Source organism: Pseudoalteromonas rubra (assembly GCF_000967655.1).
Classification (GTDB): Bacteria; Pseudomonadota; Gammaproteobacteria; order Enterobacterales; family Alteromonadaceae; genus Pseudoalteromonas; species Pseudoalteromonas rubra_A.
Window position 1 is genome coordinate 1 of the sequence record NZ_JXYA01000031.1, and the last position, 57,671, is coordinate 57,671.

Consider the following 57,671-nt stretch of genomic DNA (forward strand, 5'->3'; position numbering starts at 1 on the left):
ACGAAGTATGCTCTCACCCTGGGGCATCTACGGCCACAAAGTTTTTCACCTTATGATTAAAGCCTTCCTTTTCCAGGTAGGCCAGTGCCAGTCGTCCGGCTACGCCGCCCATAGAATGTCCGACTAAACGAATTTCACTGCTCTGCGCGGCCAGTGTTTTAAGGGCCGAAGCCAGTGCTCTGGCATTGTGGCGAATTCCGTCATCCTGGCTGGCATAGCGAAACACCACCAGATCATAGCCTTTGTTGTACACAGAACGATAATGGGACTCATGCATTCTGGTGTTTTCTGCAAATTTATCTAACACCTCACGCTCTGCGGGCACCTGATTGGGTGTAAAAACCCTGCATGTTAAAATTGTAGCCCTGCACCAGCACTATGGGTTTATTCAGTCGGTTATCCTGACCATACCGAATACTGATATGGCCGCCGGTTTCATCGAACGGGCGCGACACGGCTTCTTCACAGATCCGATAGCGGCGCTCATGAGGGGCAATGCTGTTGGCGCCGAGTGTCAGCCCATCGTCGTAAAGTACAGGATCGTCTGTACCAACGGGTTGTTGATCATCCCAGCGCCAGCGAATGCAAACATAGCGATAACGTACCACTTGTGTGCTAAAGCTACGATCGGGCTGTGTGGCATAGCCACTGCTGAACCGACTTTGGGTTGGGGACAGGTCCGGGCCATGACACAGTGACGGCTTTGCTCTGTCCCCTTGTGCTTCTGTTTCCTCGAGGGATGTGTGCGATTGCGGTGCCGCCTGGCAGCCCCCGAAAGACGCTGTCGGGTAAGGCTGGTCACTGGCACTGGCAAAGCCACTCACTAAGGCCATCACAGAAATGGGCAGGGCCCGGTATAAGTGTCGTTTAAACATCAAATCTCCTTTTACACAAAGTTAACATGGTTGATTTGAAATTTAAAATATCATCACCCGTTATTATTAAATTAATTGTTTGCATACCAAGCTGGGGTAATGAAATTTTCTCAGCTTCGGCCTAAATCCCGGTGGATTAAAAAACTGCTTAGGATGAAAAAAGGGTAAGTTCAAAATATTTGTTGTTAAAGCGCTGGTATTGCTGGGTTAGCTGAAAGCGGGTGGTGCAGCGAGTTTTTTTGCTTCATTCAATGGTGAAAGTAGCGAGCGGCAATGTACATTTATGGATATATTCATAAATGTACACCAGAAACATATTACTGCTTGCATGACTTCAGCAAACCAGAGTTACTTTGTTGGTAAATCAGGGCTTTTTGCGCTGTAAATCTTTGGAGGTAAGTCCGGACTACCAGCGCCGCTGCCTGTAACTTTATGTAGTAGCTGAAATGATAGTGTATTTCTATTCATAGATAATGCCTTTTATCGTTCATCATAAAGCGCGGTGTCACTCGGAAGTACTGCCTGACTTTATGAATATATCCATAAGTGTCGTTAAAAAATTTTAGTCAGAGTCCTTAATAACAGAGATGACTCTTCTGGGAATATCAGGGCTAAAAGCCGGGCCACCTGCGCCACCTTTGATGGTTTTTAATAAATAATAGTGTATTTCACAATTTTTCATTAATTTAATCCTGTCTAATAAATTCACAAAAGCAGGGGTTACTTTTTTGCTGTCTTTTTACTGGTTGCAGTAGCTATATCCACAGATTTCATCCTGCCTGGTAGACTAGGGCTTCCTCCTGGACCACCTGTGCCGCCTTTGATAGCTTTTGTTAAGTAATGTGGAATCTCACAATTACTCACTATTTCATCTTTTTTTGTCTCTTTCGGGTCTATCAATCGAGGTGGAATACCTGGACTTCCTGCCGGGCCACCGGCGCAGCCTATAACTTTTATTAAAAAGTAATCTGGAATGACTTTACTTTTCATAGCTTAAATTTCCTTCTCTTATTGGGGTTTTAGCTGCATAGGTTAACAGCGTTAGCGACATTAAAATATGTAAAAAGGTACTCACAAAATCTCGGACGAATAACTTAATATAAAGGTTATCAATTATGTATTGCTTATAGAGTAAAATCTCAATGTAGGTAACGGTGTTAATAAGTATTGAAACAGAAAATATACAAAATATTGCACCTTCCTGTAATGAAAAGTAGTGGTTTTCATAGACTCGGTTAAAATACTCAACACCCGTTCTATCATACAACCAGCCAGCAAGGGGCTTTCGATAAATGATGGGAAGTAGGAATACAAAGCTGATCGCTACACACCAGATATAAAAATGGGTATGCCAGGTTAATACTATTGGAACCATTAACTCATCGATCAGCTCCACAGAGGCAAAGGTAATCAGAAACCATCTGGCACATTCATAGCGCCAGGTTTTGATCAGTGCAAACAGCATAATTGGCAGCTGCATATAAGTAACAAAGGTATAAATATCCATGGTTAATCCTGCTTTTTAATGCTGTCCTTGTGTGCTTGTTCTGAATCCGTGTTGTCCCTTTCAGGCAAAAACCCAAGATAGGCTGCAAAGATATCTTTACCGCATATCAGCATAATTTCAAACATTTGTACATGGGTTAAATCTGTGCGGCCGGATTCCCAGTTGCTGATGGTACTCTGATCGACGCCGAGCTTTTTTGCCAGGCCTTGCTGGGACAGGCCCATTTCCTGTCGAACTTTACGCAAGGAAACCCTGACCTGGTCTCGGAATTTGTTAACCTTATCTTTCCTTAGGTTTGTATTGTTCTTCATTATTGTGACCGCGCCTCCCTGACAGGCATGCAAATCGAAAGTAACAGACGGATAGATTTTGAAAATGTAACATTTGGTTAATTTTGTGTCAATTATGTTGTTTTTGTTTTAAACGGGCTTGTTCGGGGTGAATGAGCGAAGCAGGGCACACCGCGCCCCGGCAATTTGCATACCGCGTTGGGTAGACAGAAAAGCGTATTACTTAGCTACCTTTATGCTCTTTGGGTAGCTCCTTGCGAGAGTTCAGAATAACGATGGCGATATAGACCAGGGTGACATAAAAATTCACGAACGGGATCAGTGAGGCGATCAGCGCCACTTTCTTACTGTAGTGGTATTTGTGTGCAATGGTTAAGTTCACGATAACAAACAAGATAGCCTGAACTGCGAACATAAATGGGGCGAGCGATAACTCGCCGTTTCTGAGCATGTCTAACATAGTAGAGTCTTCATTCTTATAATGGGTTTAATTGATAGGCGTTATTTCAATACGCAGATGCTGCGCCGTGTCATCCAGATGTTTCACCCTGAAATCTAAATGATACTCAGCCGCTTTTTCCAGAAACTGTTGCTGCCTGGCGCGCGAAGAAAACGTATAAATGCCCTTAAAAGTCGTGCCTGCATCAGCAATCGGGTTGCCATCGGCGTCTGACGCACTGCCGGGCACATAACTGAATCTCAGTCTGGCACTGGCAAGCGTTGGGGCTTTCATCACAATATGAGAGCCGTCTGCAAATTCAAACCGCAATTCCATACCTGCCAAATCGATGAATGGATTCAATGCGCCAAACATACTATCCATGATAGACGTGATTTGAGTGCCATAATACGTCACCGTCTCATTGTCTTTTATCCAGTCGTCAAATCTTTGCCGGCTGCTGGGGTTTCGTGCCAGCTCCCAGGCCGAATTAAACGGGTAATATCCGGGTCCCGCACAGGCATTACCCGGCACCTTGATTTTAGCGACCATCCGAAGGTTATTGTCTGTGCGGGCACTAGGCGTAGCTGCCGTCATAACAACCGGGGCGTCTATGCCTGCGGTATTGTGCTCAGACGCGGCAACAGGGCCTGCAAGTGAGAGCATGACGAGCACGGGGAGTCTGTTCAAAATCATCGTTGCTTTTTTTAGTATTCTTGGTGGCATATTAACGGGTAATGTTACTGGTTTGTACCAAAAACATCAAAGACCATCGCTCGCCGTTTCGAACTGTGACTTGTGGCGTATTATCTGACTGATGGAGGAGAGTGTGGGGCACGCACAAAAGCCGTGCCCCGGATGGTTTTTTTAAAGGCTGTGCCTTAGTGCGCTACTACAATCAGGCGAATGGCGTCCAGTTTAACCTGCGCCTTGCTGATGTGCTCGCTCAGTGCGCTGCGCTGTTTGTCGAATACCTGAATTTCTTCGTCGCGGATATTCGGGTTAACGGCTTTCAGTGCCTGCAAGCGGGCCTGTTCGTCGCCCAGACGAGTTTCCATTTGTGCCTGCGCCGCCTGTTGCAACTCAGCCATCTGTGCTTTGGCCTGCTCTTCGGCTTTGCTGATCAGCGGGTGAATACCAGATTGCAGGGCATTGGCCAGCTTACTGGCGGTCTGTCTGCCAACCGCAGAAAGCTGGTTGTTAAAGGCATCAAAGGCCACATTTTGTGCCAGGTCGTTACCGCTTTTGTCCATCAGTACTCGGATAGGCGTTGGTGGCAGGAAGCGACCAATTTGCAGTGATTTAGGCGCAGAAGTTTCGGCCACAAAGATCAGCTCAACAAAGAAAGTACCCACCGGCAACTTGTTGTTTTTCAACAAAGCAACGGATGCACAACCAAAGTCGTCGTCACAGATCATGTCCATCACGCCTTCAACCATAGGGTGGTCCCAGCTGATAAACTGTGCATCTTCCTGTGACAGTGAGGTGCCACGGTCAAAGGTCACGGTAATGCCATCGTCTTTCAGGCAAGGGAACGACGGGTTCAGCATATGCTCTGTGGGTTTCAGGATAATGGTGTTTTCACCTTTGTCTTCCTGATTGACACCAAAGATATCGAATACATTGATCATGTAAGTCGGCAGCACTACGTCGTCGTCCAGCGTTTCAATTTCCTCAACGATACGGTCCGCTTTGCCCATGCCGCTTGAGTGCAGTTCCAGCAGGCGGTCACGGCCTTGTTCCATCTTGGCGCGTAGTACCGTGTTTTGCTTGGCAACCTGTTCAAGTAACGGGTCGAGCGCTTCTTCGTCGCAGTTATGCGCTGCTACCAGCTCCAGCAAGTCGTCTGAGAACTCTTTGTACAGTAGCTGGCCGGTGGTGCTGGTGGTTTCGAAGGCATCCAGCGCTTCGTCGTACCAGCGCAATAATACCTCCTGTGCGGTATTTTCGAAGTAAGGCACGTGAATGTTTACATCCTGTTGCTGACCAATGCGGTCAAGGCGACCAATACGTTGCTCCAGCAGATCTGGGTTGAGTGGCAGATCAAACAGCACCAGGTGATGGGCAAACTGGAAGTTACGACCTTCCGAGCCAATTTCTGAACACAACAGCACCTGGGCTGAGTCATATTCGTCGGCAAAGTAGGCCGCTGCTCGGTCACGCTCTATGATCGACATTCCCTCGTGGAACACCGCCGACTTAATGCCTTCGCGTTCGCGCAGAGTTTGCTCCAGACTGATGGCGGTTTGTGCTTCGGCACAGATCAGCAACACTTTTTGCTGTTTCAGCTCTTTGAGTTTGTCGATCAGCCAGGCAACGCGCGGGTCGAACTGCGTCCAGCTGGCGCTTTCGCCTTCAAACTCCTGGAAGATTTTTTCCGGGAACAGGGCGCGCAGGGCACTTTTTTCGGCGCTCTGAATACCGCCAATGTTACCCATCACAGAAATGGCGGTTTTGTACTGCTTCGGCATTTCTACCGGGCAGGCGTGCAATTTACGGCTTGGGTAGCCGTCGATGCCACTGCGGCTGTTACGGAACAAAATACGGCCCGTACCGTGTCTGTCTAACAGGTTGTTCAGCAGTGTCTGCTTAGCTGTTTCTTCGCCTTGTTCAACCTGACTCAGCAGGTCGCTGATGTCGGTTTCTTTTAGCAGCTCACTCAGGGTTGCCTTGGCTTTGTCGTCAAGTTTGCCATCCTGCAGCAGTTTATTGGCGGCATCGGCCACTTCTTTGTAGTGGCTTTCTTCTTCTACAAAGGCGTCGTAATCGTAGAATCTGTCCGGGTCAAGCAATTGCAGACGCGCAAAGTGGCTGCGGTGACCAAGCTGATCAGGTGTGGCGGTAAGCAGGATAAGGCCGGCAATGTCCTGGCTCAGCTCGGCAATACGCTGATACTCTGTACTGGGTTTGTCTTTTTCGACCGTCAGGTGGTGGGCTTCATCCACAACCAGCAAATCCCAGTCGGCCAGTGTGGCTTGCTCAAACCAGCGGCGTTTCTTGGTGATAAACTCCAGGCTGACCAGCACCAGTTGCTCGGTTTCAAACACGTTGGGTGAATCCGCGAAGGCTTCATCGCAACGGTCTTCATCAAAAATAGAAAAGTGCAGGTTAAAGCGGCGCAGCATCTCAACCAGCCACTGGTGTTGCAGGCTCTCTGGCACCACAATCAACACGCGGCTGGCACGGCCAGTGAGGATCTGTTGATGTAAGATCATACCTGCTTCGATGGTTTTACCTAAGCCTACTTCGTCCGACAGCAAAACCCGTGGCGCGAAACGTTTACCCACTTCGTCGGCAATATAAAGCTGGTGTGGGATCAGGCTGGCGCGCTGACCTATTAACCCTTTTAAATGAGACTGCTGGCGGCTGAACTGATGCTGCCAGGTTTGATAGCGTAGGGTGTAGCGGTCGAAACGGTCAACCTGGCCTGCAAATAAGCGATCCTGTGGCTTATTAAACTTAATAAAGTGATCCAGAAAGGTCTCTTTTAGCGTGACCGGCTCTTCTGTGTCCAGACGTTCGCCGTGGTAGCATAGCAGGTCGCCTTGTTCTTCAACCTTTTCAACACGCATTTCCCATTCGTCAACACAGCGGATCACATCACCGGGATTAAAAATCACGCGGGTAACCGGGGCTTCCTGCACAGAATACACGCGGTTTTCACCGCTGGCGGGAAACAATATAGTCATCTGGCGACCTTCCAGTGCCACTATGGTGCCCAATCCTAAATCTGATTCAGTATCACTGATCCAGCGCTGACCTAAGGAAAAATTCATGCTTGTCTCGTCTCGCGGAAAAAAGGCGGCCATGGTACCGAGAAGCACCGCCTTGTTCAAGGTTGTGAGAGGACGAGAAACGCGCTTAAAGTGTGATTTTTTTCACTTTAAGCTATTGACCTGCGCGATTGTTTCAGCAGGGGAGATGTATGCTCCTGTTTAGCGCTATTTTGGCCAAGTGTGTTCACGTCTTCACAGCAAAAAATAAGCATAGCTCAGTTGCTCAAAATTGACGTATTTAACTCAAACCGTCATCTGGGGTGCTTATCTTAACTGTCATAAAAACGACTTTTGTGACAAATAGACTAAACTTAAGGTAAGGACACAGACTTGCGTGGCGACCAAGTCTTTGTTCAGTAGTAGTTTTCACTAAATAGGAACGCACTATGGGAAATGATGACCTCGACCGGAAAATGTATGTGTTAGATACCAACGTACTCCTTCACGAACCCCTCGCTTTCTTTTCATTTCAGGAACACGACGTAGTAATCCCCATGACAGTTCTGGAAGAACTGGACCACATAAAAGACAGAAAACGCGATGTCAGCAGCGATGCCAGGGTGGCGATTCGCAGTCTTGACGACGTGTTACGTGATGCATCACCTGAGCAAATGCTCGAAGGTGTTGCCCTGCCTAAAGTGCAGCGCGACACCCATAAACCCGCCAGCAGTGGCAAGCTCATTGTGATCAATGACCACTTGTATCCCGATAGCATCTCCGGGTTGCCTGGCAACGAAAACGACCACCGCATTATTAACTGCGCCATACAGTTACAAAAGCAATACTCAGACAAAAAAGTGGTGCTGGTCACCAAAGACATCAATATGCGCCTGAAGGCCAAAGGGGCCGGGCTCAAGTTTGTTGAAGATTATCGTACCGATCAGTTGATTGACGACATTAACCTGCTGACCTCAGGATACAACAAATTTAGCGGCGACTTTTGGGCCAATGTAGGCGAATGCCAGACCGAGCAGCAGGGGCGTTACACCTTGCACCAGGTGCCCGCCAAACTGATGCCCGAAGTGTTTGTTAATGAATACTTGATAGACGAGGGTGAGCATTTTGCTGCCCGTGTGACGGGTTACGACGCCGAGCACGTCACCCTCAAGGACATTAGTGTAGAGCGATTGATGCACCAGCAGGCCTGGGGCGTTTCTCCTAAGAATGTGTATCAGGGCATGGCGCTCGATGCGCTGCTTGACCCCAACATTGAACTGGTGATCCTGACCGGTCCGGCAGGCTGCGGTAAAACGCTGCTGGCGCTGGCCAGTGCGCTGGAAATGATCATTGAAAAGGGCGTGTATGATAAAGTGATTGTGACGCGTAATACGCCGGAAATTGCGGAGAGCATCGGCTTTTTACCAGGCACGGAAGAAGAAAAAATGGCCCCTTGGCTGGCCGCTATCACAGATACCCTGGAGGTGCTGCACAAACACGATGAGAGCCCCATTTCGAGTCGTAACTACATCATGGAAAAGGCTAACATTCAGTTTAAGTCGGTCAACTTTATGCGCGGGCGTAGCATTCAGAATGCGGTGGTGATCCTGGATGAAAGCCAGAACCTTACGGCCTCGCAGCTGAAAACCATTATTACCCGCTGTGGTGAAGGCACTAAACTTATCTGTACCGGTAACCTGGCACAGATAGACAGCAACTACCTCACCCCGGTTACCTCGGGACTGACCTATATTGTGGAGCGTTTTAAGGACTTTGAAGGCTCTGCCACCATTAACCTTAACGGCGTGGTAAGAAGTCGTCTGGCTTCATTTGCCGAGCAAAACTTGTAACACCGGGCGGGCCAGTATGGCCCGCTTTTTTCGCTTTGTGGCGCTGCAAACTCACTTGAAAGATTGGCAACTGCTCGTTACTCTTGCTAAAACAAGGAACTAACGTCGAGCTGCTGCGTGCCGCAATTTCTCCCTCTTAAGAACTATCGTAAGGCGATAAGTGTTGCCTTGCTGGTACCTATGCTGCTGGCCGTGGTGCTGTGCTTTCACCTTTATCAGATTAAGCTTGAGCGCCAGTATCAGGTCTATCAGGCGCAGTTTTTTGTGCTCGCCGGACAAGTTGAGCAGGAAACCCTGGCAGCACAAACCGTGATCACCAGTATTCGCAATAGCCTGTCTGAGCCCATACGCTATGAGCTGGATGCCGACTGGCAGCAGAACATTCGCCAGCAGGCCGGTTATTTTTATCGCCAGCTGCCCGATAATGGCGGCGAGGTGGTCGGGCTTGGCCGTTTTGTTCCAACTCCGGAGCTGGTTGCGCAGTGGCAGCAGATCATGGCGCTGGGCCCCAGTTTTAACACGGCACTGGCATTGATCGACGAGCTTGAAGCGGTTGTTTTTGTTCAGGACAATGGGTTTGCCTTTGTGAAACGCCGTGATACCAGTCAGAGCAATCTGCTGACGGCCATCGTCGAGTCGCGCTTTACACCGCAATTCAGTCAGGGGATCACTGCCACCAGCATGCCAACCCGGGTTTTTGGTAAGCGCTATTTTGCATTGGGTCAGCGTCTGGCCAGTGGCTCGTTGTCGCAAATTTTGCTGATCTACGATGTAGATAAATTGGCAGGCCGGTTGCAGCATATGGCTTTTGGCGGCGGAGGGTTGGCGTTAAAGGGCACCCAGCCGGGTGTGACGCTGGCCACCAGCAAAGACTACCAGGAGATTGCAGAAGCTGAGGTACGCGCAGCAAAGTTGCCCTGGGACGGTGGTGTGCAGTTTAGCTATCGCCCTGCGGCTCAGCCTTTCACCCTGAACTTTGCGCAGGATGAAGCCAGCTTTTCTGCACCGGCTCGATACGAAGCACTGCTTGAGCTGGGTTTTCTGATCCTGTTTATTGTCTTCACGTTCGCCGCTTATGTGTGGCTCAACGCGCAGGTGTTTATCCGACCACTTAAGCACTTTGTGCGATATCTGACCTACCAGGAGAATACTCCCCAAGCGACTATGGACTATGCGGTTCCTAAAGACTGGCAACCCTGGTTTTTAGAGATTAAGCGAGTGGTGACGCAAAAGCGCAATGCGCTGCAACAATTGCAGGACAATAACGCAAAGCTGGATGAGCAGGTGCAGCAGCAGAAGAAAGCCCTGTCACGCAGTTTAGAAGCCAAAGAGCGCCAGGCTGCTTTACTGAAAACTGTCCTCAACTCAGTGCCTGATCTGGTTTACTACAAGAATATCGATGGCTCTTTTATTGGCTGTAACGAGGCTTTTGAGCGCTTTATCGGGATTTCTCAGGTTGACCTGGTGGCCCGTGAACATCAGGAAGTAACGGAGCGACATCTGGCTTTGCTGGATCTGGAACAGGCCATGAATCGCCAGGGGCAGAGCCTGACCGATACCCTGGAGCTGGAGGGGAGTAGTTACCTGATCACGGTGTCGCCTTTGTATAATGACTTGCGCAAGCGCATTGGTACTTTAGGGGTTGCGCGGGATATCAGCGAGCAGCAACAGGCTTTGACTGCATTGCGGGCATCGGAGCAGAATTTTAAAGCCGCTATTGAGTATGCGCCTAACGGGGTGATTTTATTGTCTGTCGATCGCCTGGTGCTTGAACTGAATCGGGCGGCACGTAAGTTATTCACGCGCGTTGATATTGGCAGCAGCCTGTATAGCGTATTCGAGGATGCCGATGTGGAGGCGCTCAATGATGTGCTGGATCATTGCCTGCAGGAGCGCCAGGGCGCCAGCGAGTTGAGCCTGGCTCAGCAAGACCCCAAACGCTGGCTGCATCTCAGTGTCTCTTTGGTCTGGGACAAGCAAAAGAACCCCAAATATTTTGTGATCCACATTCAGAACGTCACCGCGCTGATCCGTGCCCGACTGGATGCCGAGCGGGCCAACCATGCCAAAAGTCGCTTTATTGCCAATATCAGCCACGAGATCCGCACACCCATCAATGCCATTTTAGGCATGGTAAGCATTCTTAAGAGTGAGCTGGATGCCAGTAAAGAGCAGCAGAAATTGGAGCAAATAGAGCGCGCCGCCCAGCAATTACTGGCGATGCTCAATGATATTCTGAATTTTGCGCGGCTCGAAAGTGGTCAGGGTAAGCCCAACAACCAGCCGTTTTGCCTGGTCGACTTGGTAACCAGCCTGAGTGGCTTTATTACCCCGCTGAGCAGTGCCAAACAACTGGCGTTTGAGATAGAAGTAGACCCGTTTATCTGGCCAAGGTTGATTGGTGATGAGGCGCGTATCAAACTGGTGCTGATGAACCTGCTGGGCAATGCGGTGAAGTTTACTGAGCATGGCCGGGTTGGAGTAAGCCTGTCTTTGCAACCTGACATACAAGCGTCCGGGCAGGCCATCAAGTTTTGCGTCTGGGATACCGGTCCTGGGATCAGTGAGCGCGATCAGGCGCGTTTGTTTGATGCCTTTACACAGGGCAATGAGAGTAGCTCGCGAACTCATGAAGGGATAGGGCTTGGTCTGGCGATAGTGAAGCAGGTGATCCAGTTATTGGGCGGGGAAATTACGCTATGCAGCAAGCCCGAGGTTGGCAGCCGCTTTGAGTTTACCCTGCAACTGGAGCGCGCCGCATTACCCGATGATGAACATCAAAAGTCCCTGTTTGTGATCTCAGACGAGCAGTCACCATTGCCTTATCTGACACATCAGGGGAGCCGTCAGGGCAGTGTGGCTGATTTCAAAGCGCTGTGCACAGCGGCTTCAGTTCACTATCTGGCGAGTGACAATCCTGCCCATATTGCGGCATTGAGTCAGACTGAGTCTGGCCTGCATGCGCACTGGCTGGTGCCCGACACCGCCGCATGTACTGACGTTTTACCAGCTAACTCCGACGCCCTCAGGTTATTTGCGCCGGTGTTTTATCAAAGTCTGAGCACCTGCTCACTGGAAGCGCCCAGAGCAGCGCCACCAGAACCCTGCTTGTTATCACCCTTGCTGTGTATTGTGGTCGATGACAACCCGGTGAATCTGGATATCAGTACCACAGTTTTGCAGCAGCGCGGTGCAACTGTGGTTGCGCTGGGCAATGCAGAGCAAATTGTCGATATTTGCCAGAAGTTGCGCCCCGATGTGGTGCTGATGGATTTATACATGCCCAATATCGATGGTTATGAAGCCAGCCGGCAGCTGCGTCGCCACTTTGACCGCGACACTTTGCCCATTATCGCCTTGACTGCCAATGCCCATGAACAGGAAAAACAACAGGCCATGGCGACCGGTTTAAATGGCTTTCTGGTCAAGCCTGTGACCCCTGCAGACTTGTGTGCCGCGCTACAGGATTACGTGCCGGAAAGCGAGGTTATCTTTGATCACCCCTTTGCACTGGCCCAAATGATGGGGAAAGAGGCGCTGGTGCGCACTATGCTGGAAAAGTTTGCTAAGCTTTGTGAAGAGTACGTGACTACTTTGCACAACACACACAGTGCGCCTGAACTCGTTAGTCTGGCACATACCATTAAAGGCTCGGCAGCTGGACTGGGGCTGCGCCGTTTAGCTGCTCAGGCACGGGAGTGTGAAACTGCTGCAAAGCAAGCGCAGCAAGCAGCAATTGAGCAGATATCTGATGAGCAAGCGCAGTTGCTGGCAGCCGCAGAACAAACTTTGTGTTTTATTTCGTTTTGGTTAAAAGGATAAGAAAATGCACAAATCGGCCCATATTCTGGTCTTAGATCCGGACCCGCTTAACCGGGTAGTGTTGCAAAATACCCTGGAAGAAACCTATCTGGTGACGCTGAGCTCAACACCAGAGCAGGCTCTGACCCAACTTAAAGGCACGGGGGTTGATTTGATCATCATGGACAATCAACAACTGGGTGATGCTGGCGAGGTATTTTTGCAGGCGTTAAAAGCCAATGCAGAGACCGTCCAACTGCCTGTGATAGTGATCTCTGCAAGTGCCAGTTTTTTGGATGAAGCGCAGAGCCTTCAGCAGGGCGCTGTCGACTATATTACTAAGCCGTTTAACCCCAATATCGTAAAAGCCCGGGTAAAAATTCATCTGGCCATCAAGCAGCGTAACGATCAGCTCAGCCAGCAAGCGCTGATAGATGGCATGACATCACTGCCCAATCGTCGGGCGCTGGATCAAACTCTGGCAACCTTCTGGCGACAGTGTGCGTCGGGTGTTCGGCCGCTGGCGGTATTTGTGCTGGGGGTAGATCACTTTGAGCGATATAACCAGCTGTTTGGCCATATCCGGGGCGATGAATGCCTGTATAAGATTGCGCAGGTTGTTGCCGGGCTTATCAGTAATATGGATGGGTTTACGGCCCGTTATGATGGCGGACGCTTTGTTGCATTGCTGCGTGATATCAGTGAAATGGAGGCGCAAGAGGTCGCAGAGGCCATGCACAAAGCGGTGGCAGCGCTGGCTATTCGCCATCCTCAATCGCCAATTTGTGCGCATGTGACTGTGAGTGTTGGGATTTGCTACACCAAAGCAGACTTCTCAAGAGTACACCGGGATCCGCTTGATTTGGCCGCAACCGCACTGAACGAAGCACGCGAACGGCAACAAAAAGCGGTGCTCAGTGTGGTGTGAACGGTTCAGAGCGCGTTTACTCTGAACCGACAGGTGATTTAGGTTACAGCAGGTGTGCCATAGCTGTATCGCCAAATCCAACGAGTTTGCTGTCTTTAAACAGTAAAGGTGTGCACTCGTCTTTGGTCACAACGCCGTCTGAGTGCTTACTGTTGGTGGCAAAGTAAAGTACCTGATAAACGGTATCTCCCTTCGACACCATGTCTGTGTATTCAGGTGTGCCCAGCTTGCTCAGCACGCTCTGGTATTCAGTGCCGATTTTTAGTTGGCTGATCTTTTCGCGGTTTTCTCTTTGTTCTTTCTTCCAGCTGTGGTGACCGTTATATTCGCCATCTGTGACCGCAACGACACAGCCTGTCAGTGCGGTTGAACTTAATAGCGCAGTTGCGAGTAGTAGTTTTTTCATTTTTATATCCCAGGCTTAGCCGTCTTTATTTTCTTTGAATTATAGTTAGCAAAGAGTTTGCCATATTTTAAATTATTTTAAATCAATGCTTTATGTTTTGCGATAACACCGTCACTAATATTCAGCACTAAATTTTGAATAAATTAACCATTAGTTAGTTAAAAGCACGAAGTGGCCACTGCATCTCATCATGCACGCGATGGGGGAACTATTAACAGGCGAATTGTTGTTTAAAAGATACACCTGCGCTGAAGTCAAATAGTTCCCGGCTCGAAGGCCGGGATGACGGAGTGTGGGCATGCCGATTAGGAGAGATAATAGGTAGGGCTATAAGGGGGCTTTGCGACTCAATACTGCCTATAAGCTGCAACTCTTGCATCCAACTCCAGTCATCCCGCACTCGATGCGGGAACTACTTAAAAGCGACTCATGAGTGACGCCAATCGCACCTATTCTCACATACGCCGCCCGTCATCCCGCACTCGATGCGGGAACTACTTAAAAGCGACTCATGAGTGACAATAAGTGCACCCATTCTCACATACGCCGCGCGTCATCCCGCACTGGATGCGGGAACTACTTAGTGAGCGACACCAATCGCATCCATTCTCACATACGCCGTGCGCCGCAGGGCTACACCAGGCGGTTGTGCTCGCGCCCCTGTAAAAAGCTATCAATATTCTCGGCAATACCTTGGATCAGGCGGGTGATCGACTCCTGACTGGCCCAAGCCGTGTGTGGGGTTAGTAACAAGTTATTGCCCTGATACTGCACCAGCGGGTTATCAGCTGCTGCCGGCTCCACGCTGAGTACATCTACGCCGGCGCCGAGTAGCTGCTTGCTGGCCAGCACATCCGCCAGTGCCTGTTCATTGACAATGCCACCGCGCGCCGTATTCAGTAAGATGGCATGCGCCGGAAGCAGCGCCAGTGTGTCGGCATCAAACAAGTCGCGGGTGGTGTCGGTCAAAGGGCAATGAATAGAGACAATATCGGCGCTGCGCAGCGCTTCGGTAAATTCAACGCGCTCGGCACGCACTGTCTCTTGCCCCGGGCGCTCTGCAATCACGACTTCGGCGCCAAAGGCGCTGGCGACCTTAGCAACCGCCTGGCCAAGGTTACCATAGCCGACTATGACAAAGCGTTTGCCCGACAGGTCGTGAATTGGGTAGTCCAGACGACAAAACAGGTCGCTGCGTTGCCAGGCACCATTGGCACAATCCTGCGCATAGCGGTGAATATTACTCATCAGGTTGCCAAGCAGTGTAAAAGTGTGCAAAACCACAGATGGCGTAGAATAGCCAGCCACATTGGTCACCGCGATATTGTGGGCACGTGCAGCCTCCAGGTCGATATTATTGGTGCCGGTCGCGGCCACGCAGATCAACCTGAGGTTCGGCAGTTGGCTCAGTGTATCGGCATTGAGCACCACCTTGTTGGTCACAACCACCTCTGCGCTCTGTATACGTGACATCAGCTGTTCAGCTGAGGTGGTATCGTACTCGGTGACTGTGCCAAATTTTCTGAGCGGATCCAGGCTAACACCCGCCAGCGTGGCGGCATCTAAAACAACAATATTCATGGTGAGCAAACATTCCTTACTAACAGATGGCGCCGAGTGTATCATTTTTATTGCCAAAGTTTATCTTTGTGCTTGACCTTGAACTCAACTCTAAGGTTTATACTGTGATCAGATTCATAAAGGACGGCAAAACTGACTATGTATAAGATTGGCCATATTGCAAAACAATTGAATGTGTCTACCGACACACTGCGCTATTATGAGCGTCAGGGTCTGTTGCAGGCCAGTGTTCGCAGCCCGGCAGGTTATCGGTTATATGACGATAGCGCGCTTGAGCAGATGCGTTTTATTGTGCGGGCAAAGGCGGTGGGCTTCAGTCTTAGAGATATTCAGGAACTGCTGACCATTAAAATTGATAAACACAATCACAGCTGTGAAGAAGTGAAATCACTCACGTTACAGAAGCTGACGCAAACCCGGCAAAGAATTGAAGAGTTACTGAAATTCGAGCGCTCTCTAAGCGTGCTGGCCGAACGCTGTTGTGGCGGCGAAGAAAGTGCTGATGATTGTTCCATTTTAACCGCGTTGGAGGATGTAGATGGCTCTGCTTGATAATTTTTGGCAACTCTTTTTGGTTTCAGCGCCCTGGCTGATGTTGGGCCTGTTACTTGCTGGTTTGCTTAACGTATTTATTCCCAAAGATTTTTTACAAAAGCACCTGGGTAAAGAAGGGCTCTGGACAACCATCAAGGCGGCTCTGATAGGTGCGCCCATGCCGCTCTGTTCCTGCGGAGTGATTCCGGCTGCCATCGGGTTGCGTCGTGCGGGCGGGTCCAAAAGTGCCACGACTGCTTTTTTGGTATCCACACCCGAAACGGGGGTCGATTCCATCTCGGTTTCTTACGCGCTGCTTGGGCCATTTATGGCCGTGATCCGACCCATTGCTGCGGTAGCCAGTGCGATCACCGCCGGTGTGCTGGTTGGTAAAGACGAGGGCAACGCACAGCCTGCTGTATCAGATGCATCATACAGCGGGTGCTGTGGCAGCTCAGCCAAAAAAGCAGAGGCAGAAAAAAGCAGTTGCTGTGCCACTGAGCCTAAACCGGCGCCAGTGCAATCCAGCAGCTGTTGCGCAAGCCAAACTAAGGCAGAGCTTTCACCGCAAAGCAGCTGTTGCGATAGTCAGCCTGTGCAAAAGCCCGATGAGCAGGCCACGTCCTGCTGTGCATCAGCGCAAGCCAAGCCTGGGCTGTGGCAAAAGCTAGTGTCTGCCGTGCAATTTAGCTGTAACAAATTATTAGCCGATACTATGCAATGGCTACTGATTGGTCTATTCTTTGCTGCCTTAGTACAAACCTATGTTCCCGAAGCCTTTTTGGCTCAGTGGGGCAATGGTATTTTGGCCATGATAGTGGTTATTTTGGTCAGTATTCCAATGTACATTTGTGCCACAGCGTCAACGCCCATTGCGGCAGGTTTATTACTGGCGGGTGTGTCTCCCGGTGCGGTGCTGGTCTTTATGCTGGCAGGTCCTGCCACCAACGTTGCCACCATTGGCGTGGTGGCCAAAGAGCTGGGCCGTCGCGCGGTGTTTGCTTATCTTGGCGCGGTGATTGGTGTGGCAATTATTTTTGGATTTTTGACCGACTGGCTGGTGGCACAGTTTGGCTTTACGGTGGCGCCGATGATGGGACACGACCATGAAGTGCTGCCATATTGGCTAACGCTGGGGTCAGGCGCGGTACTGGCTCTGCTGATGGCGAGGTTGATGCTGCTGGGTATTAAACAACGCTTTTTGCCCGCTCAGGCGTCGGCATAACCTCAGGTGCCTGCATAATACCGCGAGTGATGCAGGCACTTCTGGTCAGACTTGATATTCTTAGCTTCCGATCAGGGGGCACGATAGAATAAGACGTTTTGATGACAACCACCCAATAATAAAGAGTAGTTTAGTGGATAAATACGCAGATATCAGACCTTACAATGACGATGAAGTCCCCGCAGCTTTGCAGCGTTTGCTGGACGATGATCAGTTTATTGATGTGATTGCGGAGCATAACCTGCCCAAATGGCTGGCAGGATGGGACCTGATATCCCGGCCACTGGTGCGCAGCCGGTTGAAGAAAAAGTGGCAGTCAGTCACCAATGTTGAAGCGGTTCAGAATGAAGTAGCCGGTTATCTGTCTATGCTGGTTGAGCGTACCACCAGCAAGGTAACCTATTCAGGCCTGGATAAGCTCGACAAGCAGGGCGCTTATCTGTTTATCTCCAACCACAGAGACATAGTACTGGATCCGGCGTTGGTCAACTGGGGTCTGCATCAGCAAAAAATGCAAACCGTGCGTATTGCCATTGGCGATAACCTGCTTCAGGTGCCTTACATCACAGAGTTGATGCGCTTAAACAAGAGCTTTATTGTGAAGCGCTCAGCCAAAGCACCAAAAGAGATGCTGCGTGCCTTATCTCAGCTGTCTGCGTATATTTATGACTCGCTGGATGAGGGCAACTCAATTTGGATTGCGCAAAAAGAAGGCCGTGCTAAAGATGGCGTCGACTTTACCGATCCGGCATTGCTGAAAATGTTGCAGTTGAATGGGCGTAAGCTAAAACTGCCGTTTGCGGAATATGTGCGTCAGCTCAAGATTGTCCCTGTGTCGATTTCTTATCAGTACGAGCCCTGTGCCGTGTCAAAAGCCCGCGAGCTGTATCATAAACAGCAGTTCGGTGAATATGTGAAAGCCGAAGGCGAAGACATCAGCAGCATCATCGAAGGATTCAGCAGTGATAAAGGCCATGTACATGTGGCGTTTGGCTCACCGATAGACGAAGAATTCGAAACGCCGGAGCAGCTGGCCGAAATCATCGATCAGCAGATTGTCAGCAATTATTATCTGCATTCGAGCAACTACCTGGCCGCCGGCGATGAAAGCCAGAGCAGTGAGCTGGAGAAAAACCGTTTTATGGAAGCGCTGGAGCAAGTACCGGAAGAGTTACGCCAGCTGGTACTATCTATCTACGCGCAGCCCGCCAAACGCAAGTTGTCGCAGTAATCATCTAAAGCGCCTTTCGGGGCGTTTTTTTATGCCTGGCTATTTTTATGTTTGATTGATAGTGCAAGGAGTGGCGGTGCTTTTGCAGCGAAAGGAAAAGGTGTCCCCGGCAACGCGGATGCAGATGTCAGTCCTTGAACCCTAAGGTTCAAGGCGGAAAGCAACAGCCTACCGTAGGCTTCTCGGTACATGCCGAGCCTGCGCAATAGTAAGCAAACTGCGTTCCTAAGAAAAAGTTATCGGCTCAGGGACATCATCCACTGTCCAACGTGCTAGGGAACGATTTCAGTATATAAGACCAAACCGCATCTAGAAACCTTTATTGGCAAATATCCGTAAAAAGTCGTCCGACTGGCGGTGATTTATGCACTTTTTGTATGGCATCTGAACAACGCAAAAAAGTGCGTAGATTATTTGTACACAAACCGACAAGTCGTTGCTGTTGCTATACTTCGGGTGGTAGCATTAACTAAGCAGATCAAAGCAAACGAGAACATTATCCATGAGTGAATTAAGAGATTATCAGCAAGCACAGCTACTGCTGGAACAACACGATATCTACATTGCCCCGGCTGAAGTGCACGGTACCATCAGCGGCTTACTGGCATGTGGCCTGAATATCGAAGAGCAGGAGTACCTGGGGCTGCTGAGCGATGTCTTTAACGATGGTCAGAAGTTTGCTGCGCCACTGAAAGAATTTTTTGCCGAGCTATATAAACTGGTCGTTGCACATTTTAATGATCCAGAGCACCTGTTTGAGCTGTATTTACCCATGGAAGAAAGCCTGAGCGATCAGGCCAATGCCCTGGTGGCCTGGGTGTCCGGGTTTTTACTGGGCTTTGGCCTCAAGCAAAAAGACTATGGTAAGTTTTCGGCCGACGTAAAGGAAGTGATTGGTGACTTTAGCGAAATCACTAAACTAGATACCCATTTCGACGAAAGTGAAGAAGACAAACAGGCACTGCATGAGGTGATTGAATACATCCGTGTGTCGGCCCTGTTGTGTTTTGCTGAGCTAGGCAAAGACGCCGCTTCACCGACCTCTAAAACAGTGCATTAATTATGATGATAGCCAACCAGGAATTTGTAACGCGCCGCACTGAGCTGCTGGCGCAAATGGATAACAATGCGGTGGCGGTGATCCCCGCTGCCGTTGAGCTCACCCGCAGCCGTGATACTGAATATCCGTTTCGCCAGGACAGCGACTTTTTCTACCTGACCGGGTTTAAAGAGCCCGATGCGGTACTAGTCCTTTGCAAAGACAAAGACGGCACCACACAGCAAACGCTGTTTTGTCGTAATAAAGACAAATTAGCCGAGATCTGGCACGGCCGCCGCATGGGTCACGAAAAAGCCAAAACCGCCTTAGAGCTGGACCAGACCTTTCCTCTGAGTGAGCTGGATGAGGAGTTGCTGAACCTGGTCAATGGCCGTAAGGCACTTTACTATGGTCAGGGCACATATACCGCGTTTGACGATAAAATTTGGGCCCTACTTGGCACTTTGCGTGGCGCGCCGAAAAAAGGCTACCGGGCACCCGAAATCATCAAAGATGTGCGCCCGTTACTTCACGAGATGCGCCTGTTTAAGTCAGAAGCTGAAATTGCGGTGATGCGCAAAGCGGGCGAGATAAGTGCAGATGCTCACAAACGTGCCATGCAGTTTGCAAAGCCCGGTGCCACCGAGTTCCAGCTGGAAGCCGAAATTCACCACCATTACGCCATGAATGGCGCCCGTCATCCAGCCTATGGCACCATAGTGGGCTCAGGTAATAATGCCAATATTTTGCACTATACCGACAATTGCGATGTATTAACTGATGGCGATTTGATCCTGATCGACTCAGGCTGTGAATTGGAAGGGTATGCTGCCGACATTACCCGTACTTTCCCGGTAAATGGTCGCTTTAGCGCGCCACAAAAAGCCGTGTATGAGCTGGTACTGGCCTCTCAACAGGCGGCCTTTGAACAGGTTAAACCAGGCGGCACTTTGGTCAAAGCCAATGAAGCCGCAATGCGGGTGATGACCAAAGGGCTGATTGAGCTGGGTATTTTGGCTGGCGAAGTCGATGAATTGCTCGACAAGCAAGCCTGTAAAGCTTTTTATATGCATGGCCTGGGCCACTGGCTGGGGCTGGATGTGCACGATGTGGGCGAATACAAACTGGATGAAGCCGACAGACCATTTGAGCCGGGCATGGTGCTGACCATAGAGCCGGGCCTGTACTTTGACGAAGATGCCGAAGTACCTGAGCAATTTAAGGGCATTGGCGTGCGCATTGAAGATGACTTGCTGATCACCGCGGATGGCTTTGAAAACCTCACCGCTGGGGTGCCAAAAACCATTGCTGAGATTGAAGCCTTAATGCGCTCAGGCGAATAAATACAAGCAGGAGCAACACTTGCAACACTTTGATGTGTTAATCGTGGGTGGTGGCATGGCCGGTGCCACCGCTGCCGTCACGATAAAAAAACAGCTTCCCGACAGCCGCATCGCGGTGATTGAAGCCTTTGAGCCCAAAACAGCTCATCACCCCAGCTTTGACGACCGCAGTCTGGCACTGGCCGAGCAGTCGGTCTCTTACTTGCGTAACCTCGGGTTGTTTGACCCGCACTGGGATTTTGCAGAGCCAATCATTCAAGTGCATGTCTCAGACCGCGGCCACTTTGGCAAAACCACCATCACCTGTGATGAGTTCGCGGTTGAGGCCTTGGGTTATGTGGTTGAAGTGAACCCTTACGGCGCGTATTTGCATCAGCAACTGAGCAAGCTGGATATCGCCCTGTACTGCCCGGCCAAAATTACCAGTTTGCATCAGCAGCAAACACAGGTCGATGTAGAGCTCGACAGCGGTGAAACTCTGTCGGGTAAGTTGTTGGTGGTGGCCGATGGTGCGCAATCGCCGACCCGCAGCAAGCTGAATATTGGCTTTGACAGTGTGGCTTATGAGCAGAGCGCCCTGATAGCCAATGTGCAGATAAGCGATATGCATCAGGGGCAGGCGTTTGAACGCTTTACCGAGCATGGTCCGATGGCCCTGCTGCCGATGAGCAACAACCGCTACTCTCTGGTGTGGTGTATGCCGCAGCAGGAACTCGATACGTTGCGAGAATGCGATGAGGCGAAGTTTCTGGCGCGTCTGCAAAGCGCATTTGGCTATCGCGCCGGGATGTTTGAACGGGTTGGCAGGCGCACCAGTTATCCGCTGGTGTTAGGCCGCGTTGAGCAGCTGGTGCATCATCGCTGTGTGCTCATTGGCAATGCCGCGCATGCCATTCATCCCATTGCCGGGCAGGGCTTTAATCTGGGATTACGCGACATTCAGGCGCTGGTTGCGCAGCTGCAACAGACAGATCGCAAGCTGTGGGGCAGTCATGCGTTCACGCAAGGCTACAAAACCGCGCGCGAGTCAGACATAAACCGTGTCATGACACTGACCGATTCTTTGGTCAGACTGTTTTCTAATGATTCCCGTATGCTGGCACTGGGGCGCAGTTGTGGCCTGCTGTCGATGAGCCTGTTCTCACAACTGAAGGCGCCACTGGCGCGACAACTCATGGGACGAACCCTGTAAGGAATAATCATGCAGCAAGTACAAGTGTGCATAGTCGGTGGTGGGTGTGTCGGCCTGGCGTTAGCGCTGGGTCTGGCAAAGAACAATATCTCTGTGATGGTGCTGGATGCTGGTCCTGAACCTCAGCCACTGAGCGAGGACTATGGCGCGCGGGTCAGTGCCATCAGTTTGGCCAGTCAGAGCCTGTTTGAGTCGTTAGGCGTGTGGGATGCCATTAAGGCGCAGCGGGCCACGGCTTATCGTAAGATGTCGGTGTGCGACGCCGACAGCTTTGGCCGCATTCAGTTTAACGCACAGCAGCTTGCCTTGCCTGAACTGGGCCATATTATCGAAAACGACGCCATTCGTTTTGCTTTATATCAGGCCTTACAACAGCACAGCCAGGCGAGTTTACTGTTTGGCAGCCGATATCAGTCTATCCACCAGACCGACAGCGATGTGCTTATCACGCTGGAGCAGGGCACGCCCGTGATGGCCAAATTGCTTGTTGCAGCAGACGGTGCCAACTCAGGGGTACGCAGCCAGTTTAACTTGCCGATCAGCTTCTGGGATTATGACCACCACGCCATTGTGGCCACCATCAAAACCGAGCAACCGCACGATGCCACAGCGCGTCAGGTGTTCCTGCCGAATGGTCCGCTGGCGTTGTTGCCTTTGTCTGACCCCCACACCCAGTCAATCGTCTGGTCCACCGCACCTGAACATGCCCGCGAGCTGATGGCCATGGATGAGCAAAGCTTCAATAAAGCCTTGAGCGCGGCCAGCGACCTGCAGTGTGGTTTGTGCACGGTGCAGGGCGAGCGAGCGGTATTCCCGCTGACCATGCGTTACGCACAGCAGTGGCTGACCGGTAAAGTGGTGTTAATGGGCGATGCCGCGCACACCATCCACCCGCTTGCGGGACTGGGAATGAACCTGGGCCTAAAAGATGCCGCACATCTGATCAACGCACTCAGCGAAGACAACGAGGAGTTTGCCTCTCACAGTACACTACGAGAGTACGAACGCACCCGCAAACTCGATGCGCAAAAACACATTGCCATGATGCAGGGTTTAAAAGAGCTGTTCAGCGGCAGTCACCCACTGAAAAAGTTAGTACGAGGTGTGGGTTTGAATGTGGTAGATAACCTCGGCCCGATCAAAGACCTGTTTGTACAACAAGCCATCGGCGAATAACCATTACTGAAGGGCTGCTTTGTGCCAAACAAGCAGCCCTTTTAAATCTGGCAGATTAATCACTCGGTTATGAAGCTCTACACGCGTTATCTCGTATTCATTCCCAGTTATCCAGCACCACCCTCAGTCATCCTGCACTTGATGCGGGAACCGCATACAGGCAACTCGCAGGCACCATTACCCGCCAATCTCTGAACTTACCCCCATCATTTTTTGTAATGACGTGAAAAGAGGCATGTAAGCAAGTGAAATATCTTTTTGGTGTGGGTTAGTTAATAATATCAACAATTTAACCATGTAACTATTTTGATTTGTATAGTAATGCGTCAGAGTAGCTAGCATCGCAGTAAACAGTATCGCCGAATTAAGTCGTCCAGGAGCAGATATGTCAGAGACAAAAACCAAAGTAGAAGAAAACCAGCAAAAACTGGTGGATGGTCTGGTCAGAGCCGCAGTGGGCACCTATACCGGGGTGCGTTCAAAGAACACTATGCTTCCCATATTGGAAGGAGCGCAGGCATATAGCAAAGCTCTGCCTAAAAATCGTTTGAGATATGGTTTTGGTATGGGGGGAGCCGTGTTATTTAGCTTTTTGTTTTCGAGTATTTTTGACAACGAAGTAACGGAAAGCGAAAAGCTGAGTGAGGCGCTGAATAAGCTGGATGATCTCCACTTTGCTATGCTCAAAAATCAGCAAAAACTGGTACAGTTAATTGCCAACTATCATACTTATCAGGAAGTTCTGCGGTTTAATGACCTGATGCGGGGGATCCACAGCATCAGTAGAGATCTATACAAGTTCAATAATTTGGAAGACAAAAGCCAGACAGCCTGTCAGGATTTACTAAACAAAATAGAAATCGCAAGAAACCTTGGTGTGGTCTCTAATTTACTTTACCCGCTTGTTGAGAAAAAGAACTATACCAAAGACCTCATGCATGAAGTCATTGAGCCTCTGATTGAGTGTCATGGCACCATTACCAGGCATGAAGAATTTGCAATGAATCTGTTCTTCCTGCAGTTTTTTACCAATCTCGGCGCTTTTATCAGAATCGGCCGGGTACTGTATGAAAACATGCAGAGTGTTATCCACTCAGACATGAAGTGTCGTGAGCGGAACCTGCTTATAAGGCAATACCTTGACGACACACTGGACTACATGGGCAGTACAAACACCATATATGACCTGAAATATCGTGATTCACTGATACTGCCGTCTGTGGTTTATGATGAATTGCGTTACGCAGACAAAGGCATACAGGCTCTGACTGAAAAAACCAGCTTGCGGATCCAGCAAGTCTGTGAAGCGAATATCAATCAAAATATCCGGGATTACGTTGCGACACACATTAATTTTGGCAAAATGAAATCGAACGGGAAGCATCTCTATGAGTTTCAGGCACAGCTTGAGCAGAACTATCCGTCTTACGCTTTCTTTTCTGTGATCACGCCCTCAACGAAAGGCACACGCAGCTTTGATATTGGAAGCGATAAATTTGACAGTATTTTGTTTTTCAAGAAAAAGCTATCCGGCGACGAGCGCAATATCCAAGTCTTTTTTATTCACAGGCGTCATCTGAACAGTGCCACACAGGAATTCGTTAAACAGAGACTGGAATACAAGGAGCCAGAAAAGCATAAGCATGTTGAGCCCAAAAATAAATATACGCGTAAGGGAGATAAAAAGCTTGATGCAGCTGTAAAAAAGAGCCGAAATTACAGTGAAGCGCTGTCTTTATACTGGCACTACAGCAGCTCTAATTTGATGCTGAAGACCTATGATCCCAAAACATGCTCCAGTGTAGTGACTTGCGCTCGAGGTGAAGGGGAGACAGGAGCTATTTGGGGCAAGAGCATTTACTTTTATATGAGTGACGATTTTATGTTTGAGCCTATCTCTACGACAGAGACTGGTATGTATGGTAACGTTGGTCTGGCACTGCACTTCTTCCCCAAATATAAATAAGTGACTGCCAGGGGAGAGGACCCTTCAGTCAGCTTCGAGTAGTTCCCTGTTTGCTGCCGATGGCCCTGCACTCACCGCTAGTCATCCTGCACTTGATGCGGGATCTGCTAACAGGCGACTCAGGAGTGATACCAATAACACCCATTCCCATATACGCCACCTGTCATCCAGCAGTTCTCAAAAGCAGTGCTTACCCCAAGCGCAGTGCAATAAACTCGGCCAGCTTATTCACCGCGTGCGCAGATTCCTGAGTGTTTTTCACCAGGCTGATCCCAATCTGGCCCAGTTCGGGCAAAAATGCTGTCTGGGCCTGGTAACTGAGCGTAGCCGGCACGGTACTTTTAGCCAGCACCGTAATGCCCAGGCCTTCTTTAAGCGCGGCCGTCAGCCCCGTTAAATCGGCGTTACTATACACAATACGGTATTGCAGCCCGGCTTGTTGTAGCGCCTCGATGGCACGGCGACGATAAATGCAGCCCTCCGGCGCTGTGACCAGTGTGACAATCTGTTGTTGCGCCAGAGACAGGTCGCCCACCCATACCAGCTGGTCCTGCATAAACACCGGATAATTTGAGGAATTCAAATCTTCATTCAGTGCCAGCACCAAGTCGAACTGATCCTGCCTTGAGACCGACAATAGATGTTTACTGAGCCGGGATTTCACTTCCAGCGCCACGTCCGGATATAAAGATACAAAGTCGCCGATGATGGCGGGCAGGATGCGCGCGGCAAACTCACTGGGAATACCCAGACGCACCCGGCCGGTAACGCTCTCTGAAGTAAATTGCTGAATGATCCCATCGTTGAATTGCAGCATTTGCTTAGCCTGAGGCAGCAGCAGCTCGCCATACTGGTTGAGCACCTGTCGCTGGCCCTGCTTTTTAAACAGTTTACAGCCCAGCTGCTCTTCAAGGCGTTTTATCTGCAAGCTCACCGCCGGCTGAGACAGGCCCAGCAGCTCGCCAGCTTTGGCAAAACCACCCACTTCAACCACAGTTACCAGAGTGCGCAGACCATCAATCGATAAGTTTTTCATATTAATAAAATCAATTTATAAAACCCAAATACATTAATATTATTTATCAAACGATAAATAAATACAATTTGTTGTTGCGATAGCGGATCCCTATACTTTTGGGCATCTTAATTTCATCAGGATAGTCGCATGATGAGCACGCCAATCATCTTCGCTAAGCACCGTTTAGGTACGGTGGCGGCGGAAAATCGCATTTTCTCGCCACAGGATCTGGTTGTACTGGATTTCAGCGGATTTGAAACCACACCTTTTCTAAATCAGGAGCTGGGGCTGAACCTCAACAAACTGATGGCACCCGGGCTGGGTGTACAGGGTCTGCTGGCAGGCGGCCAGTCTTTTGCTGTGTATTACTTCAGCGAAACAGCTTACCGTTTTGTGCTGAGTGAAGACGCTGCACAAGCACTCACTGCGCTGGTAAGCAAACACGACAGCGACTATGACATTGAATTAGTGCGTCGCAGCGACTTAGCCATTACGCAACTGAGCGGTGAGGCTGCGCTTGAGACAGTGCTGAGCAGCTTTTCACTGACGCCGGGTCTGCAAATTTCCGACCTGCAGGCCTGCTATGGTAAACAAAGTGGCGAGGTGTTCGTCACCACTTTGGTCCAGCAGGATCAACAGCAGTATCAGCTGATCGCACAACAAGACACACTGAGCCTGTGGCAAGCCCGACTGGCTGAGCAGGGTTTTGCTCACTCAGACGAACACGCACCAAATTAACCCCACTCACCGGTGTCGCATCGGTGAACACGCATCCGGAAGAAACCGGATGGGTGATGACAATAAAGTGAAGGAAGAGTATGACTTCTAAAACAGTACTGCATGCCAAGCACCTAGAAGCTGGCGCGAAAATGGTCGATTTCCACGGTTGGGAAATGCCAATCAACTATGGCTCGCAAATCGAAGAGCACAACGCCGTGCGTCAAGACGCAGGTATGTTTGATGTGTCTCACATGACCATAGTCGATGTAAAAGGTGCGGATGCTCAGGCATTCCTGCGCAAGCTGGTTGCCAACGATGTGGCAAAACTGAAAGTAGCAGGTAAAGCACTTTACACAGGCATGCTGAACGAGCAGGGCGGTGTGATTGATGATTTGATCATCTACTTCTTCACAGAAACGGAGTACCGTCTGGTTGTAAACTCTGCAACGCGCGAAAAAGACTTAGCACACATGAACGCGGTTGCAGCCGACTTTGATGTGGCTATCACAGAGCGTCCTGAATACGCGATGATTGCGGTGCAGGGTCCAAATGCCAAAGCTAAAACAGCCATTATCCTGAGCGATGCACAAAACGCTGCAGTAGAGGGCATGAAGCCGTTCTTTGGCGTACAAGCCGAAGAGCTGTTCATTGCCACCACGGGCTACACAGGGGAAGACGGCTACGAAATCGTGGTACACAACGATGACGCAGCGCAACTGTGGCAAAAATTATTAGACGCGGGCGTGAGTCCGGCTGGCCTAGGTGCACGTGATACGCTACGTTTAGAAGCGGGCATGAACCTTTACGGCTCAGATATGGATGAAAGCGTTTCTCCACTGGCTGCTAACATGGCGTGGACCATTGCGTGGGAGCCGGCAGAGCGTGACTTTATCGGTCGTAAAGTGATTGAGCAGCAACGTGCTGACAAGAGCACTGACAAGCTGGTTGGCCTGGTACTTGAGAGCAAAGGCGTGCTGCGCGGTGGCTCTAAAGTTATCGTAGAAGGTGGCGAAGGTGTTATCACTTCTGGTACATTCTCGCCAACGTTAGGCTTTAGCGTAGCTTTGGCCCGTGTACCTCGCTCTACGGGTGACACAGCTCAGGTTGAAATGCGCAAAAAGCTGGTAGACGTTAAAGTGGTTAAACCTTGCTTTGTACGCAATGGTAAGTCGGTTCTGTAACGCACAGAGCACAATAGAATAACGGGCGATGGCCCACATAAATCGACCAAAGGAACAATAAAATGAGCAACATTCCTAGCGAGTTAAAGTACGCAACGTCTCACGAGTGGGTTCGCGCTGAAGGCGACGGCACTTACACTGTCGGCATCACTGAGCATGCGCAGGAACTTTTGGGTGACATGGTATTCGTTGACCTGCCTGACGTAGGTGACGAAGTTGACGCTGGTGAAGACTGCGCGGTTGCTGAGTCTGTTAAAGCCGCTTCTGACATCTACGCGCCAATCGGCGGCGAGATTGTGGCTATCAACGAAGAGCTTGAAGACTCTCCGGAATCAGTCAACAACGACCCTTACGGTGACGGCTGGTTGTTCCGTGTTAAAGCGTCTGATGAAAGCGAACTTGAAAACCTGCTTGACGCAGAAGGCTACGCAGCCAACATCGACGAAGACTAATTCGTTGTAGATACTATAAAAGCCCCTGCGTGGGGCTTTTATAGTTGCGCCCAGTGTGAGGCGTGGCAACACCGTTAAACTCTGTGACTGTTACCAAGGTATTTTCGTCGCACTGTGCATCAAGGTGCAGGTCGTCGAGCAACAGTGACACCCCCATTTTTACTTGGATCATAGGAATCTGGACACATGTCAAACGCCAAATCTCTTGAACAACTAGAGCAAAAGCAAGACTTTATTCGTCGCCATATCGGCCCGAGCCCGGCTCAGGTGAGTGACATGCTTGCTGCGCTTGGAGTATCGAGTGTTGAAGAGCTGATCGGTCAGACAGTACCTAGCTCAATCCGTTTAGAGCAAGGCCTGCAAATTGGTGAAAGCCGTACCGAAGTAGAAACGCTGAGCTACCTGAAATCTGTAGCAAGCAAAAACAAGGTCTTCAAATCTTACATCGGTCAGGGTTACCACCCGACACACGTGCCTAACGTTATCTTGCGTAACGTACTGGAAAACCCAGGCTGGTATACAGCTTACACGCCGTATCAGCCAGAGATTGCACAAGGCCGTCTTGAGTCTTTGCTTAACTTCCAGACTATGACCATGGACATCACCGGCCTGGACCTGGCCAGTGCGTCACTGCTTGACGAATCAACCGCAGCAGCCGAAGCTATGGCACTGGCTAAGCGCGTTTCTAAAGCGAAAAAAGCGAACCTGTTCTTCATTGCAGAAGACGTACACACACAAACCATCGACGTCGTCACAACCCGTGCCGAGCAGTTTGGTTTTGAAGTGGTAGTAGGCCCGGCAAGCGAAGCGGCAAACCACGAGATCTTCGGTGCTCTGTTCCAGTATCCAACCACATCAGGTGAAGTGGTCGACATCACAGACATCATCGCACAAGTACAAAGCAAAAAAGCGATTGCCTGTGTGGCTGCTGACATCATGAGCTTAATGCTGCTGAAAGCACCAGGTAAACTGGGCGCAGATGTGGTACTGGGCTCTGCACAGCGTTTTGGTGTTCCTATGGGTTACGGTGGTCCACACGCTGCGTTCTTCGCAACACGCGATGCCTACAAGCGTTCACTGCCAGGGCGTATCATTGGTGTATCAAAAGACCGTTTAGGTAACGACGCACTGCGTATGGCAATGCAAACACGCGAGCAGCACATCCGCCGCGAAAAAGCCAACTCAAACATTTGTACAGCGCAGGTACTGCTGGCCAACATGGCTGCATTCTATGCGGTGTACCACGGTCCACAGGGCCTGAAAACCATTGCCGAGCGCATTAACCGTTTCGCCAGCATTCTGGCAACCGGCCTGAAAGCCAAAGGCGTGGCACTGAAGCACGACACCTGGTTTGACACCATCACAGTGGTTGCTGACGACGCAGACAAAGACGCAGTAGTCGCGCGCGCCGTTGCAAACGAAGTCAACTTTGCCATCAACCACGCTGGCGAGTACTCGATTGCGCTGAACGAAACGACGACTCGCGGTGACATCGCTGAACTGTTCGACATCATCCTGGGCGAAGGCCACGGCTTAGATGTAGCAGCACTGGACAGCGAAGTTGCAGCAAATGGCATCTCAGGTATTCCGGCGAGTCTGGTACGTGATGACGAAGTACTGACGCACGACAACTTCAACAGCTACCACAGCGAAACCGAGATGCTGCGTTACATCAAGCGTCTTGAGAACAAAGATTTGGCGCTGAACCACTCTATGATCTCACTGGGTTCTTGTACCATGAAGCTGAACGCGACCGCTGAGATGATCCCGGTCACCTGGCCTGAGTTCGCTGAACTGCACCCGTTCTGCCCGTTAGAGCAGGCACAGGGTTATCAGGTGATGATGACTGAGCTGCACGACTGGCTGGTTAACATCACAGGTTACGACGCAGTATCACTGCAACCTAACTCAGGTGCACAGGGTGAATACGCGGGTCTTATCGCGATTCGTAAATACCACGAGTCACGCGGCGAAGGTCACCGTAACGTGTGTCTGATCCCAAGCTCTGCGCACGGTACTAACCCGGCGTCGGCGCAAATGGCCAGCATGAAAGTAGTTGTGGTTGGCTGTGACAGCGACGGTAACATCGACCTGGACGACCTGCGCGCGAAGGCAGAAGACGTATCTGAGAACCTGTCTTGTATCATGGTTACCTACCCGTCTACCCACGGTGTATACGAAGAAGCCATCCGTGAAGTGTGTGACATCGTTCACCAGCACGGCGGCCAGGTTTACATGGACGGCGCGAACATGAACGCACAGGTTGGCGTAACCAGCCCGGGCTCAATCGGTTCTGACGTATCGCACCTGAACCTGCACAAAACATTCTGTATCCCGCACGGCGGTGGTGGCCCGGGTGTTGGTCCTATCGGTGTTAAATCACACCTTGCGCCATTCATGCCTAACCACAGCGTGATCAAAGTAGCAGGCACCAACGAAGGTAACGGCGCAGTTTCTGCGGCACCTTACGGCTCAGCAGCCATCCTGCCAATCTCATGGGCGTACATTGCCATGATGGGCAGCGAAGGCCTGAAGCAGGCCACTGAAATGGCCATCGTAAACGCCAACTACCTGACAGAGCAACTGAGCAAGCACTACCCGGTACTTTACCGTGGCCGCAACGACCGCGTTGCCCACGAGTGTATTATCGACCTGCGCCCACTGAAAGAAGCCTCTGGCATCACAGAAATGGACGTTGCTAAGCGCCTGATGGACTACGGTTTCCACGCGCCGACTATGTCATTCCCGGTTGCTGGCACACTGATGATCGAGCCAACGGAATCTGAGTCTAAGGTAGAAATCGACCGCTTCATCGAAGCCATGATCTCTATCCGCGCTGAAATCGCCAAAGTAGAAAACGGCGAATGGTCAGTAGAGAACAACCCGCTGGTGTTCGCACCACACACCCAGGCAGACGTACTGGGCAACGAGTGGGACCGCGCCTACGACCGCTTCTACGCAGCCTTCCCGGTTGCATCAGTAGCGAAAGACAAGTTCTGGCCAACGGTAACCCGTATCGACGACGTATACGGCGACCGTAATCTTATTTGTTCTTGCCCAGCTGTAGAGACTTATGCTGAGTAAGATTGGTTTGTAAGCCTTGTAATTACAGGGCTGGCAAATGATGAAAACCGCTCGTTTTAGGACGAGCGGTTTTTTTGTGTCTGTGATCGGGCGATAAGTCAGAGAGCAGGCAGAGCTGCGTGTTGTGGCTCATTCAATGCCCTGATGGGGTAAATGAAATGCTGTTGCAAATTAATAAATAAACTGATCTGTGCTTTGAGCAGGGCAATAGGAGAACACTTACATCTATGTTCTGTGTCTGCTTCAAGTCTATTGATTGAGCTTGCCTAATCTTTTCAATTAGTTAGTTTGCTCTTCAATCCTTGTAGCTGAACCGTTTTTGACCTCTTTACATAATACGGTTGCAATGTAACTTCGCATTGTTAGTATGAAATCTACCCAGTAAGAAGTAACTTACATAGCCCGATGCGATCGCTCGTGCATATTGCGGAGGGTATATTAGTTCTGACAATCGCAAATTAGTTTAGAAATGAAAGATATGAAACAACTGACGGAGCGGCAGCAACGAGCTGTTAGTGGACATGGCGGTGGCACAGGTTCTCCTATTCCTGATCGCCCCAGTTATCAGCAACCGTTAAAACCAGAGGAAAACGGTGGTTAAGCGTTAACAATTAACCTTGTAGTTGAATGCCAACCAGGTTTATTGACTGGGATTCATGCATAATCGGCAGATGGGGTTGGCGAGTTTCACCCTTAGGTTTGTTCATCGGGTGTTTTCGAGTTAGCTCTATATCGCCATAGCCTGTAGCTGTCGTGTGTCGCAAATTGATAAAGCGAATAAATGCAGCAATCCATTTTAAGTACGCTTTAATAGTGCGTTTGGCCTCATGTTGTAGGTCGGGCTAATCCCCGACTTAGACTTTTGAAAACCGCCTTAAGAGATTGAGGCGGTTTTCTATTGTCTGTTATTTAATTCGTTGCGGGAGGTGAGAAATTGGACTTACCACTCCTTGGCCTCCTTGCTGGATAATATGCGTGTAAATTTGTGTTGTCCGGACGTCACTATGACCAAGTTGAGTTTGTATTGTTCTTATATCAGCGCCATTTTGCAGCAGATGTGTCGCAAAAGAGTGCCGTAATGTATGTGGTGTTACCTGCTTAGTGATCCCAGCTAAATACGCTGCTTTTTTTACTGCTCTTTGAACCTGCTTCTCATCAATGTGGTGCCGTCTGAGTTGTTTTGTTTCTGGGTCTGTACTTAGCTTGTGAGAAGGAAATAAATACTGCCACATCAACTGCTTCTCGTGACCATTGTATTTGTGTCTTAGTCTGTGGGGTAACCATACGCCACAGTACTGAGGGTTTTCAGGTCAAGTTGCAGATAATTTTCTACCTGGAGGATTTGGCTTCTTAGTAGGGGAATTAACTCTTTAGCCAGCGTCACAACTCTGTTTTTACCGCCTTTACCGTCCCATATTCGAAGACAGAGATAATCAAAATCGATATCTTTAACCCGAAGCCTCATTGTCTCCATCAACCTTAGGCCACTGCCATAAAGCAGGGCGCATGACAGGTAATGGCGAGCGCTACACATAGTAAGTAATGAACTAACTTCTTCTTTTGTTAATACAACCGGTAACTTGCGAGGACGTTGGCTTTTGGTAAAGTTTAGTCGCAAGGACAATGGCTTTTTAAGTATCTCTTTATACAAAAAACATAAGGCGTTTAATGCCTGAGCTTGTGTGCCTTGAGCAACATTTTGTTCATTTACCAGGTGGTTAAGAAATAGTTCAACTTCTTTATCCCCCATAGTTGTAGGGTGTCGCATATTGTTAAAGCGAATAAATGCAGCAATCCATTTTAGGTACGCTTCAATGGTGCGTTTGGCATAACGTCGTAGGTACATCTGCTCTTGCAGCATGAGTAGAAAAGGTGATTTCATAAACGTTCCATTTGGTAAGGTTGGTACTGGATGTATAGACAGTGTTTTGGTTGTTGTCCAATAACATTATTACGTACCGTTTTGTCCAATTTTTACACAAATGTGTTTTTGCAGGTTGCAACCGATTGTTTACTTTGAGTTTGTTCCGTGGGACTATGAGGACATGTAATACAGCCCGTTTTGTCGGTTTATGTTCCGACATTTTGAGGTAGAATAAATTGTTAGTACTCAAAGGCAATTATGATCGATAAATTTAAATACATTAGCTCAATCATATATGTGTATTTATTTATATTCTTAGTTGTTGTACCGATATTGAATTTTAATGACGGAAATGGGCTTTTATATAGCTTAAAATTCTTCGTTAAAACACTAGTTTTTGGTGTGCCAGTAGCAATATTAGCGTTTACTTTAGGTTTTTATATTTTCAGGCGCTCTATCGAAATGAGTGAAATAAATTATTTCCTAAGAGTTATGGTTTCGTTTTTATTCTCAATAGTTGCATGCAGTTTTGTTGCTGCAATATGTTTGGGCATTGTGTTCGGTTTTGGTTTTCAAGATTTAGATTTTACAATGGTAATTATGTTTATACCAACCGCTATTGTCGGTAGTATATCGGCTCTGCTTTACTGGTATCGTACAAAATGAGTACTAACAAACGCTTTAACCAAAGGACGCAAAACAGCAGGCTTGCGCTCCTTCGTCGCTAATTTTAGCCTGCTATTTTGCGCCGGTTAAGCGAGGCGTTAGCTGGCAGGAGGGCATATGGAAATTAATACCGACTTTGAGAAGATGAGCTTTCATGATGCATCTATCAATGATGTTTCCAGAAGTGACTCCAAGATCACCATCGTTCTCAGTGGTATTTTCATCAGCAAAGAGCATCCAGGTTCCAATGGAAAGGATCTAATTGTTCAAAATGGGGTGATGACTCTATATAACGCGTCGAATGAAAAAAGCCTCACTTGGTTGAATGATGTGGCATCCGTCAGTCACAAAACTCCAGAGTACCCGATTGACGAAATCATGAATGCGAAGTTTGATGGGAGTACATTCCACTTTGATGGCTTTAAGGAAACGATGCCTTGGCATGAGTGGTTTATTCAGGCGACAAGTTTCAACTTGGTAGCTTTCGATGTTGTGGAAACAACCAGCTAACAAATTGTTCAAGAGTGATTCGGCACGCGTGGCATTTTTACTATGCGTTGATTTTAGTGGTTAAGGTATTATGCGGAGGCTTCGGTATTGCGTGCCTCACACCTTAACAAGGCGTTAGGTGAATCTTTGATTTCGTGGAATATTGCTAATACTAAGGAAGGTCAAGATAGTTGGTACTTTCCATCTGTTGAAATTCAAGAATACTTGCTACCAATCATTAATGTTGGAGGGCAAAACTTCGATGAATCTGGGAAAACGAAGTACGCTATTGAAGATTGTCAGCGTTTAAGAAATACGATTGATTTTGCTAAAGAAACTCTGTCTCTTATGTCAAAATCAGTTGTGAGATACGAAACTATTGAGGAAGGTTTGGCTTCATTGGATAAGAATGAAATCATATCAACTCTAGATAAATTAGCTAATGCAGCGGAATTAGCAATTAAACAAGAAACTAGCTTGTTGTTCTATGGTGACTAATTCACCTAACAAATTATTTAAACAATGGACGCAAAACAGCAGGCTTGCGCTCATCCTTCGCTTAGTTTAGCCTGCTATTTTTCGCCGTTTATTAAGGCGTTATACAACTAAGGAGAGTTTTGAGTGGGCTGGATAGTGTTAGTCATAGCTGGCTTGTTTGAGATCGTATGGGCAGTTGGCCTTAAACATACCGAAGGATTTACTAAATTGTGGCCTTCTGTAATAACAATAACAGCCATGTGGATCAGTTTTGGTTGTCTTTCCTATGCTTTAAAAACTATTCCAATGGGCAATGCCTATGCAGTTTGGACTGGTATTGGCGCTGTAGGTGTGGCAATTGTTGGAATAGTTTGGTTTAACGAAGTAGCGGATATTAAGCGTATTGCATGTATAGGGTTAATTGTCATCGGTATAGTTGGTTTGAAGTTATTAAGTTCCGATTCAGTCGTTGTATAACAAGTAAATCAAGAACGGACGTTTAAAGTTTGGCTGGCGCTCGTTCCTCGCTGATTATGGCCAAACGTTTATACGCCGCTTATTTAGGCGTTATATGACTGAGTTAAAATGAAGCTATTTCGAGCTATAGATGAATTAGAAATATCAGGGACAGTGTCGGAGTTGGCTGAAATTAAGCGTACACTTGAAAAAGCCGAAGATGGGCAAGTTTATGTGTTTACATTTGATTGCTCGGGTTGTTCTATGTCATACGATAGTCTTGAACCTGAGTTAAAGGTGCAAGTATGCTCGGGACCCGCTTGTGCAACATTTCGAGAGGAAGGCGGCGTCACGATCAGAGGAGGTTTGAAGAGCATAGAAGTTTTTGCTTCATTTTTTGACTTTGATTTGGATTCAGCGTCGGGTGAACATTATCATTGGGATGAAGCATGTGGTTCAGAATATGTTGCCACGAATTCGATCCCAATGGTGGTTTCAGTGGCCTAACGTCACATAACAAACTGTTTATGGAAGGGACGCCTTAATGCTTGGCTGGCGCTCATTCTTCGCTAATTTTAGCCAAGCTTAATCCGCCCCATAACAGGGCGTTAGCAGTACAGGAAATATGGCACTAGATTTACACATAATGGAAAATGGCCAACCAAAGGAATGGATTTACGCAATTGATTCAGAGAGATGGTCATTATTCAATGAAGCGTTCGAGATATTTAAAGCTAAAACTGGCTTAGTCATAGATCAATATTCCGATACCAAATTCTCATCAGGGCTTCAAAATTTAATAGATATACTTAACTCTGTTGCTCCACAGTACGGTAATAGTGCGGATCTATTTTCAGAGTTTATCTCTGTTTTGGAATCAGCTGAAAGTAATGGTAAAAACGTAATTTTTGTCGGCGACTAATGTACTGCTAACAAGTTACTCAAAAGGACGCAAAACGCTTGGCTTGTGCTCCTTCGTCGCTAATTTTAGCCAAGCATTTATGCGCCCATTAGTAAGGTGTTATGCGTCACTTTAAATCGCTGTCTTTAATGCAGTTTTTACTTCAAGTCTTTTCTTCAAATCAGCTTTTAGGTACAGTGGCGTAATTAAGTTTTTAGTTGGTCTTGGCTGTTCGTTTTTCAATTTAAGCTGTGACCAGAAAGGTCATTCACCAGTCGAACGCTTCTTTGCAATTTTGAGTTTGGTGAGTGTTTTTATAAATAAAAGTTTAGCTAGCTAGTGCAGGCGCAAGCGCTTTGAAAGCAGTGTGTCAACGCATAACAAGCAATTAAACAGGGATAAAAAACTTGCGGGCTATTCGCTTCGCTCAATTTTAGCCCACAATTTTTTACCCGTTAATCGGGCGTTAGCTCTCCTCCAACTAATGGTGACATGATGAGTAAATTACCGGTTGACAGGGATAAATCTTTGAACATGTTCTTGGATTGTCTATCTGAAAAAATTGATATTTTCGAGTTTTATTTATTTGGTTCTTATATTAAAGGAAACTTTAACGCATGGAGTGATTTGGACGTTATCATTGTGTCTGATTATTTTGAGTCTGTTGAATTACCAGATAGGAAGTACTTGGTAGCTTCTATTAAGAACAATCTTGCAGTGAGGTTGCTAGATGTAAAGGTTATTTCATTAAGTGAGTGGGAGAATGGTTTTGGATTTTTGGGGCATATACGGAATAAGGTTGTAAAGTGGGAGTTTAACAATGGCAATATCATTTAACGAAAGGACTCTAATTCTCGAGGAATTTTGGGAGACACCCACTACTATGTGTACCCGTTCTGTGGAGTTACAGAGTAAAGTTGCAACTTGGAATAGGCGTCTTTAATTTTTTTGGCAAAATAAATTAGATCATACAGTGCCGTGCGTGTCTATCACATTGATTTTAAATATGAGTATCTGGGGATTTCTCAGTTTCAGATGTTAGGGGTTAATGGAGTTTTCAAGTTGAGTAATAGCAGAGTTGTATCGCTCGATAAAAGTAAGTTAGATGTGGTTAAAATCCATGACTATATTTCTAATAGATCGTATTGGGGGAAAGGTCGCACAATAGAGCAAACAAAGGCTTCTATTGAGAGTTCAATATGCTTTGGAATATATATAAACGGTGAACAGGTCGCTTTTGCTAGAGTGGTTTCAGATACAGTTACGTTTGCTTACCTAATGGATGTTATTGTTTTTGAAAAATATCAAGGTAATGGAATTGGCACTCAGCTAATGGAAGCCGTATTGAATTATCCTGATTTAAAAAGCGTAAATTGGCTATTAAATACCAGTGGCGCTCATGGGTTATATGAAAAATTTGGTTTTTCAAAAGTAAAAGAGCCAACTAATTACATGAGCAAAGCCACCATATAAAATCTGCTAACAAGAGATAGTGAATATTAGCTGCAACGTAAAATTGGAGAATTGGGAGCAACAGAAATGGAAAATTCAATAATCTATAGTTACCAACAATTACCAGAGCAGGTTAAAAAGGTTGTTCGCCTTCACGGGAATGGCTCGATTAGCTTCAACACAAATAAGGCCGTATTGGTCAGGCTTTTGGCTATACTTTTTTTGCTTGTTAGTTTGTTTGCGTTTTGCCTTACCTTGTTTATAGGTGAGGTATTTCACATCGTCTCACTGTTCTTGGCCACGCCACTCACAATCATTTTGTTTAGCCATTCAAACTGTATTGTCGTCGATCACAAAAGTGGTACTTTTCGACGGCAGGCCCGCTTATTGTGGCGCTCAGCGCAGCTTACTCAGCAAGCTAAGATTGAGGATATAGAAGTTGTGATGACAAAGGACGGGCAAAAAGACGGCCGACGCGTTAATCTGATGGGGCAGGTACTTCATTTTGATAAACCCAGCGAGGCACATGCTTTTCTTGCATTGCTGAAGTTTCAGTTTAACGCCAATACGCTTGAACAAATTACAGCATGGCCAAACAAAATACCCTGGATACCAGTTGAAGATAATGAGATGACTCCTGGTCAATCGTTTGCGCCACTCTCTGATCACATTGTACCGGTCTGGTCGCTACAAGATAAGTTAAAGCTCTTGATCCCGGCTTTGGTGTTTTCTGCAATGGCAGGCTTGGTACAGCTAGGGGGGAAACTGTGATTTTTAAAAAGCACACTCCACATTTAGCTACTTACCAAAAGTCGGCCATAGTTAGCTTTTTGTTGAAACCTTTAGGTGCAATCATTCTATTCGTTGGCTTGTTAAATATTTACTTTGCTGCGGGTGAAAAAAGTTTGCCGTTTTGGGCAATTGGTATCATTGCAGGCATTGGCTGGCATGCAACTTTTGGTAATTATCGGGTGCGAGTAGACCTTGCGGAGCAAATGCTTGAACTTAAGGCATCAGCGCTAATGCCTATATTTAAGCGTCGCTATGAATTGGCCGGCGCCCGCGGGTTTAGAGTCGTCAGTAGCGGAGCTTCCACTCGGCCTTATTCCGTTGTTTTGGTTACACGAGAAGGTCTCCAGGTGGCTATTAGCAACTCGAAACATCAGCGAGATGCGGTTACGACGGCTCGAGAATTTGCTGAGTTCACAGGTTTGCCTGTTATTGAAAATATCAGCTCATAAGGCATCAATGTTTAGTTTGGCTTGGCGGTGATAAGAGGTGAATTGGTTTGAATGGGTTGACCTGTTGATGAGTTTTACCCACCTTTGTGCCAACCTGGTGATTACTGTAGCTGTGCTGTAATAGCTTTATCTCGTTTTCAACCTATAATCCCAGAAATCTATAATCATTAAATTGCAAAAGTTCATCATGCATACCTTTGGTGTTATTGGCGGCATGGGTCCCAGTGCTACGGCTCAGTATTATTTGGCACTACAACAACTGAAAGTTGGTTTAGTTCACCAATTTTGGAAGACACCTGTAGTGGTCAACTAATCCCGCGAAGTTATGGGAAGTTATGGGAGACACCCACTACTAATATAGCTTTTTTGTAAGTCATTTACTAATGGCTCTACATAATCTTCTTTATCTGCAGAAGAGTGGCTAAAAAAAACCAAAACAGAATCACTCATCGATGAAATCCTTCTTATTAAAAATCAACTACATGCTAGCTTATGAAAATCAAGATATCTAGCAAAAATATACATTCAAAAAAGCCACTTATAATTTAGGAAGACATATATCCGGGCTTGACTGGTTATCCTGTGCCCCTAATGAGTTCCAAGCCTGTACACTCTAAAATTAATACACCCACTCGGTCTTTAACGACCGTGCCTTCGTAGAGTTTTGCGCACGCAGGGTTGGACCTTTTTTCATCGTACTTTGGCAAACAGATAAGCGGTTGTCAGAGGATAACAACACCCACAAGGGCTCAATGACCCGAACTCACCTGACAAACTATGAATCTTCGGAGGCACCCACTGATACGTTTACCCTTTCTGTTGAGGAAAGTCGCAACTTTGAATAGGTTTCTTTGATTCATGCATATTAATGATTCGATAAAGCCAATTCAAAACGAAAAAGTTCTAACGTTTTCTGAGGTTTCGGAGATTCGATCTTTAATGGTTAACTTATTACCCTCTATAGCCCAAGTGACTATTGGATCATATTTACTGGTTCTCCACCGACCAGAAGTATCGTTTCCGACAGACCCCCAAATCACGCGTGGCCCTTCAAGATAGCATTTGTACTGCCATAAACTATTATCTTCTTCACGGATATATTGCAAGTAAACTATATCGTATGCAATATGAGTGACATGAACTATTTTTAGTGGTTTGCTAAACATTGTAGCAATTGCGGCTAAGCATACTTTTTGAGTCTGTTCAGGGTTTAAATTTGACTTTACTGTTTTGACTTGCGTTGAGTGTGAGGCTGACGTTATTCTATGGTCTTTTAATTTCGGCTCTATTACAGCTGCGATAGTACCAGTCACAGCAATCCAAAGTAATAACTTTCTCATCAATCTACCCTAGCCTTCAATAGTCCAACCATTAAACATAAATCGTCGTCATTGATGTCAGATTAGTATATAAAATCACAAAAAATAAACAAGCCAAGAATTATTAATTTTATAAACAGCAGAGTCCCCCCGATACTTGTCCCCTTTTGTGGCCTTGTTGATCAAATCCAGATAGCTGATGCAGTACTGCAATTTCAGCTGTTTTCCTGATATTCAGGCATACCTAGCCCAGTCATTCTATTGAGCATTTTCACTTTGAGCATCGCTTCAGTGTGCTGCTGATTGAATCCACGACTGACCAGCTTGTCACCCATTAGCTGTTTATACCGATACATTGCTGTTTCCGCCAGTGAACGTTGATGGTAGTTCACACACTTTTTCCACTCACTGCTACCTATATGCTTTGTTAAAATGACCGCGCTGTTACGAGCATGTCCATCCTCCCACAACTGCGGGTTACACCTTGGAGGGATCATTGCGTCAGTCTTTTTGGCTGTCACTTCAGCATAACACCCTCGGGTATCATAAGCGCCATCCGCTTTGACCGAGCTGATCTTCCTGCGTAATGGTCTGAGTAAATCACCCAGAACTTCTGAATCAGCTACGGAGATTGTAGATAACTCAGCACCCACAATTTGGTGTGTATTTGCATCAACGGCCAGATGCAGCTTTCGCCAAGAATTTTGGAAGACACCCTCCATCGCCCGTACCTTTTTTAGCGGAAATCACATCAGAAATCATTTCTCTACATAGCATTTAGAAATTTACTAGCTAGATAAAAGTATCCAGCACCCAAGAGCAGCAATCTCGCCCAAAAAGTAGGGTGATAATCGAGCACTTTTCTATTGTCCTTCCTAAAAATCCATAGTCACAAAAATGACACATAATTCACACTTGTAATACAATGTAATAGATGAGCTTAGTTTATTGATGTAATTTACGAAACGAATTAAAGGCCAGTATTAATGCTTTTTAGCGTCGTGTAATTAAACAATAGAAATTTGGAGTAAATTATGGGTTCACGAAAAGGGATCGTAAATTCAGCAATGGTCGCCTCCGTGGTGGCTGGCTCTATGGCCATGACTAGCCAAGTAAATGCTTTTGGCTGGGGTAGTATAGGTGACTTCTTTACAGACCCGATTGGAACCGTTGGCGGTGCCGTTACACAGGTAGCACAAGTGGTAAGGCATGTTACTAGCCCAGTGACAAATGTTTCAATTGATACACTTAGACATGGTGCAAACGTTGTGAATGATGCAACTAACTTGGTTGGTGTTGACTCCACAGCTATTACTGATAAAGCCATATCACTCGCTCAGCAAATGGCCACTTTAGACAACATGGGAACATTTGTCGCTGACCAACAACAAAAGCTTGCTGCACTTGAACACTTTGCGACTGTTGCTGTGACCAACGCACACTACCATGGTCAATTAGAAGCATTGGTCGATGGCGTCAATGAAAACAACGTAGAGCTTGCAAAAAACATTGTGTACAGCCTAATAAAAGACATTGACTACGATACGTTAAAGCTCGTCGTAGATCAGGTTAAAACATATGACGGTGCACAGTCTTTGATGTTTATGGTCAATAAAGGTAATTTAGGAGTAGGAGTGGCTGTTGACGTTCATGAACTGGAGCGTATTAAGTATGGCCATCATTCTAACCGCCACGAGCCAATCATGAGCTTTTTTGTTCAGGCTGTGAACCCAGCAACGCCGAATAACCAACTAAAATTTTCTGTTGGCTACCATAAGAATCCTCCTTTGCAGGTATCAGGAAATAGTGTAAGCCTATCAAGCACGGTTAAGAAGATGAAAGTCAGCCTTGCATTTGCATCGTTGAATAGCAGTGACTTCCTTGCTCTGGTTGATGTACAAGCTTTGCGAAACCAACATAAAATGACCGCTGTCGGCGTCAGTGCAACTCCTGTTAGCTTGCAAGCAGGAAGCACATCAAGACAAGTTGTATTCAAAGAATGTCAAAACGGTAGATTACAAGCGAACGGAGTAGATTGTAATCAACAAGGTTTGTCTATTAGTGCGCTGACCGGTGTCTACGCCATGGACCAACACACAGCGCTTGGTGGTGTGTCATTTACATTTAAGTCATCTGGTATAGTGGATGGCATGTACTGCGTACAAACAGTCGAACCCGCAGATCCACATACCTGGCAAGACAACTACTTCTGCTCGTCAGAAGACATTGGCATGAAATGGTCTTTTGCTGGCCCAATCGATGGTATGCGCTGTACGCAGATCATCGAGTTGGCAGACCCGCATACGTGGCAAGACAACTATCTATGTTTACCTAATGACTCAGACTATTTATTCTCTTGGAATAGTGCTGGTAAAGGTAATATGAAAAATACGGTAAGATGGCTTGAAGCCGCAGATCCACATACTTGGAATGACAACTACCTGGGCATTGAAAAATACGTAGAACTGAAGATATTCGATAAGTGTTTAGATATTAATGGGTACCATCCAAGCAATGGTCAAGACATCATACTGTACGATTGTCACACTGGTGCAAACCAGAAATGGCTATTCACTACCGATGGAAAAGTGAGAAGTAAAATGAACTATAACAAGTGCCTTGATTATAGAAACTCAGCGACGAGCAATGGCGAAAAACTGATGATTTGGGACTGTAACACCAGCCCGACACAACAGTTTGAATATATCAATGGCCAATTAAAAACTGTATTGCAACCATCTCGTTGTGTCGATTCTCCACAGCCACATAACTTCACAAGAACACACTTGTGGGATTGCCCCGTGTTAACTCAACACAATCATGTAGTTGTTTCAAAATAATAAACATACTCTCTGCTGGGAAGTGATGCGATGCGCTTTTCAGCAGATTTTTTAATCGAGTTTTGCGAGACACCTACCGATATCTGTCCCCGTTACACAATTACACGGACAGCCACTTAAAAAAATTGCACGGACAGCCACATAAAACAGCCAACCAAAAAAGCTGTTATGTTCTAAATTGAAGTGAAGAATTACAATATGTTGGTTTTGGAGCACAATTACACGGACAGCCACTTAAAACTAATTACACAGACAGCGACTTAAAACAGCCAACCAAAAAAGCTGTTATGTTCTAAATTGAAGTGAAGAATTACAATATGTTGGTTTTGGAGAGTCAGGGCTAGTACAGCTCAGCCAGTTCCAAGCCAAGCAGCGCAGTTAAGTCTTTAGCTACAGTACTAATTCGAAGTCAGGTATGAGTCTTTTTACCCTAATAAGCGCTCACAATTAGCCAGATTAGGACGCCGCTTTTTTTGCAGGTGCTCACAGTATTCAGTCACGGCTTGCTGTCTACCGACCGCACCATGGAATACTTTGGTAAATTGTGTGGTGAGTTTTATCCAATTTTCAGGTTCTATTTGCAATCGAGCAAGAATAGGCTGAGCATCGCAGATGTGATCTCGTTTGTCTGCACGAATGCATCGTCCTGTGAGCTCAACCAGTTCAATATAGTATTCAAGCTCAAAGGGTAATCCTTTGGGCATGTTTTGCCTTGGGTTACCAGCAAAGCGCTGAAGGCTTTTGGGTTGTTTGCCATGCTGAGCATGTTCAATGCGTTTTTTGATACTTGTGAACTCGGATGTTTCTGGTGTGCTGGCTACTTTGGCCCGGATAGGATTGAGGTCAACGTAGGCCATGCAAGCGGCAAGGGCAGCTTCATCAAGCAATGCCTGAGACTTAAACCTGCCTTCCCAGAACCGGCCTTTGCAGCCATCTTCTTTATTGGCTCGGCGAGCGATGTCTTCGTTGAGTACGCGCATAAACCAGCTGATACTCGCCAGTCTTTCGCGATATTTGTCAATAATATCGTCGAGCATAATGCGTTCGGACGGAGTGAGTTCGTTACCTTCCACGAATTTGTGTGTCAGCCAGTTGCCCTTAAACAGTTTATGCCAGCGTATGACGATGGCTTTGTCATGCAATCGGTTGGCTTTTTTATCGTCCACATACAAAACGATGTGAGTATGATTGCTCATCACCGCGTATGCGCATATATCAATGCAGAAAATGCTTGCCAGCAGAAGTAGCTTTTCTTCAACCCATTCACGACGATGTTCATAAGATTGGCCTGTTAACGGGTCTTCACCGCATAAAAAGGCGCGTCTTACGCAGCGAGAGATGCAATGATAGTATTTCGTGTCAACTAAGCTGACCTGTTTCTTCCTTGCCGTCGGCATCATATTCGTCCTTATCCTTGGAGTCGATTAAAGCGTAGTTGGAGTGAGCAGAGCACACAAGTATTTAATTGGATGTCTAGACAGTGCATTCGCTCGCCTTGTCACCAAATATTCAATTGATACGATGAAAAACCGCTCTGTAATGATGTTAAGTTGGAGGCTGCTGAGGGTATTCAAAGTGCATTCAGCAACGACAAATGGCTTACAAAAAACTGCTCAATTTCGTCCTAAATCGCATGGAGTGATTGATGATTGGCCTTGCATGAGTGCTGTCAACCGCCAATGACCACCACGCAAAGCGTTATAAACCAACGGAGGTTTGCTATGAAAATTACAGATGTATTTGAGTATCTTGATGCTCACCCGGAGGGCTCGTTTCTACGTCTTGCTGATTTTAATGGATATAGTTTTGGTACATGCAATATTAAGGGGGTGTCACCTGGCTGGGAGATGCACCCTGACACAGACGAGTTTTTCTTTGTGATTGAAGGTTACCTAGAGATTTTGTTACTTCAGGATACGCCTAAATCATACAGAGCGAATGCGGGGAGCGCTTTTGTTGTTCCCAAAGGGATTTGGCATAAACCTGGTGCACCCGACGGTGCAAAATTCATTCATTTCACTCCTGGTCAATCATTGTATTCCGAAAGGGATGACCCGCGAGTTGAAGTTGATACATAACAAATTAACTCAGAGGGCTACACGAATACTAAATGCTCTTGCTCTATGAAATGGTTGTAGGCAAACTTTAAAAATGGGTGTCTCGATAAAAGTTTTTATGAAAAAACTGTTTTTATATTTAAGTCTGCTCTCATTGATTTTCATACTATTATTGAAGACAACGTATTATTGGCCAGAAAGTAAGTTTAAGCATTTTGCTTTTGTTTTTACTTACTCTGATCAATTTATCGAAGCAATGAGGGCTACAGAGGACGAAGGGTATGTTTCTATCCAGTGGTATGAAAAATCCCAACAACGTGGTGAAAGCTCAATGGCTTGGGAGGCTGGAGAACCCAAATATAAAAAAGTGATTAAGCCAGATTTAAGCAAAATTATTGGGCCCTAAAAATAAACAGGCCTGCATTCGCTTTGGCTTCAAAACTACCAGGGTGCCTGGTTAATTAGGAAAGCGTTTTCGTACAAAGATGAAAACGGAACGGGTGAAGGCATTTATGCTTTTGGTACAGTAAACCCCAAAGATGTTTGCTTGCCAAACACCCAATGCGTGGAACACCTTTTTGGACAGTGGCATGTGATAAAGAATTAGCAAATCACAGGCACCCATTCAAACACACCTTGTTTCAACATCAATTGCAGTTCAGATGCCCAGCCTTACCAAGACAAAGCTATTTTTGGCAGCGAAATAAAGAATTTGAAAATTGTTCTATCCTTAGTAACTGAAGATCAGTGTAGTGTGGGGTAGTCTATGAAAAGCTCCTTAAAGGTTAAGCTGTTAGGTCCAATGTCCGCAATGTTAGCTATGTTTGCTATTGTTGTTCTTGCAATGTTGTTTACTTTGCATACGCTTGAATCTCAATTTGTCGAGCTCAAAGATAAAAATATACATGCGGCCAATCAAGGGCGCTTGGCGCTGTCGCTGTTTAAAACTCAGGTTCAGGAGTGGAAAAATGTGCTGATACGTTCTAAATCAGTTGCTGAGCGAAATAAATATTGGCAGCGTTTTTTAAACTCAGAAAATGAAGTAAAAGGTGTGCTCGAAAATATTGCACAATCAGAACAGCATTCGAAAACGGTTAAAGCACTTATCGCCAAAATATTAGAAGACTATGATGATGCCACACAAAAATACAAAGCAGGCTATGATATTTTTCTGTCTTCCGGTTTAAACATAGAAACGGCTGATCAACATGTTAAAGGTATAGACAGAGCTCTCAGTGATTCACTGATGGATCTTGTTCAAAAGATAGATGAAAGCGTGGATGATAATTTTGCAAATTTACAGGCGTTTTCATCTCGTACCAGCTATACAGTGAGTTTGATCAGTATGCTGACGGCGGTTGTTGGGGTGATATTTGTATTGTTATATATTCAAAAAGTGATTGTCAGGCCAATTGGCGACCTTAATGAAGTATTAAAAGCGATTGCGGAAGGGGATTACACAAAAAATATTTCGTATCAATCCAATGATGAAATAGGAGAATTGGTTAAAAGTGCGCGATACATGCAGGAAAAGTTATCTGACAGTGTCGGGCTCATTAATTTAGTTAACCATGAAGTGAGTACCGCATTTGCTCAGCTATCGGAAATCTCCGACGAAATTGGTAACAGCTCAGTTTCGCAAAGCAAAATCGTCGATAGTTTAAACCAAGCCACAGCACGTTTATCTACTATCGCCGAACAAAATAAAATGGACTCAAAACAGGCGTTCGATTCGTTTAAATCAACCAGCGAAGCGACAGCACAGTGCGCAGCTTCTCTAGACTTAGCAGACAAAGGCATGGGTGAACTGGTTGGTGAGATGCAAGCAATTGCAGGTAATATTGAGCAGCTAGAAAGCCGATCTTCTGAAATTGTTAACGTGCTACAAGTTATTCAAAACATAGCAGAACAGACCAACTTACTGGCACTTAATGCGGCAATAGAAGCCGCCAGGGCTGGTGAGCAAGGGCGAGGGTTCGCGGTGGTAGCCGACGAGGTCAGAAGCCTTGCTACACGCACCCAAAATTCAACACTTGAAATAAAAGACATAATCGACGGCACTTTGCAAAGCTCTAAACAAGCGGTGAGTGCGATACAGTCCGGTCTGTCTAAAACAACGCAAACCGCACAATCAGTTGCACAAGTGAGCAGTGTACTGAGCCAAACCTCGACGTCATTTGATAGCCTGATCACGGTGACCCATTCGGTGGATGACAATGCAGTGCAACAACAAGATATATCGCAAAGTATTGTTGAAGACGTCGCGCAAATGCTGGTGATCTCTGAAACGTTGGAAAAAATGGCACAAAGCGATGAGGTCTCCGTTGCGGTGAATAAAGCGTCGGTTGACTTGCAGTCATTGGTTGAAAGATTATCAACCAACAAAAGTGAGGTGAGCTTGTTTTAAAGGATAAGTTTGGGTGTAGTGGTCAACTAATCCCTGACATTAAATAAAGTTTTTCTTCTGCAACAGCTGGTGCGAGTATATCGTTGTTGTTGTGCGGCCTTTGGCAGTTGTAGAGGGAAAAGAATTTTGGGTACTGTTTTGGAAGACATCCACCGATATCTGTACTCGCTCAGTTGAGGGGCTGCAACTTGGAATGGGTGTCTTAATTTTTTCTAGACTTTGTTATCCGGTTGATTGCTGATAAATTGAATTAGACATACCAACGCTGTGCGTATTCATCACATTGATTTCAAATAGGTATTTTTGGAATTCTCATAACGTGCGTTACTTTCAAGACTGATAGCTGTAAACATATGAAATATTTTAGAAAAATGATCGAGCAGCATATTCCTGTTGACAACGAAGAGTGGAGCTCTGCGTGCAACCTGTTTGAGATAAAACATGTCAAGAAAGGAGTAACGGTACATCGCGCCGGTGATGTATTTAGTGAAATATGGATTATTAAAAGTGGGCTAGCGAGATCATATTTCAGTGATATGAACGGTAAGGAGCATACCTGGCAACTCTATTTTCGCGGAAAAAGTAAGCATGGCTTAAACCACTTTATGGACGACAGCGTCAGCTTTTATGAAAAAACTGGCTCAATGCTTAATTTTGAAATTCTGGAAGACTCGGTGTTTTACGTAACGTCTTTGCAGGAGCTTGATAAGTTTATATCACAAGAAAAAAAGTGGGCGCTTTTGGCTGGAAAATGGATTCATAACACTTATTACTCGGCCACATATAAACGTGTTCTTTCTTTGATGTCAGAGACCGCTGCCCAAAGGTATGCGCGTTTGCTTGACGAATACCCTGCGATATTTAAGCAAGTTAAGTCATATCACATCGCCTCCTACCTTGGTATTGCTCCTCAGACCTTAAGTAAATTAAAAAATGAATCTAGGTGAATGAATTGCTGTATTTCATTGTTTACCATGTGTTTTTTCAATGGAGATTAACAATGAATACTTATCAACAGCTTAAGAAAAAGGCCAATAATGGCTTCCTGCTTTACACTGAAAATGACTGGAATGAAAGCGACGGCGCTGAGGCTGGTGTTGTGTCTAAATAGGGAGCATTATGATGGAAATAACACAAACAGGTGCACAACTCATATTTATTGGTATTGCTTTCTTCCTTGTTGGTTTAATACAAGGTGCACTGATCCCTGCAGTAAAAAACTCCCGAATGGCGCTTTCTGGTCATCTTACTGCTGTCCAATGTGGAATGGCTGTGGCGTTGTTTGGTGTTATCTGGTCGCTGGTTGAGCTGTCTTTCTTCTTGGAATTATTTGCAGCCTTCGGCTCTGCATTTGGATTTATACTGATTTGGCTGGGGATAACAATTGCGTCTGTAACAGGTGCGAGTAAAGCACTGCCAATTGCGGGGGCTGGATTTTCAGCAAACCTCACAACCGAAATCACGGTTAAGATTATGGTGAGTTCTGGGTCACTACTGTCGCTAATCGCCTGTACCGTGCTGGTTTTCGGGTTATTGCCGATACTTGGGTAAACTTTTGAAGGTAAATTTTAGAAGACACCCACTTCAAATATTGAAGCTTTCGGGCGCGCCTATGCCAAATTTGGGACAGTTTTGAAAGACACCCAGCGTTAACTGTTCCGAGTTTGGATTTTCTTGGTTCAACTCTAGAATGATGTTCGGATCGAAAAAGCGCACTTTAGAAGGTCTGGCTCTGCTGTAGATACCGAGCTGAATAATAGAAATATCGCATAGTGCTTGTTGCTGGTACGATGAGTTGATACCCTCAAAAAAAGAATCAGAATTAAAGGCAAGAGTATGCAGGAATTTTTTGATAAGTATGAAGTTCATACCAAAATTAACGTGGTTTGGGGCGAAATGGATGCGCTGGGGCATGTGAACAACGTATCGTATTTTCGCTACTTTGAGACCGCAAGAATCGACTTTTTAAAACAAACCGGGCTGCTTTCTATATTATCAGAACCGACTCACAGCCCGGTGCTGCGTGATACTTATGCGCAATATAAGCGTCCTGTAACTTTTCCAGATACTTTGTATATTGGCTCATATATTACTGATATCCAAGAAGATCGCTTCACAATGCGCTACGAAGCATTTAGTGAGTCGCAGCAAGCAGTATGCACAACAGGGTATGCAAATGTGGTGATGTTTAACATGAAAACAGGGCAAAAGTCGCCAATCCCAGAGAATATGCTGGCCATACTTAAGCAATACGAGTTGGATAACAATCAATAGCAGCCGCTACTTTTGGGTGACGATACGAGTGCTGTTTGAGTATTGTTTGGCCGACACCCATCTATCAGATACAAAGATATCAAGCGGGTAGACAATGTTGAAATGGGTGTCTGCTAAACATCTGGACCGCAAAAACTTGCAAGAAGGGCTATGAGAAAAAATCACATAGCCTCTATCAATACCAACTCAACTTTCCATGGCCAGACTGTGCGTTCTGGAAGGTGATGGCACTTTCTTCAGGTGTAACCGTTCGGAGATCTCATCAAAGAGCGTACAGCACAGTTTGTCGTACTTAACATCCTCAACATACCGACCACTCGTTTCGGAAGTAATATATTGAGCAATACCCTGTTGATTAAGCTTATTGTTTCCTACACTTAATCCGATAACAATCGTATTGGTTTCAAGAAGATTATCTAAAGCCGTTTGCTTATCATATGTCTTGCCATTATATATGCGGCTTGAATGTGCTCCATGATCGCCATACCAGGCAACCAGCCTTAGAGCACCTGGACGCCATTTCGCAGCTTTATAATTTAATAAGGACAGAGGGATTACTTGTCCTTCCAACTGATCTCCTCCTCCCGTCGCTCTTATTAAGCTTAAATTATTGACTAAGGTATCAACGTTACTGTTGATCGTTTGGATAAAATTATATGGTCTGGAGTCCGAAATGTCTCGATAGGTACCAAGTCCATATGCAAGTTTAACCCCGGGGTTACATTTACAATAACCCTGGACATAATCTTTAATCTCATTTTTGACGCTATTAATTGCATTTTGCATACTACCTGTTGCATCCATCAAAAAATAAACATCAACTAGCATTTCATCGCTCATCGCATTCTTCCTTATTTCGTTTAAATGGCAATATAAAAAGTAGCAACTAATGAGCGGCTTCCTATTACATATTATTACACAACAAACGCCTTGGGAGCTGAGCATTGTTTAATCTTTGAGTTTCATAAACATGGCGCTTTGTGTTTTTGCTTTGATGGAAGAGAGGGAAAACTAAGGCAAGAACCCGGTTAAGCTAGAGTGCACAAATTGCATGGGAAAGTCAGCAATGCAGCTGATTTTTGCAGAGCGATTTACAGTAGCAACAGTGTTAGTTCGTTAGTTTGGTACGCGCCGTTTTATCCCGGTTAGCGCTCACAATTTGCCAGGTTCGTGTATAACTTTGAATGCGGGGCTCAGCATGTCGTCACGATTTTTGCCAGCCGAGCGCTGTGAGGAATATATTAGTAATTAATTTCGCGCGCTAGAACCTGTTTTCTGCTCTATCTGTAATCGAACAGCATAGGCGGTGTTATGCAACTGTATAGGCCTGTTTATCCAATCCAATTAATTTTTATCTGTGAACTCTAAGATCCCCTGAAGACACTACAAGGGTGGCTGCTAAGTACAGGAGATCTTGAGCCTGTGTTATTATCTTAATGCACTGTAATTGGCTGATCATTCACCACCAGTGATTGACCATTTTTCTGAGCACGCAGAAAACTGGATATCAAAACGTCATTTGACAAAGTACTAATATCGTCGACCTCTTCAACCATACAAAACGTAATGGATTCCCATCCTAAATCTGTAATAAAAGTTTTAAGTTGATTGATGTTGTCTTGGTAGTTTTCGTCGGTTGTTAGTAGGCCGATGGAGTGCTTATTGCCAGGTTTGTACTTTCCGTGCTGAGCGTTTGAACATTTTGCGTAGCCGCTTAACACATAAACTGTATCTGCGTTTTTATTCATCTTGGTGACATTCTTACAATGGACTTTACTTTTCTTTAAGCATTTTTCAAACCAAGCTTTCAGTTGCGTCTATGTTATTTTTTAAGTGATTGAAAATAATTGTAATAATGACTTTCAAATTCAGATGTCAACGTCATATGATGCGTCAATTTTTTAGCATGCTGTATGAGAAGAGTGGCGTGGCAACAAAATGCGGTCAAAATGCAAAAATGCAAGACACCCAACATAGTGCTTAGCATTATTGTGCATTTTCATAGGGGTAACTTGGTTGGAGGATATCGTTTTTTAAATGGGTGTCTGCGCAAGTTCATGAGAAGAGTGGCGTGGCAACAAAATGCGGTCAAAATGCAAAAATGCAAGACACCCAACATAGTGCCTAGCATTATTGTGCATTTTCATAGGGGTAACTTGGTTGGAGGATATCGTTTTTTAAATGGGTGTCTGCGCAAGTTCTTCTCAAGTTTCTACGTTGTGCTTTCGAGTGGATGTCTGCGCAAGTTCACATCTGCGCAAGTTCACACGACCTCATTAAATGTAATCCTGATGTAATGGCCCCTTCCTGTAACTATTAATAAGCTGAACGGAATGTTGCGAGGGTGCTTAAAGATTGGCTTGCTGAGTGATGACTATGAATGCTTTCCAGTTTTAGCTGGTGAAATAGGGCTGCTCAGGAGAATGCATAAGGATCCTTGCTTGTAGCGCAGCTTTGTAGGTGGAGCTTTAAACGCGCCGTAACTCGTTGACACGGGTCGTCATAAATAGTTTGTTGAAGAGGCTGCATGCCCAGCGGCATGTATGCAATTTTAAGTTACAGAATGAGCTTTGTTAGTAGTTAGAGGTTGGCAAATTTTCTAGACATTTTTAAGGAAATAAAATGAACCAACTCCGTTACCTGCAATTAAGAGTCATACTGTTGTGTTGCTCCTGTGTGTTGTTGAGTGCATGTTTTAAAGAAAGCGTTGCCCAGGACTACACAATTGGGCCGAAAAAAGTGGCTTTGTTTAAGCTAATACTGGCAGATTACTGTAAGAAGTCGTTTTTTGGCACTGTATATGTCACCTCAGGTGATGATGTTGTGTACGAGGCGAATTGTGGGCCAAGAAATCTCTCAAGCTATACGCATTTTAAGAGGATAGCAGAGCTGCATAATATTGATCCAAACACCTCAGGTGCAGAGTATCAAGTTGGCTTAAATACGTCAGACTCCAAATACCGTATTGGCTCAAATACCAAAGAGTTTGCAGCGGCTCTGCTGCAACAAATGCTTTCTCAGGAAGAGATTGAAACAAAGACCATCGGTGATTATTTACCTTGGTTTCCTAACAATGAATGCAAGGATATAACGCTTCACAATTTACTGACTATGTCCTCAGGCATAAATAACTATAGTAATAACCCCGAAGTATATTTGAACTGGGGGTGGCGGCCATATCTATATGAACCAGGTTTAAATTTGAATGGGCCTGAGGCGTTCAGTAATCGTTTTTGTACCTGTCAAAAACAAGAGGTAATCCCCAGCTTTACACCCGGCTCGAAATTTGAGTATAGCAACTGCAATTATTATCTCATCGGTAATATTATTGAGCAGCTCGAAGCCGAAAAGCAAGGCGACATTTCTTCCGAGTTTTACTTTGGCAACATCTTGAAGCGGAATATACTAGACAAACTGGCAATGGTCGACAGCGGCACATTTTATGCGATTGGTGTCTATGAAAACATGACGACTGGCTATGTTGATAAATATAATCCGCTCTTGTCTGACACTACGGGTCGTTTACCGGACACGGGCGTGCCTGATTGCCAAGCTATCACGGGTTTGCCTGATTGCGCAGATATCCTAGAAAGCCCTTATAGCAACCCAATGGTGCTGTATTCTGCGGGCAATATGTATTCCACTGTTAAGGATATGCATTTTTGGGATAAGGGCTTGTATGGCGATTCGATTCTTGATCATGATCAGAAAGAAAGCGCGTTTACGCCTTACCAAAAGGCTGACAATGGCGCTCAGGATGATAAGGAATGTCAGACCCAAAAAGCTCACAATAAGGTTCAGTGTGGCAAAAAGCCTCGGGGCAAAAAAAATGATCGCGCATTTCAGTGCGAATATTTTGGCTATGGCTGGTTCGTCAATTACGTTCCTAAACATGACAGAAAGAAAATTCACTGCCCAGACAAACCTAGTTCATCTAACATTATGAATAAGAAAAAATATGAGAAGTTTGTAAGCTACTCAGGTAATTACCCTTATTCCTGGGTGACGAGTTTTTCAAGGTTGCTGGAACGCAATCAAGCCGTGATGGTATTTAGTAATTATAACAAAGCAGGCTATGAGACAGATTGTATAGCTCAGGAGATCCGTAACGTTATTTTTTATAACAAGGCGTATCGCTCAAAGCACTGTAAACGCGTTTTGATTGGTACTGAGCAAAAACAACTCTTTGAATGGTACTAAGGAATTTACGTGCTTCTCAGTACTTTTAGGTTGGAACCGGCTTTTATATGCGATGCACTGTGAATGCAGGTGACAGGCTGGGTATCTAGCATAGTCAGAATCGCTGTTGGTGATTGTGTAGGGGCTTAATTCTAAAATGCCTTGCTGAACCTGGTTCTGCAAGGCATTAGCTAAATCAGGACAAGTAATCCACAGATATGGCTTAGTAATCCTCTGACTCATCGTCAGACGAGTTATGCGCTTGTCTGACGGCTGGTTTTGCCAGGATCTCAACATAGAATGAGGTGAGGTTCTCTTCCTGAGTCTTATCTATCAACTTGTTTAGCTGTGATACGTGCACAGGCTCGGCTTGCGCTTCTGTGTTACCGAATTTACAGTCAAAGTCCCAATAATCAGCGCCAGTTGGCAAAGTTTTGTTGCGCTCGCGTTTCAGGTACTTTTTAAGCTCGTGTTTTACGGCGTCAACGCGTCTTGCAAGTTTGATTTTTGGGTGAGTCAGTTCAAATGTTTTTTTCATAGTTGCCTTCAAGCAGAAATTACTCAGTCGGCAAAAAAGCATGCCTGAGTAAGGAATGTGTATTTATTAAGCGTATAGCCTATGTATGGATAAATACAGAAATGTAATGCGCTATTTTACGTTATATTCAGCGGGCTGGCGAGGATTGTAAATGCGCTTGTTGAACGCACTTACATAGCGACCGTTTAAGGTAAATCGCCTTTCTCTATTTACTACTGCAGTGCCTACAGTAATGTCGTACTGGTTATGTTTGCAAGTGCTGTGTCGCCTGTAAGCTTACCCAACCACCAAACGATTATTGGTATCCCGGCTGGTCAGTATCTGGTTCGCGTCAAACCCGCTTGAGCGCTTCGCCATACGGTCGTACAGCAACACATTTACGGTGGCGGCCAGGTTCATACACCCTGTGGTAGGCACATATACAACGGCGTCGGCGGCATCGACAATGTTCTGCGGCAGACTGCCATCTTCGGGACCAAAAACGTAAATTGCATTATCGGGATGAGTAAATTGTGGTAATGGTGTCGCACCTTCCACCAGCTCAATACACACCAGCGATCGGCCGGGTACTTTTAAGCTGGTGAGATCATCAACCTGTTGAATGGGGATATTATCGGCGATGTTTTTTGTGTCGGTATGATATTTAGCAGCCTTGGCATAGCGGTTACCATTAAAATAGACGGCCTGCGCTTGATAGCAACCCGCTGCTCTTAATACGCCACCTACGTTAGTCGGCGATTTCGGATTGACCAATCCAATCGCGGCAAACGACTCACTCATATTTTTTCACTCTCAATATACGGCAGCGAGGCTACCAGGAACGCTTAACACAGGCAGCGTAGCTACCAAAATATCTGGCAGGCGATTGTATCATGTGGATGATTTTGTGCCAGCCAAAAGCCTGGCACGGGCACAGCACAGAGATATTATCACGCAATTTGGGCTTTTTTTGTGGGTAGCTATGCTGATTACAAATGCGCATTGGTGAGATGACATTTATCTGCGCTTATAAAAAGCGGCTCCGAACTGATTGATGAGTGCGTTCGAAAACCGCTTAGTAACCTTATTAAATAGAGACACAGAGCAATTTATAGGCCGAGTTTAAAGGTTATCTATTTTACATACTGTTTGGTCCTGGCTTTCATTTACTGTTTGCTCCAGGCTTTCATATACTTGGTTACTATGACCATTCACAAAGGTATAGCAGGGTTTGATGGTATGGATCTGATCGACCTTTTCTGCGAGTGGATTACGGTCTAAGATCACTAAATCAGCCACTTTATTAACCTCTAACGTGCCTATTTTTTCATCGAGCAGGTTTTGCTGCGCAGGCACTATGGTTACACCTCGTAAAGCCTGATAGACATCGATATTTTGCTGTCCGGCAACTGGGTTGTAAGGCATCGGCTCTTTCCGATCCGTTGCGAGGTGAGGATAAAACCAGGTATCGCGATTGACCATTTGCTCCACATACCACAGTGGGTTAACGGGTGAGACGGGCATGTCACTGTGTAATGAAAATGGAACATCATAACTGTGCTCAAATTTCGCTGGGTCAAGCATAGTTGCACGACCTGTCGAGTCCGATTCTCCCTCGTGACCTTTGCCATCCAGTATTGACTGAAATGCGCCGCCCCAGTAAGCAACGTGGGCAGGCGTATGGCTGACGGTAATGTTAAATCTGTGTTTGGTAATATCACAGTCTTTACAGTTTTCACTGTCTTTACAGCTTAAGCCTTCGTTACGCGCTTGTACAATCAAGTCAACGGCTGACTCGTTTGCAGCCGGGTTTCCACCAACGGTGGCATGATGCAACGTGATTGGAAAAGTGTTACTGTCATTATCGCTTTGACATTGTAATTCTGTGAATGCGTTTAATGCTTGCTCTATGGCTGCATCGCCATTGGCATGGACCTGAATAAGCCACTTCCTATCTGTTTCTTTGTTGTTCCAATAATTACCCAGTTCTTTTTCAAACTTATCTCCAGGGTAATTTTGACCGCTGCTCCCTGATTCACCATCACAAATCCCGTTTTTGGCATAATCGTCTTTAAGGTATGCGCTGCAACCCTGAGTCGAGCCATCAGCCCAAATTTTAACGCCGTAGGCACCGTACAGGCCATCGGTCTCGCTATCCCAGGTGTCGGTGTGCAGTGAATTTGCGACTTCGAATGGGCTTCGATCTTCACCCGTTGAGTCCGCAATGTCTGTGGCGATAAGCGTACGATAACGCATATTTGGACTGTCTTTGTTATCGCAAGCCAGCTGTTGGAAAAACTTCGCTTCTGATGACTGAAAGGCACCGGCATTGACCAAGGTGGTGACACCGGTTTGAGCGATTCTGTGTATAAAATATGGCGCTATATCCATGCCTTGCTGTTCAGAGAGGTAGACGAACGGGCTGCCAGGTTCAGCACCTATACTTAGAGAGATAGCTTGCAGGAATGGGACAAAATTAGGAGACTCTAACACTCGACCAGTAAAGGTGCCATTGAGCTGGCTATTGTCTGGCGTGTTATAGACTTCAAAACCGCCGGTTTGATTTTCGTTGTAACAAAAGCGACTGGTGTCTGTTGGGCAGTAGTCACCAGTAGATATGGTGTTCTGCTTTTTACTGCACTTTGTAACCGAGCTACATAAACCGGATTTTACAAACGCTCTCAGATTCACATAGGCCACATGCCCGGACTGGTCTAACAGCATAATGGGGGATTGCTGTTCTGGCTCAAATGAATTAACGGGTTGTTTCGCATTCGCATTGTTTACATTTTTATCTAGTTCAATCGCTGGGTTATTGATAAATCGACGAATGTCTGCAATATTTTTATCACTGTTGCCCAGCCGCGATGGGTCAATGCCATTTCCCCACACCCAGACAGGGTACTTGCTGTTGTCTGTTTTACTAATACGCTTATTGCTATCGTTGAGTGTATTATAGGTTTCTTGCAATGAGGTAGGGC

The 57,671-nt window shown here is 46.5% G+C and carries 54 protein-coding genes, 1 other RNA gene and 2 pseudogenes (1 of these 57 running past the window's edge); 34 read left to right on the top strand and 23 right to left on the bottom strand.

The features are described from left to right. Positions 1–13: 13 nt before the first annotated feature. The 8 genes from TW77_RS13615 to rapA all read right to left on the bottom strand — a co-directional run bounded on the left by TW77_RS13615 (position 14) and on the right by rapA (position 6,887). Positions 14–307, bottom strand: a complete 294-nt coding sequence (locus TW77_RS13615) for an esterase/lipase family protein (protein WP_046005533.1) — start codon at positions 305–307, stop codon at positions 14–16. A gap of 1 nt (position 308) precedes the next feature. After that, entirely contained in the window at positions 309–875 is a 567-nt protein-coding gene (locus tag TW77_RS13620) for a hypothetical protein (protein WP_046005534.1), read from the bottom strand. Between the two features lie 720 nt (positions 876–1,595). Next, positions 1,596–1,865 carry a hypothetical protein gene (locus tag TW77_RS13625; protein ID WP_046005535.1) on the bottom strand — a complete coding sequence of 90 codons (270 nt, stop codon included), beginning with the start codon at positions 1,863–1,865 and terminating at the stop codon, positions 1,596–1,598. Continuing rightward, the gene (locus TW77_RS13630) at positions 1,855–2,382 is read right to left on the bottom strand and encodes a hypothetical protein (RefSeq protein ID WP_046005536.1); all 528 of its coding nucleotides are present in this window, start codon (positions 2,380–2,382) and stop codon (positions 1,855–1,857) included. The genes TW77_RS13625 and TW77_RS13630 overlap by 11 nt, the downstream gene beginning before the upstream one ends. A 2-nt stretch (positions 2,383–2,384) precedes the next feature. Beyond that, positions 2,385–2,627 carry a helix-turn-helix transcriptional regulator gene (locus TW77_RS24305; protein WP_240479493.1) on the bottom strand — a complete coding sequence of 81 codons (243 nt, stop codon included), beginning with the start codon at positions 2,625–2,627 and terminating at the stop codon, positions 2,385–2,387. Between the two features lie 268 nt (positions 2,628–2,895). Then, positions 2,896–3,132, bottom strand: a complete 237-nt coding sequence (locus TW77_RS13640; RefSeq protein WP_046005537.1) for a hypothetical protein — start codon at positions 3,130–3,132, stop codon at positions 2,896–2,898. A 27-nt stretch (positions 3,133–3,159) separates the two neighbouring features. Then, positions 3,160–3,777, bottom strand: a complete 618-nt coding sequence (locus TW77_RS13645) for a hypothetical protein (protein WP_046005538.1) — start codon at positions 3,775–3,777, stop codon at positions 3,160–3,162. Between the two features lie 215 nt (positions 3,778–3,992). Further along, the gene (rapA, locus tag TW77_RS13650) at positions 3,993–6,887 is read right to left on the bottom strand and encodes an RNA polymerase-associated protein RapA (RefSeq protein ID WP_046005539.1); all 2,895 of its coding nucleotides are present in this window, start codon (positions 6,885–6,887) and stop codon (positions 3,993–3,995) included. A gap of 386 nt (positions 6,888–7,273) precedes the next feature. On the opposite strand from rapA, the gene TW77_RS13655 reads away from it, so the two are divergent. From TW77_RS13655 to TW77_RS13665, 3 genes are all read left to right on the top strand, one after another. After that, positions 7,274–8,674 (top strand): PhoH family protein, encoded by a 1,401-nt coding sequence (locus TW77_RS13655; RefSeq protein ID WP_046005540.1) that lies wholly within the window; start codon positions 7,274–7,276, stop codon positions 8,672–8,674. Between the two features lie 117 nt (positions 8,675–8,791). Continuing rightward, on the top strand, positions 8,792–12,496 hold the full coding sequence (locus tag TW77_RS13660) for a response regulator (protein WP_156158672.1): 3,705 nt from the start codon (positions 8,792–8,794) through the stop codon (positions 12,494–12,496). A gap of 4 nt (positions 12,497–12,500) precedes the next feature. Next, on the top strand, positions 12,501–13,403 hold the full coding sequence (locus tag TW77_RS13665; RefSeq protein ID WP_046005541.1) for a GGDEF domain-containing response regulator: 903 nt from the start codon (positions 12,501–12,503) through the stop codon (positions 13,401–13,403). Positions 13,404–13,446: 43 nt separating this feature from the next. On the opposite strand, the gene TW77_RS13670 is transcribed toward TW77_RS13665, so the two are convergent. Continuing rightward, positions 13,447–13,809 carry a DUF3192 domain-containing protein gene (locus tag TW77_RS13670; RefSeq protein ID WP_046005542.1) on the bottom strand — a complete coding sequence of 121 codons (363 nt, stop codon included), beginning with the start codon at positions 13,807–13,809 and terminating at the stop codon, positions 13,447–13,449. A gap of 633 nt (positions 13,810–14,442) precedes the next feature. Next, the gene (locus TW77_RS13675) at positions 14,443–15,390 is read right to left on the bottom strand and encodes a D-2-hydroxyacid dehydrogenase (RefSeq protein ID WP_046005543.1); all 948 of its coding nucleotides are present in this window, start codon (positions 15,388–15,390) and stop codon (positions 14,443–14,445) included. 138 nt (positions 15,391–15,528) lie between these two features. On the opposite strand from TW77_RS13675, the gene zntR reads away from it, so the two are divergent. From zntR to TW77_RS13690, 3 genes are all read left to right on the top strand, one after another. After that, the gene (gene zntR / locus TW77_RS13680) at positions 15,529–15,942 is read left to right on the top strand and encodes a Zn(2+)-responsive transcriptional regulator (RefSeq protein WP_046005544.1); all 414 of its coding nucleotides are present in this window, start codon (positions 15,529–15,531) and stop codon (positions 15,940–15,942) included. Further along, complete coding sequence (locus tag TW77_RS13685) at positions 15,929–17,149, top strand: SO_0444 family Cu/Zn efflux transporter (protein ID WP_046005545.1); 1,221 nt, start codon at positions 15,929–15,931, stop codon at positions 17,147–17,149. The genes zntR and TW77_RS13685 overlap by 14 nt, the downstream gene beginning before the upstream one ends. 133 nt (positions 17,150–17,282) lie before the next feature. Then, positions 17,283–18,380, top strand: coding sequence for a lysophospholipid acyltransferase family protein (locus tag TW77_RS13690; protein WP_046005546.1), 1,098 nt, complete (start codon positions 17,283–17,285; stop codon positions 18,378–18,380). 99 nt (positions 18,381–18,479) lie between these two features. On the opposite strand, the gene ssrS is transcribed toward TW77_RS13690, so the two are convergent. Continuing rightward, positions 18,480–18,662: non-coding RNA, 6S RNA (gene ssrS / locus TW77_RS24600), on the bottom strand. 220 nt (positions 18,663–18,882) lie between these two features. Here ssrS and TW77_RS13695 point away from each other — a divergent pair. From TW77_RS13695 to TW77_RS13715, 5 genes are all read left to right on the top strand, one after another. Next, entirely contained in the window at positions 18,883–19,440 is a 558-nt protein-coding gene (locus tag TW77_RS13695; RefSeq protein ID WP_046005547.1) for a UPF0149 family protein, read from the top strand. A gap of 5 nt (positions 19,441–19,445) precedes the next feature. After that, positions 19,446–20,762, top strand: coding sequence for a Xaa-Pro aminopeptidase (pepP, locus tag TW77_RS13700; protein WP_046005653.1), 1,317 nt, complete (start codon positions 19,446–19,448; stop codon positions 20,760–20,762). 19 nt (positions 20,763–20,781) lie between these two features. After that, complete coding sequence (ubiH, locus tag TW77_RS13705; protein WP_046005548.1) at positions 20,782–21,954, top strand: 2-octaprenyl-6-methoxyphenyl hydroxylase; 1,173 nt, start codon at positions 20,782–20,784, stop codon at positions 21,952–21,954. 9 nt (positions 21,955–21,963) lie between these two features. After that, on the top strand, positions 21,964–23,130 hold the full coding sequence (locus TW77_RS13710; protein ID WP_046005549.1) for an FAD-dependent monooxygenase: 1,167 nt from the start codon (positions 21,964–21,966) through the stop codon (positions 23,128–23,130). A gap of 385 nt (positions 23,131–23,515) precedes the next feature. Next, complete coding sequence (locus TW77_RS13715; RefSeq protein ID WP_046005550.1) at positions 23,516–25,096, top strand: hypothetical protein; 1,581 nt, start codon at positions 23,516–23,518, stop codon at positions 25,094–25,096. Positions 25,097–25,286: 190 nt separating this feature from the next. On the opposite strand, the gene TW77_RS13720 is transcribed toward TW77_RS13715, so the two are convergent. Continuing rightward, the gene (locus tag TW77_RS13720; RefSeq protein WP_046005551.1) at positions 25,287–26,132 is read right to left on the bottom strand and encodes a LysR family transcriptional regulator; all 846 of its coding nucleotides are present in this window, start codon (positions 26,130–26,132) and stop codon (positions 25,287–25,289) included. A gap of 129 nt (positions 26,133–26,261) precedes the next feature. Between TW77_RS13720 and TW77_RS13725 the strand changes: the two genes are divergently transcribed. The 3 genes from TW77_RS13725 (at position 26,262) to gcvH (ending at position 28,467) form a co-directional block, all read left to right on the top strand. Next, positions 26,262–26,852, top strand: a complete 591-nt coding sequence (locus TW77_RS13725; RefSeq protein WP_046005552.1) for a hypothetical protein — start codon at positions 26,262–26,264, stop codon at positions 26,850–26,852. 80 nt (positions 26,853–26,932) lie between these two features. Beyond that, positions 26,933–28,015 (top strand): glycine cleavage system aminomethyltransferase GcvT, encoded by a 1,083-nt coding sequence (gene gcvT / locus TW77_RS13730; protein ID WP_046005553.1) that lies wholly within the window; start codon positions 26,933–26,935, stop codon positions 28,013–28,015. A 62-nt stretch (positions 28,016–28,077) separates the two neighbouring features. Then, positions 28,078–28,467 carry a glycine cleavage system protein GcvH gene (gene gcvH, locus TW77_RS13735; RefSeq protein ID WP_046005554.1) on the top strand — a complete coding sequence of 130 codons (390 nt, stop codon included), beginning with the start codon at positions 28,078–28,080 and terminating at the stop codon, positions 28,465–28,467. 13 nt (positions 28,468–28,480) lie between these two features. On the opposite strand, the gene TW77_RS25190 is transcribed toward gcvH, so the two are convergent. Beyond that, a complete protein-coding gene (locus TW77_RS25190; protein ID WP_156158673.1) occupies positions 28,481–28,639 on the bottom strand; it encodes a hypothetical protein in 159 nt (52 codons plus the stop codon). Positions 28,640–28,653: 14 nt separating this feature from the next. On the opposite strand from TW77_RS25190, the gene gcvP reads away from it, so the two are divergent. Continuing rightward, on the top strand, positions 28,654–31,551 hold the full coding sequence (gene gcvP / locus TW77_RS13740) for an aminomethyl-transferring glycine dehydrogenase (protein WP_046005555.1): 2,898 nt from the start codon (positions 28,654–28,656) through the stop codon (positions 31,549–31,551). A 478-nt stretch (positions 31,552–32,029) separates the two neighbouring features. Next, positions 32,030–32,152 carry a hypothetical protein gene (locus tag TW77_RS25955; protein ID WP_275041935.1) on the top strand — a complete coding sequence of 41 codons (123 nt, stop codon included), beginning with the start codon at positions 32,030–32,032 and terminating at the stop codon, positions 32,150–32,152. 10 nt (positions 32,153–32,162) lie between these two features. On the opposite strand, the pseudogene TW77_RS26050 reads toward TW77_RS25955, so the two are convergent. Both TW77_RS26050 and TW77_RS13745 read right to left on the bottom strand, forming a co-directional pair. Then, positions 32,163–32,372 (bottom strand): annotated as a pseudogene (locus TW77_RS26050) (hypothetical protein); the annotation flags it as partial. Between the two features lie 84 nt (positions 32,373–32,456). Further along, positions 32,457–33,433: pseudogene (locus tag TW77_RS13745) on the bottom strand (integron integrase). 240 nt (positions 33,434–33,673) lie between these two features. Between TW77_RS13745 and TW77_RS13750 the strand changes: the two are divergent. The 10 genes from TW77_RS13750 to TW77_RS13795 all read left to right on the top strand — a co-directional run bounded on the left by TW77_RS13750 (position 33,674) and on the right by TW77_RS13795 (position 39,097). Then, on the top strand, positions 33,674–34,081 hold the full coding sequence (locus TW77_RS13750) for a hypothetical protein (RefSeq protein ID WP_046005556.1): 408 nt from the start codon (positions 33,674–33,676) through the stop codon (positions 34,079–34,081). Between the two features lie 117 nt (positions 34,082–34,198). Further along, on the top strand, positions 34,199–34,591 hold the full coding sequence (locus TW77_RS13755; protein WP_046005557.1) for a hypothetical protein: 393 nt from the start codon (positions 34,199–34,201) through the stop codon (positions 34,589–34,591). Between the two features lie 87 nt (positions 34,592–34,678). Next, positions 34,679–35,068: a hypothetical protein gene (locus TW77_RS13760; RefSeq protein ID WP_162197957.1), complete on the top strand. Its 390-nt coding sequence runs from the start codon at positions 34,679–34,681 to the stop codon at positions 35,066–35,068. A gap of 123 nt (positions 35,069–35,191) precedes the next feature. Next, positions 35,192–35,524: a quaternary ammonium compound efflux SMR transporter SugE gene (gene sugE / locus TW77_RS13765; RefSeq protein ID WP_046005559.1), complete on the top strand. Its 333-nt coding sequence runs from the start codon at positions 35,192–35,194 to the stop codon at positions 35,522–35,524. 108 nt (positions 35,525–35,632) lie between these two features. Then, entirely contained in the window at positions 35,633–36,010 is a 378-nt protein-coding gene (locus TW77_RS13770) for a hypothetical protein (RefSeq protein WP_046005560.1), read from the top strand. Between the two features lie 118 nt (positions 36,011–36,128). Next, positions 36,129–36,425 carry a hypothetical protein gene (locus tag TW77_RS13775; RefSeq protein ID WP_046005561.1) on the top strand — a complete coding sequence of 99 codons (297 nt, stop codon included), beginning with the start codon at positions 36,129–36,131 and terminating at the stop codon, positions 36,423–36,425. A 471-nt stretch (positions 36,426–36,896) separates the two neighbouring features. Beyond that, on the top strand, positions 36,897–37,241 hold the full coding sequence (locus TW77_RS13780; RefSeq protein WP_082078926.1) for a nucleotidyltransferase domain-containing protein: 345 nt from the start codon (positions 36,897–36,899) through the stop codon (positions 37,239–37,241). A 225-nt stretch (positions 37,242–37,466) separates the two neighbouring features. Then, a complete protein-coding gene (locus TW77_RS13785) occupies positions 37,467–37,877 on the top strand; it encodes a GNAT family N-acetyltransferase (protein WP_240479494.1) in 411 nt (136 codons plus the stop codon). Between the two features lie 66 nt (positions 37,878–37,943). Continuing rightward, positions 37,944–38,627: a hypothetical protein gene (locus tag TW77_RS13790; protein ID WP_046005564.1), complete on the top strand. Its 684-nt coding sequence runs from the start codon at positions 37,944–37,946 to the stop codon at positions 38,625–38,627. Continuing rightward, on the top strand, positions 38,624–39,097 hold the full coding sequence (locus TW77_RS13795; protein WP_046005565.1) for a hypothetical protein: 474 nt from the start codon (positions 38,624–38,626) through the stop codon (positions 39,095–39,097). Before TW77_RS13790 ends, TW77_RS13795 begins: the two co-directional genes overlap by 4 nt. Positions 39,098–39,984: 887 nt before the next feature. Here TW77_RS13795 and TW77_RS13800 read toward each other — a convergent pair. Both TW77_RS13800 and TW77_RS13805 read right to left on the bottom strand, forming a co-directional pair. After that, positions 39,985–40,437 (bottom strand): hypothetical protein, encoded by a 453-nt coding sequence (locus TW77_RS13800; RefSeq protein WP_052713185.1) that lies wholly within the window; start codon positions 40,435–40,437, stop codon positions 39,985–39,987. A 194-nt stretch (positions 40,438–40,631) separates the two neighbouring features. Continuing rightward, on the bottom strand, positions 40,632–41,138 hold the full coding sequence (locus TW77_RS13805; RefSeq protein ID WP_046005566.1) for an IS5 family transposase: 507 nt from the start codon (positions 41,136–41,138) through the stop codon (positions 40,632–40,634). 312 nt (positions 41,139–41,450) lie between these two features. Between TW77_RS13805 and TW77_RS13810 the strand changes: the two genes are divergently transcribed. Then, the gene (locus TW77_RS13810) at positions 41,451–43,256 is read left to right on the top strand and encodes an RICIN domain-containing protein (RefSeq protein ID WP_046005567.1); all 1,806 of its coding nucleotides are present in this window, start codon (positions 41,451–41,453) and stop codon (positions 43,254–43,256) included. A 425-nt stretch (positions 43,257–43,681) separates the two neighbouring features. On the opposite strand, the gene TW77_RS13815 is transcribed toward TW77_RS13810, so the two are convergent. Beyond that, positions 43,682–44,653, bottom strand: a complete 972-nt coding sequence (locus TW77_RS13815) for a hypothetical protein (RefSeq protein WP_046005568.1) — start codon at positions 44,651–44,653, stop codon at positions 43,682–43,684. 324 nt (positions 44,654–44,977) lie between these two features. On the opposite strand from TW77_RS13815, the gene TW77_RS24310 reads away from it, so the two are divergent. From TW77_RS24310 to TW77_RS13845, 6 genes are all read left to right on the top strand, one after another. Next, on the top strand, positions 44,978–45,334 hold the full coding sequence (locus TW77_RS24310) for a cupin domain-containing protein (RefSeq protein WP_052713186.1): 357 nt from the start codon (positions 44,978–44,980) through the stop codon (positions 45,332–45,334). Between the two features lie 97 nt (positions 45,335–45,431). After that, positions 45,432–45,719 (top strand): hypothetical protein, encoded by a 288-nt coding sequence (locus tag TW77_RS25790; protein WP_240479495.1) that lies wholly within the window; start codon positions 45,432–45,434, stop codon positions 45,717–45,719. A 360-nt stretch (positions 45,720–46,079) separates the two neighbouring features. Further along, on the top strand, positions 46,080–47,720 hold the full coding sequence (locus TW77_RS13830; RefSeq protein WP_082078928.1) for a methyl-accepting chemotaxis protein: 1,641 nt from the start codon (positions 46,080–46,082) through the stop codon (positions 47,718–47,720). 353 nt (positions 47,721–48,073) lie between these two features. Then, positions 48,074–48,667: a Crp/Fnr family transcriptional regulator gene (locus TW77_RS13835; protein WP_046005571.1), complete on the top strand. Its 594-nt coding sequence runs from the start codon at positions 48,074–48,076 to the stop codon at positions 48,665–48,667. A gap of 172 nt (positions 48,668–48,839) precedes the next feature. Continuing rightward, complete coding sequence (locus TW77_RS13840; RefSeq protein ID WP_046005572.1) at positions 48,840–49,271, top strand: hypothetical protein; 432 nt, start codon at positions 48,840–48,842, stop codon at positions 49,269–49,271. A 285-nt stretch (positions 49,272–49,556) separates the two neighbouring features. Continuing rightward, on the top strand, positions 49,557–49,994 hold the full coding sequence (locus tag TW77_RS13845) for an acyl-CoA thioesterase (protein WP_046005573.1): 438 nt from the start codon (positions 49,557–49,559) through the stop codon (positions 49,992–49,994). A gap of 186 nt (positions 49,995–50,180) precedes the next feature. Here the strand turns inward: TW77_RS13845 and TW77_RS13850 are convergent, their stop codons facing one another. Both TW77_RS13850 and TW77_RS13855 read right to left on the bottom strand, forming a co-directional pair. Next, complete coding sequence (locus TW77_RS13850) at positions 50,181–50,834, bottom strand: vWA domain-containing protein (RefSeq protein ID WP_046005574.1); 654 nt, start codon at positions 50,832–50,834, stop codon at positions 50,181–50,183. Between the two features lie 593 nt (positions 50,835–51,427). Beyond that, entirely contained in the window at positions 51,428–51,742 is a 315-nt protein-coding gene (locus TW77_RS13855) for a hypothetical protein (RefSeq protein WP_046005575.1), read from the bottom strand. Between the two features lie 874 nt (positions 51,743–52,616). On the opposite strand from TW77_RS13855, the gene TW77_RS13860 reads away from it, so the two are divergent. Beyond that, complete coding sequence (locus TW77_RS13860) at positions 52,617–54,194, top strand: serine hydrolase domain-containing protein (protein ID WP_046005576.1); 1,578 nt, start codon at positions 52,617–52,619, stop codon at positions 54,192–54,194. A 202-nt stretch (positions 54,195–54,396) separates the two neighbouring features. Here the strand turns inward: TW77_RS13860 and TW77_RS13865 are convergent, their stop codons facing one another. The 3 genes from TW77_RS13865 to TW77_RS13875 form a co-directional block, all read right to left on the bottom strand. Further along, positions 54,397–54,711, bottom strand: a complete 315-nt coding sequence (locus TW77_RS13865; RefSeq protein ID WP_046005577.1) for a DUF6172 family protein — start codon at positions 54,709–54,711, stop codon at positions 54,397–54,399. A gap of 276 nt (positions 54,712–54,987) precedes the next feature. Continuing rightward, positions 54,988–55,491 (bottom strand): RNA methyltransferase, encoded by a 504-nt coding sequence (locus TW77_RS13870; protein ID WP_046005578.1) that lies wholly within the window; start codon positions 55,489–55,491, stop codon positions 54,988–54,990. A gap of 321 nt (positions 55,492–55,812) precedes the next feature. After that, a protein-coding gene (locus TW77_RS13875; RefSeq protein ID WP_046005579.1) for an amidohydrolase family protein crosses the window boundary here: on the bottom strand, positions 55,813–57,671 show its 3' portion. 448 nt of this gene lie beyond the right edge of the window; the window shows 1,859 of its 2,307 coding nt (coding positions 449–2,307); the start codon falls outside the window, past its right edge — the gene reads right to left on this strand; it ends in the stop codon at positions 55,813–55,815.

Bases quoted from the DNA above. Each gene is read 5' to 3' on its own strand.
- TW77_RS13620 (WP_046005534.1), bottom strand. From the start codon at position 875: ATGTTTAAACGACACTTATACCGGGCCCTGCCCATTTCTGTGATGGCC.
- TW77_RS13625 (WP_046005535.1), bottom strand. From the start codon at position 1,865: ATGAAAAGTAAAGTCATTCCAGATTACTTTTTAATAAAAGTTATAGGC.
- TW77_RS13630 (WP_046005536.1), bottom strand. From the start codon at position 2,382: ATGGATATTTATACCTTTGTTACTTATATGCAGCTGCCAATTATGCTG.
- TW77_RS13640 (WP_046005537.1), bottom strand. From the start codon at position 3,132: ATGTTAGACATGCTCAGAAACGGCGAGTTATCGCTCGCCCCATTTATG.
- TW77_RS13645 (WP_046005538.1), bottom strand. From the start codon at position 3,777: ATGCTCTCACTTGCAGGCCCTGTTGCCGCGTCTGAGCACAATACCGCA.
- rapA (WP_046005539.1), bottom strand. From the start codon at position 6,887: ATGAATTTTTCCTTAGGTCAGCGCTGGATCAGTGATACTGAATCAGAT.
- TW77_RS13655 (WP_046005540.1), top strand. From the start codon at position 7,274: ATGGGAAATGATGACCTCGACCGGAAAATGTATGTGTTAGATACCAAC.
- TW77_RS13665 (WP_046005541.1), top strand. From the start codon at position 12,501: ATGCACAAATCGGCCCATATTCTGGTCTTAGATCCGGACCCGCTTAAC.
- TW77_RS13670 (WP_046005542.1), bottom strand. From the start codon at position 13,809: ATGAAAAAACTACTACTCGCAACTGCGCTATTAAGTTCAACCGCACTG.
- TW77_RS13675 (WP_046005543.1), bottom strand. From the start codon at position 15,390: ATGAATATTGTTGTTTTAGATGCCGCCACGCTGGCGGGTGTTAGCCTG.
- zntR (WP_046005544.1), top strand. From the start codon at position 15,529: ATGTATAAGATTGGCCATATTGCAAAACAATTGAATGTGTCTACCGAC.
- TW77_RS13685 (WP_046005545.1), top strand. From the start codon at position 15,929: ATGGCTCTGCTTGATAATTTTTGGCAACTCTTTTTGGTTTCAGCGCCC.
- TW77_RS13695 (WP_046005547.1), top strand. From the start codon at position 18,883: ATGAGTGAATTAAGAGATTATCAGCAAGCACAGCTACTGCTGGAACAA.
- pepP (WP_046005653.1), top strand. From the start codon at position 19,446: ATGATAGCCAACCAGGAATTTGTAACGCGCCGCACTGAGCTGCTGGCG.
- TW77_RS13710 (WP_046005549.1), top strand. From the start codon at position 21,964: ATGCAGCAAGTACAAGTGTGCATAGTCGGTGGTGGGTGTGTCGGCCTG.
- TW77_RS13715 (WP_046005550.1), top strand. From the start codon at position 23,516: ATGTCAGAGACAAAAACCAAAGTAGAAGAAAACCAGCAAAAACTGGTG.
- TW77_RS13720 (WP_046005551.1), bottom strand. From the start codon at position 26,132: ATGAAAAACTTATCGATTGATGGTCTGCGCACTCTGGTAACTGTGGTT.
- TW77_RS13725 (WP_046005552.1), top strand. From the start codon at position 26,262: ATGATGAGCACGCCAATCATCTTCGCTAAGCACCGTTTAGGTACGGTG.
- gcvT (WP_046005553.1), top strand. From the start codon at position 26,933: ATGACTTCTAAAACAGTACTGCATGCCAAGCACCTAGAAGCTGGCGCG.
- gcvH (WP_046005554.1), top strand. From the start codon at position 28,078: ATGAGCAACATTCCTAGCGAGTTAAAGTACGCAACGTCTCACGAGTGG.
- TW77_RS25190 (WP_156158673.1), bottom strand. From the start codon at position 28,639: ATGATCCAAGTAAAAATGGGGGTGTCACTGTTGCTCGACGACCTGCAC.
- gcvP (WP_046005555.1), top strand. From the start codon at position 28,654: ATGTCAAACGCCAAATCTCTTGAACAACTAGAGCAAAAGCAAGACTTT.
- TW77_RS25955 (WP_275041935.1), top strand. From the start codon at position 32,030: ATGAAACAACTGACGGAGCGGCAGCAACGAGCTGTTAGTGGACATGGC.
- TW77_RS13750 (WP_046005556.1), top strand. From the start codon at position 33,674: ATGATCGATAAATTTAAATACATTAGCTCAATCATATATGTGTATTTA.
- TW77_RS13755 (WP_046005557.1), top strand. From the start codon at position 34,199: ATGGAAATTAATACCGACTTTGAGAAGATGAGCTTTCATGATGCATCT.
- TW77_RS13770 (WP_046005560.1), top strand. From the start codon at position 35,633: ATGAAGCTATTTCGAGCTATAGATGAATTAGAAATATCAGGGACAGTG.
- TW77_RS13775 (WP_046005561.1), top strand. From the start codon at position 36,129: ATGGCACTAGATTTACACATAATGGAAAATGGCCAACCAAAGGAATGG.
- TW77_RS13780 (WP_082078926.1), top strand. From the start codon at position 36,897: ATGATGAGTAAATTACCGGTTGACAGGGATAAATCTTTGAACATGTTC.
- TW77_RS13790 (WP_046005564.1), top strand. From the start codon at position 37,944: ATGGAAAATTCAATAATCTATAGTTACCAACAATTACCAGAGCAGGTT.
- TW77_RS13800 (WP_052713185.1), bottom strand. From the start codon at position 40,437: ATGAGAAAGTTATTACTTTGGATTGCTGTGACTGGTACTATCGCAGCT.
- TW77_RS13805 (WP_046005566.1), bottom strand. From the start codon at position 41,138: ATGGAGGGTGTCTTCCAAAATTCTTGGCGAAAGCTGCATCTGGCCGTT.
- TW77_RS13810 (WP_046005567.1), top strand. From the start codon at position 41,451: ATGGGTTCACGAAAAGGGATCGTAAATTCAGCAATGGTCGCCTCCGTG.
- TW77_RS13815 (WP_046005568.1), bottom strand. From the start codon at position 44,653: ATGCCGACGGCAAGGAAGAAACAGGTCAGCTTAGTTGACACGAAATAC.
- TW77_RS24310 (WP_052713186.1), top strand. From the start codon at position 44,978: ATGAAAATTACAGATGTATTTGAGTATCTTGATGCTCACCCGGAGGGC.
- TW77_RS25790 (WP_240479495.1), top strand. From the start codon at position 45,432: ATGAAAAAACTGTTTTTATATTTAAGTCTGCTCTCATTGATTTTCATA.
- TW77_RS13830 (WP_082078928.1), top strand. From the start codon at position 46,080: ATGAAAAGCTCCTTAAAGGTTAAGCTGTTAGGTCCAATGTCCGCAATG.
- TW77_RS13835 (WP_046005571.1), top strand. From the start codon at position 48,074: ATGAAATATTTTAGAAAAATGATCGAGCAGCATATTCCTGTTGACAAC.
- TW77_RS13840 (WP_046005572.1), top strand. From the start codon at position 48,840: ATGATGGAAATAACACAAACAGGTGCACAACTCATATTTATTGGTATT.
- TW77_RS13845 (WP_046005573.1), top strand. From the start codon at position 49,557: ATGCAGGAATTTTTTGATAAGTATGAAGTTCATACCAAAATTAACGTG.
- TW77_RS13850 (WP_046005574.1), bottom strand. From the start codon at position 50,834: ATGAGCGATGAAATGCTAGTTGATGTTTATTTTTTGATGGATGCAACA.
- TW77_RS13855 (WP_046005575.1), bottom strand. From the start codon at position 51,742: ATGAATAAAAACGCAGATACAGTTTATGTGTTAAGCGGCTACGCAAAA.
- TW77_RS13860 (WP_046005576.1), top strand. From the start codon at position 52,617: ATGAACCAACTCCGTTACCTGCAATTAAGAGTCATACTGTTGTGTTGC.
- TW77_RS13865 (WP_046005577.1), bottom strand. From the start codon at position 54,711: ATGAAAAAAACATTTGAACTGACTCACCCAAAAATCAAACTTGCAAGA.
- TW77_RS13870 (WP_046005578.1), bottom strand. From the start codon at position 55,491: ATGAGTGAGTCGTTTGCCGCGATTGGATTGGTCAATCCGAAATCGCCG.